The sequence below is a fragment of the Sulfitobacter donghicola DSW-25 = KCTC 12864 = JCM 14565 genome (assembly GCF_000622405.1).
In the GTDB taxonomy this organism is placed as follows: Bacteria; Pseudomonadota; Alphaproteobacteria; order Rhodobacterales; family Rhodobacteraceae; genus Sulfitobacter; species Sulfitobacter donghicola.
Genome location: NZ_JASF01000005.1, coordinates 1,485,253 through 1,542,923, shown reverse-complemented (window position 1 = coordinate 1,542,923; position 57,671 = coordinate 1,485,253). Strand labels below are relative to the sequence as shown.

The following is a 57,671-nucleotide window of genomic DNA, read 5'->3' as shown; positions in this document are numbered from 1 at the left end:
CGAAGGCATATCAATCAACCCTGACGTTCCGTAGAAATTGAGTGTGGGACGGTTTGGCGCGTCAAAAACGCGATCCACATCCTGCGCAAAGCCCAAAGAAGGGGTCAGCGCGGTGGCTCCCCATAGGGCAGCAACAAAAGTGTTTCTCGTAAGATCTCGGATCATTTTCTGCTCTCTGTCCAGAACTTTCTTTGCGGGCACTAATGCACGTGCTGCTGTCTTTGTGCAACACAATCGGGCGCCGCCCTTATATTTCGGGAACCTGCGTGACAAATCTACGCCCAACGTCATGAAACTTCGACTTTGGGGGCAAAGGACTGAAACCCCTCAACCCAACGCCGCACAACCTCTCGCGCCATCTCTTCGTCACTGGCTACAAACGCCTCTCGCAAACTACGCAAGGCGGTTGCGATCTCAATCTGGGACAGCCCGTTCTCATGTGTCATAAAGATTTTCGGATAAACGGTTCCCAACAGATCACTTGATATCGTGAGTTCCTCTGACATCTTTTCACCTGGCCTTAGGCCGGTAATTTCAATTTCGATATCACCCTCAGGGTTGTCCGCATCACGCACATCATATCCGGCGCTTTCAATAACCTGACGTGCCAATTGGAAAATCGGAACCGGTTCACCCATGTCCAGCACAAACACCTCGGCGCCCTTACTGATCGCACAGGCCTGAAGCACCAGTTTGACTGCCTCCTGAACCGTCATGAAATAGCGCTCAACACCTTTGTCGGTCACCGTCAGCGGCCCACCACGGCGCAATTGCTCTTGAAACAAAGGCACTACAGATCCCGAAGACCCCAGAACATTGCCAAAACGAACCATCGAAAAGATCGTCCCCGAGTTATCTTCAAGGCGATAGGCCATGTCCTGAATAACCAGTTCGGCCAGACGTTTCGAAGCCCCCATAACATTGGTAGGTCGCACCGCCTTATCTGACGAAATGAGCATAAACCGCTCCACGCCAGCTTTCGCCGCTTGCTCAGCCAAAGTTTGGGTTCCAAACACGTTGTTCACCAAACCAGTAAGAGGGTTGGCCTCAACCAAGGGAACATGTTTATAAGCCGCCGCGTGAAGGACGACCTTAACCTCATGAGTGGCCAGTAGCTTGCGCACTTGCCGACTATCCGTAACCGAGCCCAAGACAGGGATCAGCTCGATCTCCATGGCCTCATGCTCAATCACACTCCGCAATTCCATGTCGATTTCGTAAAGGGCCAACTCACTCAGCTCAAACAGGATCAACTTGCTTGGCCTGCAATCAATAACCTGACGACACAGCTCTGATCCAATGGAACCACCCGCCCCCGAGATCAAAACAACCTTGCCTTGATAGCTATTTCGCGCCTCGCCTAATACGTGATCCACTTCCTCACGCCCCAAAAAGCTTCTCGCGGATACAGGCGTTAGCTTGTCCACCAGCGCCTCCTCTCCGATCAGCTGTGAGAAAGAGGGCAGCGTCTGCACCTCCAACCCCATCTTTTCCAATCGCCTTGCGATTTGGGCCTGCTTGGGACGGCTCAGCGAAGGAACAGCCAAAAGCACCCTGTCGATTTGATTTTCATCCACAACCTTGGCGATATTCACCGTGGGAAAAACGGGCAACCGTTGCACCCGCAACCCATGAAGCCCCTTGTTATCGTCCACAAATGCCACAGGCTGGATCGTTTCATGCCCCCTTAGCGCCGAAACCATCTGCGAACCCGTTGTTCCTGCACCATAAATCAAAACACGGGTTCGGTCACTGGCGTAACGATACACACCCAAAACGATTTGCAACAGGATTGCCCGACTTGCCACCGCAAAACAGAAAAAGGCGACACCAAAGATCATGTGCAGACCCATTGGCAATTGAAGCCCCGCGATATCAGAAACCACCATAGAGGCGATGATCAAAAAGATCGCGTGCACGGCCGTCAGGCCGACCGACGCGGCCTCATAGGCACTAACCTGTATATCAGCAATTCCGATCCAGATCGAAATGCCAATCGCCGCCATAATCATATACGGAAGAAGCAACATAATGCTGCGGAAATTCTCCCAGATACCGCCACCCATGTCCAAGGCAGCAAAAGCAAACAACATCGCAAAGGGCACCAGCAAAGCATCAATGGCCAGCATGATGTTGCGCTTTTGCGCCTTGTTTAACGATTTGATCCAATTCAGCATAAGCCTGTCCATAATCAAAATTACTGCGCCCGTCATCGGCTGAAAAACCAGCACGAAGCCTTTTAATACAAAGAAACGGCACTCTTTATCTTTATCGGTAACCCTAACCGATTCTTGCTAAAACGCATATCCAAGATATTTTTAGCCCTGTTGCCGCGCTCAACCCCGCCGAAACAGGTTCCCGATCGTCTGGAAAACCAGATCGAAATCATAACAAACATTCTGGTTTCGCTGGTAAATCAGATCCAGCTTCGCCTTACGCGGCACGCAAATGCGGCAATAGACGTCATCGGTGGCCTCCGCAGTCTCACATGCAGACAAAAGCCGCTCTTCATGCTTGTGAAACCGGATCGTCGCCAGCCCCGTTACCCCCGGTCTGGATTTTAGAACCTCGCCATAAATATCTGGAAACCGTTCAACATATTCCCGCAAAGGTGGGCGTGGCCCGACAAAGGACAAATCCCCCTTCAGAATGTTCCATAGCTGGGGAAACTCATCCAACCGCTTTGAACGCAACTTGGCCCCCAACGGCGTAACACGCGACGCCTTATTCGCCCCTGAAACACCTTGATCTTCGTCTACGACAGTCATCGTCCTGAATTTGATAAGGCCAAAAGGTTGCTCAGGGGTTTTCATGCGCTCTGCCACATAGAACAAAGGACGCCCCTGCTTAAGGTAGATATAGGCAACCAAAAACAGAATGATCGGCCCCAATATCAGCACAAGCAGGCTCGCGAAAAACAAATCAAAGATGCGTTTACGCCATGTCATTCAGGTTTCTACCTCACTGTTGTGCAATTGCTCGACCATCCCCTTAGGGGTGCATTCGTTCACTTCAAATGAATAAAACCGCTCAACCCTGCTGGTCTCCAACGCAACCTCAGGAATTGTCTGATCACCAGAGGGCCGCCGCGTCCACGCTAGGCCCGCAGCATCCAACAAATCACCCATAGCGACAACTCCAGGGGCTGCAATATTGATGATCTGCGGCAAATCTTCCGCGAAACAAAGCCGATGAACAACATGCGCTAACGACCGCGCGCCAATGTAGCTGCGCCGTGGCGTTGACCCGTCTGGCAACTCATCCAATGCCATACCCTCTTGCCACCCGCCAAGGATGGCATCAGCCCCAGCAACATTTCCAATTCGCAAAACACAGGTTCGCCCCTGCCCCTGCGCAAGCGCGGCTTGCTCCATCGCCAGTTTGGCGGCGCCATATTCGCTGACAGGAGCAACGTTTGTGTCCTCACTGTGTGGTCCAATTGCCGCGCCATAAACAGCCGCGGATGACGCAACAAAAACCCTAACGCCCTCAGGCGCCGAATTTACCGCCGCCAGCGCAAGCGTTTTATTGAGGTCCATGCTGTCACCACTTGCCCTGCCATGGGCTGGCGTAACACCAGACAAGCAAACAACCGCAGCCACACCCGCCATAGCAGAGGCCAGCTTTTCAGGGTCATTCAGCGGATCAAACTGAAGCATACCCTCCAGCTTTCGCCGACTTTGGCCCTTTAATTGCCCCGCAACAGGCCAGTTTTCCCACAGCATTCGCCCCAAACGCCCCCCAGCACCAAGCAACAGTACCCGAGAATCGTCTTTTGCGTTTGTTGAAATGATTGACCTCATAACAACATGCAGTATCTTGCGTTCAGACAATTTCCAACCCAAACCCGCCGGATAAAAGGTGCGGCAGGCGGGTTAAATAATTTTGAATGAGCGGTGGAAACCATGGGCAAACTAACCAAATACATCCTTTGGACCGTTCTATGCGTCAGCTTAGCAGCTTGCAGCCACCTTCCAAGGGGCGCGGCCATTCAGGCCGAAGTCATCAAAGGCGCAGATGAGCCCGAAGCCGACTTTGCCGTCTACCCCGTATCAAAAGCCTTCTTGCCCAGCGTCGCCGAATGGCCTCGAACCGGTGAACGGCACTATGGTTGGCTGCCTCATAGCCATGGCTCAAACGCTCAGATCATTCGTCCGGGCGATACGCTGAATGTCGTGATCTGGGATAGCGCCGAAAACTCTCTTTTGTTGGCCCCCGGCGAGCGTAATACCAATCTGGCCAATTTACGGGTCTCTGAATCTGGCTCAATCTTTATTCCCTACGTGGGCAAGGTCCGCGTCGCAGAACGAACACCAGACAGCGCGCGCCTGTTGCTACAGCGCCAACTCGAATCCGTTGCCCCCGGTGCGCAGGTCCAGCTAACCATGGCTGAAGGGCGCACAAACTCGATTGATATGGTCAGCGGCGTCAAATCACCCGGGAACCTCAAACTACCCGATCAGGATTTCTCGGTCCTTGCAGCGATTTCAGCGGCTGGTGGCGTGAATGATGCGCTGTCAAATCCGCAGGTTAAATTGATCCGCGGTCACAAAACATATCGCACCTCTCTAAAACGCCTTTTCGATAACCCAAAGCTGGACACACGCCTAAAGGGCGGCGACCGCGTTATCGTTGAAAAAGATCCCCGCTATTTCCTGTCCTTGGGTGCGGCTGACTCGGAAAACCAGTTCGACTTTAACCGCGACAAAATTTCGGCGCTGGACGCTATGTCGATCATCGGCGGCGTCACCGATGCGCGTGCAAACCCCAAAGGCGTGCTGGTTCTACGTGAATACCCTGCATCCGCTCTTACATCCGGCCAGCGCGGACCACGTCAGCAACGTGTGGTGTTCACCATCGATCTAACAACATCAGACGGCCTGTTCTCGGCAAAGAACTTCTACATCAATTCCGGTGACCTTGTTCTAGCCACCGAAAGCCCTGTTTCAAATGTTCGTACCATTGTCGGGCTTATTGGATCGGCCTTCGGCCTCATCAACACCGCCACGAACTAACAAGCCCCTCGTTTAAGAGCTGCTGATTTGCTTGTCTTCGGGCAGCAAAGCATTCATCTCTGCGAGGTGCTCGGGCAGGCATTTCGTCAGGAAATCATACTCCGCGACAACATGCTTGCGCGCAGCTGGTCCCAAATGCGCAAAATCCTCTGGGCGCGCCAACACATCAATCACCTGTTTTGCCAAAGCAGCCGGATCGTGAAAATCAACCAGCATCCCAGTTTCGCCATGTGTCACGGCCTCTCGAACGGGTTCAACGTCAGACGCCACAATGGTGGCCTGCATCGACATGGTTTCCAGCAATGACCAAGACATCACAAAAGGCATCGTCATATAGATGTGGCAACTGCTGACCTGAATGATCTTTTGATAGTGCTCATAGGGGACCTGCCCCAGAAAATGCACACGGCTCCAATCAACCCGGTCACCAACCTCTGCCTCCATCTCGCCGCGCAAACCACCTGGTTTCTTGCTTTTGGCACCATAGGAAACATCATTGCCGCCGATAATCAAAACCCGCGCATTTGGCCGCGCCTCCAGAATATCTGGCAACGCCCGCATAAATTGATGAAACCCGCGCATACGTTCCAGATTGCGGGCCATATAGGTTACAATTTCATCGTCACAAGTGATTGGTTTTTCAATCCGCCCCAGTTTTAGTTCAGCGTTGGGGTCAGGCTTCAACTTGTCCGTCCGGATACCGTCATGGCAGACGTAAATCTTGCTGTGCATTTCAGGAGGAAAACAATCGCGCTGCCATTTTGTAGGGCTTAACGCACGATCAACCGTTGTCAGGTTCAGCGCAGGTACAACATTGCGCGCCTGCAACAGAAACGGCGTATGCTCGTTTACCGGCTCTTCCTTGTCAAAATTCACTGGTCCGCCATGCAAGCGATAGTAATACTCAAAGAACCCGATAATCGGGACATCGGGCCAGATCTGCTTGAAAAAGGTCAGCTCACCCCAGCCCACATGACCAACAATCAAATCGGGCTTAAACCCGTCTTCCCGCTCGATCCGCTGGGCGGCCAACACAGCCCCAAAGCCTGCTCCGCTTGCCTCTTCCCAAACCTTGCTAAGGCCATAGGAATCTTTCGTCGGCGTGCGGTGCGGCCTGTAAACACGCGTTTCGACACCCTCAATTTTCGCTGCATTTTTCCGCTGCGTTAGGAAATATATTTTGTGTTCGCCACGTTCGGCTAACCACTGCACCAACTCACGATATTGACCGGGCATGTTTTGATGAACAAATAGAATATTCATTGGGGCGAAACGCCTTTCTATCTTCTCTAAATCAGGCCAGATAACCCCAATAAAAGGCGTTTTGCAAATCTAACGCCGATCGGGCATTACCCCCGCCCAAGTTGTTTCACAAACCCAACCTATACGCGGTATCATTGGATTAGATTAACGCGCGGCTAGGCACCCATGCATATCCGTTTTCACACAGGATATATGCCTCTCTCAAACCATGCGGCTTGTCTGTTGGTTCTTGCAGGATTGTCGCGCCAGCATCCAGCGCAGCCGCGCAGGCGATTTCGGGGTCGGTATCATACAGCCTAATCTCGATTCCGCCGCCGCGTGGCGGATTTTCAGGCAGCAGCCCCAACAACGGATTCGAATGATATGTGCCGTCTTGATGTAATTGAAACACTTGCCCCCCATAAACCATGATAGCGAAATCTGCCGTCGGTTGATGCGCTTTCATGTCAAAAACAGTCTCTAAAAAGGTAACTTGTGCCGCCACATCCCTCACCAACAGGTTCAGACCTATACCGCGCAGGCTCTCTCCGAACGCCTCCGCGCCGATCTTGTCATAATCCATCAATTCGCCCCCTGCTTGTACATGGTCAAACCCTGTGAAATATTAGGACATGACACAAGCAACATTCCCTACATGGCCCGATGTGGCCGCCGATCTGGTTAATGTCGCCGCAGGCCGCGCGCCCGCCGATATGATCATCACAGGCGGCATCTGGGTAAACGTTCACACCCGCGAAACACTGGCCGATCATGACATCGCAATTGTGCGTGGGCGCATCGCATTTGTTGGCCCCTCTGCCGACCACTGCAAAGGCCCAGACACCCAAATCATAAAGGCCAATGGCCGCTATATGATGCCCGGCCTGTGTGACGGCCACATGCATATCGAAAGCGGCATGCTCACCCCTGCTGAATTTGCCCGCGCCGTGATCCCCCATGGCACCACCAGCATGTTCACCGACCCCCATGAGATCGCCAATGTGCTGGGCCTAGAGGGCGTGCGCATGATGCATGATGAGGCCCTGCTGCAACCCATCAACATCTTCACCCAAATGCCCTCTTGCGCGCCCAGCGCGCCGGGGATGGAAACCACAGGGTTTGAAATCACCGCCGAGGATGTGAGCGAAGCCATGAATTGGCCCGGCATCATTGGCTTGGGCGAGATGATGAACTTTCCCGGTGTCAGCAACGCCGACCCCCAGATGCTGGCCGAGATCGCCGCAACCCAACGTGCAGGCAAAACCGTTGGCGGGCACTATGCCTCACCCGATCTAGGCCACCCTTTCGCCGCCTATGTTGCTGGCGGCCCCGCCGATGATCACGAGGGCACCTGCGAGGCAGACGCCATCGCCCGCATGCGCCAAGGGATGCGTTCCATGATCCGCCTTGGCTCGGCTTGGTATGATGTCGAAAGCCAGATCACCGCGATCACCGAACGCGGTCTTGATCCGCGCAACATGATCCTGTGCACCGATGATTGCCACTCTGGCACGCTGGTGAACGATGGCCATATGAACCGCGCCGTGCGCCACGCGATTGACTGCGGCTGCGATCCGCTGATCGCGATCCAGATGGCCACGATCAACACGGCGACCCACTTTGGGTTGGAACGCGATATCGGCTCGCTCACCCCTGGTCGGCGGGCAGATGTGATCCTGACATCGGACCTGTCCACCCTGCCCATCGAAACCGTCATCGCCCGCGGGCAGATCGTGGCGCAGGATGGGGAATGCCTTGTTGATTGTCCGCATTACAACTGGCCCACCCATGCACGCCAAACCGTCAACATGGCCCGCGACCTTAGCGATGCGGATTTCACCATCACCGCCCCCGCTGGCGCCAATGCCGTGACCGCGAATGTCATCGGCGTTGTGGAAAATCAGGCCCCCACCCGCGCGCTCCAGTTCGAACTGCCCGTGACCGAAGGCCGCGTGACCTCCCACGGGGACGTCTGCCAGATCGCGCTGGTCGAACGCCACCGCGCCACGGGTGGGGTCGTCAACGCGCTGGTGTCAGGCTTTGGCTATACAGGGAACATGGCCATGGCCTCGACCGTGGCGCATGACAGCCACCATATGATTGTCGTCGGCACCGATGGGGAAAACATGGCCCTCGCCGCGAACCACCTCAAGCAGCTTGGCGGCGGCATCACAGTGTTCAAAGACGGCGCGCCGCTGGCCACCATCGACCTGCCCATCGCGGGCCTCATGTCCGACAGCCCCGCCTCCGAGGTTGCCGCTAAAACCGATGCGCTGATGCAAGCCATGCGCGATTGCGGCTGCACCCTGAACAACGCCTATATGCAGCATTCACTGCTGGCACTGGTTGTGATCCCAGAGCTGCGGATTTCCGATCTAGGCCTCGTCGATGTGCGCAGCTTTGAATTTGTGGATGTGATCGTAACATGAAGATCTTTGCCCAGACCCTATCCTCCCTCTTGCCCAGCGGCATCACCCTTGCCCCCGAACTGGTCGAAACCTTTGACTGGCTCGAGGATCAAGGCTGGCACCACATCAACGATACAGGCACCCCCGCGGATCACTGGCTAGCCGTTCATCCAACCGAAATGCTGGGCCACCCCGTTGCCAGCTACCTTGCGTTTGGTGGCACCGATTTGGGCTATACCGGTCATTGGAGCGTACCTGACCCCGCCATCGACAACCGCATCGCCCAAATCGGCGAAACATCGGGTGACGGCGGGCGGCTGGCGATCTGGCTCGACGAGGTTGGCAAACAGCATTTTGTTCACATCGGACACGACAGCCTTGGCTTGATCACCGACGATCCACTGATCCTGCTACAGTTCCTCGCCATGGGCTACCCCGAGGTCGGCTCCCTACAAAACACCAACGTAACCCCCATCCAAGCAACATTGGACCATCACGGCGCGACATCGCTGGATGATTTCGGCCCCGATGACCAACCCGTCATGCCGACCGCCTTGCAGGGGTTTCTCAAACAACGCTTTGGCCTCGATATGCCGCGCACAGCGCGTGATCTGGGGATCGCTAACTTCCCTGAATATTCCGACACAGAAACCAATGATCCCTTTGCAAAATGGATTGCATCCGTAACCCCGCAACCCACCGAAGCAGACCTCGCTTACGAGCTTGAACTCATGCGCACGGTCGAAGCCCTTAACATTAACGACGATGACAGCTCTGACGCTATCATGGATAAAATCGGCACCCTATTTGCCCCGAAAAATTGAAACGGAGACATATGACGCAGGACGAGACACGCACACCGAACACCCCAAAGCCCCAAGCCTTCACCGACGCCACCGAGGCCGTCGACCGCCTGACCCAGCTTTATACGCAGGCCGTCGAATTCTTGCGGGAACAGTTCACCAACGCGATGAGCAAATCGCAGCCCACGTCCCGCATTCGCGCTTTTTATCCCGAAATCCGTTTTACCACCTCATCCTATGCGCAGGTCGATACCCGCCTCAGCTTTGGCCATGTCTCGGGGCCCGGCACATATGCCACGACGGTCACGCGACCAGACCTGTTTCGAAACTACCTCATCCAACAAATCGGCCTGCTGATCGAAAACCACGGGCAGCCCGTGATCATCGGCCCGTCCGACACGCCAATTCCCGTGCATTTCGCCATGGGCAGCGATACTGGCGTCACCGTCCCCCAAGAAGGCGCCGCCAGCTTTACCCTGCGCGACATCTTTGATGTGCCTGACCTCAGCACCACAAACGATGACATCGTGAACGGCACCTATAAACCCGTTGACGGCGTTGCCGCCCTTGCCCCTTTCACCGCCCAGCGCGTTGATTATTCGCTGGCGCGGCTGGCCCATTACACCGCCACCGATGCCGATCACTTTCAGTGCCACGTCCTGTTCACAAACTACCAGTTCTACGTGACCGAGTTTGAGGAATACGCCCGCGCCATGCTGCGCGACAAAAACAGCGGCTATACCTCCTTTGTCTCGACCGGCAATCAAGAGATCACAGACGGCGACACCCCAATTCCCCCCGTGGCCAAGCTGCCCCAGATGCCGACCTATCACCTCAAACGCGCAGATGGCTCTGGCATCACGCTGGTGAACATCGGGGTTGGCCCCTCCAACGCCAAAACCGCGACCGATCACATCGCCGTGCTGCGCCCCCACGCATGGATGATGGTGGGCCACTGTGCAGGTCTGCGCAACACGCAGGCCTTGGGTGACTTTGTCCTTGCCCACGCCTACCTGCGCGAAGACCACGTGCTGGATGATGACCTGCCCGTTTGGGTGCCCATCCCCGCCTTGGCCGAAATCCAGATCGCCCTAGAAGATGCCGTGGCCCAAGTGACCGAGCTGAAAGGGTATGAGCTGAAACGCATCATGCGCACAGGCACCGTCGCCACCATTGATAACCGCAACTGGGAATTGCGCGACCAATCGGGCCCTGTGCAGCGCCTTAGCCAATCCCGCGCCATCGCACTGGATATGGAAAGCGCGACAATCGCCGCCAACGGCTATCGCTTCCGCGTCCCCTATGGCACGCTCCTTTGTGTTTCCGACAAACCCCTGCACGGCGAATTAAAGCTGCCTGGCATGGCCTCAGATTTCTATAAAACCCAAGTTTCGCGCCATTTGATGATCGGAATCCGCGCCATGGAACAGCTGCGTGGCATGCCTTTGGAACGGATTCACAGTCGGAAATTGCGCTCTTTTGACGAAACAGCGTTCCTATAATCCCTTTACATGCGGAAAATTTGCAAAAAACCCGATATTTCTTAGGAAATTGGCCCACAATTCGTTGTGTTTGCTCATAACATACCGTTACATTCCGCCCATGAGGCCCAATATTCGGGCAGCCGAGGAGAATTAACATGGCAACAAAACCAATGACTAAAACACAACTCGTCGCCGCATTGGCAGACGAAATGGGCAGCGACAAAAAAGCAGCCGGCGCAGCACTCGAAGCAGTATGCGCACTGATCACCAAAGAAGTATCCGGCGGTGGTGCTGTTACTCTCCCAGGTGTTGGCAAAATCTATTGCCGTGAACGCCCAGAGCGCATGGTGCGTAACCCTGCAACTGGCGAACAGTTCAAAAAAGAAGCGGACAAGGTTGTGAAAATGACCATCGCCAAAGCGCTGAAAGACAGCGTAAACGGCTAAGACCAGTTTTTAACTGACAGTCTTTGAAAGGGTCATCCATCGGGGTGGCCCTTTTTTTACGCAAGCTCGGTCAAACCACGATATTGCCGGTTGCAAGTCCCCCCCTTCTGCCAGATGTTCCAAAACAAATAGCAGAGTGGTTGAGATCTTATGGACTTACGCGCAATCGGCCTTGGCCTCATCTTTGCATTGATCTGGTCGTCTGCCTTTACCTCGGCCCGTATCATCGTCGCAGATGCCACCCCTCTTGCCGCGCTCTCTCTCAGATATCTTGTGTCTGGCGTTATTGGCGTTTCGATCGCCCGCGCCTTGGGCCAAAGCTGGCACCTTACCCGTTCGCAATGGCGCGCGACCATCAGCTTTGGCATTTTGCAAAACGCCATCTACCTCGGCCTGTTCTTTGTCGCCATGCAAACAATCGAGGCCTCCCTCGCCGCGATCATCGCCTCCACCATGCCACTGATGGTGGGACTGGCCGCTTGGATGTTTATGGGCGACAGGCTCAGCCCTTTGGGGGTCGTTGGGCTTCTTGCTGGTGTGGTCGGTGTTGCCCTGATCATGGGCACGCGGATCAACCAAGGCGTTGATATCGTCGGCGTTGGAATCTGCTTTATCGGAGTATTGGCGCTTACCATTGCTACGCTCACCGTGCGCGGCGCCTCTTCTGGTGGGAATTTGCTGATGGTGGTCGGGTTGCAAATGCTGGTGGGCTGCGCGGCTCTGGTCATCGCAACCCTGCTGTTTGAAACGCCCCACATCAATTTCACTTGGCCGCTGATTACCGCCTTTATCTATACCTGCCTTGTGCCAGGTCTGCTGGCGACATGGGTCTGGTTCACCCTCGTTGGCCGTATCGGCGCCACACGCGCAGCAGCCTTCCACTTTCTCAACCCCTTCTTCGGCGTGGCCATTGCTGCGGTTCTGCTGGGTGAATCCCTAGGCCCGCGTGATCTTATCGGCGTTGCGATCATCGCCGCAGGCATCCTTGCTGTGCAAATTTCGCGGCAGCGCTCGGCCTAAATCGCGCATAAGACGCCGCTGACTATCATCTTGCATGGTTTTGTTTACCTATGGACCTCCCCCCAAGATGCGGGCAACCAACCGCAAAGCTTTATGAAAAGCGAAATCCTGATCCCCCAGCCCTAACACCGGATATTTCAGGTAATGGCCCGCGCTAGGCTACAGCGTTACGCACCCGTTGATTTTCCGCCAAAATACCCCATCTATAGGCCCTAGCATCTCGCAAAGGAGACCCCCTTGACCGGATATACCAAAAACCCCGACGTCATCGCGACCCTCTCACCAGAAGAGTTCTACGTCACCCAAGAAAGCGGCACAGAACGCCCCGGCACGGGCAAACTCTTGGCGAATAAAGAACCCGGCATCTACGTCGATATCGTATCCGGCGAGCCCCTTTTTGCATCCACCGACAAATACGAAAGCGGCTGCGGCTGGCCCAGCTTTACCAAAGCAATCGAACCCGCCCACGTCCAAGAGCTCAGCGATACGACCCTCGGCATGGTCCGCACCGAAGTGCGCAGCACCCATGGCGACAGCCACCTCGGCCACGTGTTCCCCGATGGCCCGCCAGACCGCGGCGGCCTGCGTTATTGCATCAACTCCGCCTCCCTGCGCTTTGTCCACCGCGACGATATGCAGGCCGAAGGCTATGGCGACTACATCAACCAAGTAGAGGACATCACATGAGCACTGAGCGCGCCGTACTGGCAGGAGGATGTTTCTGGGGTATGCAGGACCTGATCCGCAAACGCAAAGGTGTGGTGGATACCCGCGTTGGCTATTCTGGTGGCGACGTGCCGAATGCCACCTACCGCAACCACGGCACCCACGCCGAAGCGATTGAGGTCACCTTTGACCCTGCTCTGCTGTCTTATCGTGACCTTCTCGAACTCTTCTTCCAAATCCACGATCCGACCACCATCAATCGCCAAGGCAACGACATGGGGATGAGCTATCGCTCGGCGATCTACTATGAGGATGACGCGCAAAAAGCCGTCGCACTAGACACCATCGCCGATATCGAAGCCTCTGGCATTTGGCCCGGTAAGGTCGTGACCGAAGTGGAACCCGTCAGCGATTTCTGGGAGGCAGAGCCCGAGCATCAAGACTACCTTGAGCGTATCCCGAACGGGTACACCTGCCATTTCCCGCGCCCCGATTGGGTGCTGCCCAAACGCTAAAGAACGCAGGCTATCCGCCTTGGTGGATAGCCTACCCTAGCTGGCCACCCGTGGACGGCCAGAGGCCTCAACAGTGATTTCCGCCTCCACAAACACGTCTCTGGATTCCACATGGGCCGTGCGCACATCCTGCGTGACAGATATCTGAATATCCTCAGCCCCCGCCGCTTGCGCAGCACTCAGGGCGCGCTTGCGCAGCACCGTTTCCAGACTGGCCAGCGCCTCATCCTCATTCCCGAAATCTTGCGGCCCTTCAGTCAGGTGAACCCGAAACTTGCCTTCGCTAGGCGACGTAACCGTGCCCACCTCACGCATGGTGACACGGCCCACCACCGCGCCAATCGCATTCGCAACGCCTGCATGCTCCGGCAGGATCATCTCACACCCCAGCCGCGTTCCCACCGCAGGGTAATACGTCCCCGCCGAGGCCCCCAAGCCGATCACAGGCACCGCCAATCCCGTTTCAAGGCGCACCAACTCACTATGCCCGCCCAGCCCGCGCTGCATCAAAACATGCCGCGCCAACACATCAGGCTCCAGCCCGTAACCCACCTCTTCTTCGGCAAAAGCAGTCTCTAACAAGGCCAAAGCGGTCTGCTGTTCCAACTGATCCACAATGATCTTTGCCATCATCGCAGGGTCATTGGCCAACCGATCCCCCGATCCAGTCCGCCTGCGCCCGAATAGGGTCAGCGCCTTTTCCGCCGCCTCTGCATCCCACGCCTCGGCAGTTCCCAAAACATGGCTCGCATCCGAAGGCGTCACCCCCGCCACCTGCACCAAACCGCGTTCGATCAAACGCTTTAACGCGCCATGCTCGATCCGCGAGCGTAACACATCGCCCAACGGATGAACCGCATCGCCGATCCGGTCCAGCAAGGCCTGCTCGCGCGTGCCGATCCCCTCCATCGTTTGCCCCGCAACCGCGCGCACAAACCGCCCGTCATGTTCACTGGGAAGCGTGCTGCGCAGCTGGGAATCTAGCGCCCTGTGCACCACCTCGGGCGCATCCACCGCCACCAGTGAAATCGGCAGCACCCGCCGTGGGCCCAACACGACACCGCCATGCAACCCTTCGGTCAGAAAATGCACCTCGCTGTCGCCGCCTAAGCCTGTGGTGCGCATGGCTACGGCCTCGACCATGGTGCGATACGGACCCACCCGCGCACCCGCAGGATCAATCGCTGGACGCCCGTCCTTTAGCAGCGCCACATCCGTTGTCGTCCCGCCAATATCAGACACCAGCGCCAGATCAGCACCCGTCATCCACCGCGCCCCGACAATCGACGCGGCAGGGCCGCTCAGGATCGTCTCAATCGGCCGCTCTCGGGCCTGCGCGCTGGAAATCAGCGCCCCGTCACCGCGCACCACCATCAGCGGCGCAGTCACGCCCAGATCGCTCAGCGTATCTTCGGCGCGCCCAATCAAGCGATCAATCATCCCGATCAACCGCGCATTCAGCACCGCCGTCATCGCGCGCTTTGGCCCGTTCAGCTTGGCCGACAACTGATGCGAAGCCGACACAGGCCGCCCTGTTATCTCGGCCACCAATGCCATCGCGCGCAACTCATGCGCTGGGTTGCGCGTGGCGAATTGCGAGGCAACAGCAAACCCGCCAACACCCGCCCCATGCGCGGCCAAAAACGCGCGCAAACCGTTCTCATCCAGCGGCGCGGCCTCGCCGCCTGCGTGGTTATGCCCCCCGTCCAGCACAACCGACGGATCACCCTTTAGCGCATCCAGCAGCCCATGCTTTTCCAGATCGCTTTCCCTGAACCCGATATAGATCAGCGCCACGCGCCCGCCCTGCCCCTCGACCAAGGCATTGGTCGCCAGCGTGGTGGACAATGACGCCAGCGCAATATCCCCCGCCGCGATCCCCGATTGCGCCAGCACCGCCTGAACAGCACCGCCAACCCCGATCGCCAAATCCTGCCGCGTGGTGAGCGCCTTGGCGCTGGCGATGACGTCCCGCTCATCCCGAATGATCACCGCATCCGTATAAGTCCCGCCTGTATCAACGCCCAAAAGCAAAGCCATAGCGCCCTCCGTAATTCTGTTTGGAATTTCCTACCCGATTACCCGCGCAAAACCTGCCTGTTAGCGTCACAGATGCGCCAGTTGCGCCACCGCCCAACGCGCGGCATCCGCCACGGTTGCATCTTCGTCCTCGCACAAAGACTGCGCAACCGCGCGCAGCGACACATCCCCCGAATTCCCGATGGCATAAAGAACATTGCGCGTGAACCTGTCCCGCCCGATCCGTTTGATCGGCGATCCCGAAAACCGCGTGCGGAATGTCGGATCATCCAGAACCGCCAGCTCGGCCAAGGTGCCCCCCGCGCTGCCGTGATACCGCATATCACTCGCCGCGACGGCGAATTTATTCCATGGACAGGCCGCCAGACAATCATCGCAACCATAAATGCGGTTCCCCAAGGCGGGGCGCATCTCTTCGTCGATGGGGCCTTTGTATTCGATCGTCAGATAGGAAATGCACCGCCGCCCATCCAGCTGATAAGGCGCGGGAAAGGCATCTGTCGGGCAGACTTCCTGACAGGCCGTGCAGCTGCCACACCGATCCACCTCAGGTGCATCGGGTTCCAGCTCAAGAGTCGTAAAAACAGAGCCTAAAAAGGCCCAATTGCCCCAATCTCGGCTGACGATATTGGTGTGTTTCCCCTGCCAGCCCAGCCCTGCCGCCTGCGCCAATGCCTTTTCTGGCACAGGGGCCGTATCGACAAATACCTTTACCTGACACTCTTCCTGTTCGATCAACCACCGCGCCAATCGTTTCAGCCGCTTTTTCACGATGTCATGATAATCGCGCCCTTTGGCATAGACGGAAACCGCCCCTAGATCGGGTCGTTCCAGTATCTCTAACGGATCATGTTCTGGCGCATAGCTTTCGGCCAACATAATAACCGATCGCGCCTCGGGCCACAGCGCGGATGGGTCCGCGCGCCACGTGACACGCTCCTCCATCCACCCCATTTGCCCATGATAGCCAGCCGCCAAAAACGCATCCAACCGCGCAGGCACCTCAGGCACCGCTGTCGGCTTGCAAATGCGACAGGCGACAAACCCCTCTTCCAACGCCTTAGCAACCAAGCGCGCCTTCAGGTCCATCGCTCAGATACCCCCTGAAACGGAGTCAAAAATCCAGATCATTGTAATGCTTGGGCGGCGTAAATCCTGGCACTTGATCGGCGAGAATGGATCGAAACGCAGGGCGCGATTTGATCTTGGCGTACCAGTCCTTCACCTCGGGGCAGCTGTTCCAATCCACGTCCGAGATGTAATCCAACGATGACAAATGCGCCGCCGCTGCGAAATCCGCCAACGTCATGGAATCGCCCGCCAGCCAACGACGATGATCCAGCAACCACGTCATATACCCCAAATGAAACTTGATCGCGCGCGCCCCCGCTTTGACATTCTTACTGTCAGGGTAACCCGCCTTCATCATCTTTTTGTTCACCCGCTCATAGAGCAGCTTGCTTGTCACCTCGTGATGGAATTTGTCATCAAACCAACTGACCAAGCGGCGCACCTCCAACCGCTGCGCAGGGTCCGAGGGCAGCAAAGACGGCTCGGGCCGCGTCTCTTCGATGTATTCGCAAATCGCCGCACTCTCGGACATCATGATGCCATCCAACCGCAGCACAGGCACTTTGCCAGCAGGGTTACGGCGCAGAAAATCGGGGTCTTGCTCCCAATATTTCTCCTCGACTAGCTCACACTCGATCTTCTTTTCCGCAAGGCTCAACCGGATTTTACGACAAAAGGGTGATAGAGAAACGTGAAACAAGCGGGCCATGACAATTCCGAATTGGGAGTACCCAACCTAAATGCCCTGAGACGCACAGAAATTCAACTCTCGAAACAATCAGCGCGCCCGTCCGCCTTGATCGTCGCCGCCCCCGAGCGGATTTGCGCCGCCCGTTTCTTTAGGGCAGCCGTCGGGCGCGATGCGCTGCGCCGTTTCGGCGATGGCAACACCGCCGCCAGTTGCGAGGCCTGCCGCGCGGTCAAATCCTCTGGCCCAATCCCGAAATAATGGCGCGCCGCCGCCTCAACGCCAAACACACCCTCATCAAACTCGGCCACGTTCAGGTATACTTCCAAAATCCGCCGCTTGGGCCAAACGGCCTCGACCAAGGGCGTGATGCCCGCCTCTAACGCTTTGCGCACCCACGTGCGCCCGTGCCACAGATACACGTTCTTGACCGTCTGCTGGCTGATCGTCGATGCCCCACGGTTCGACCCCTGCGCAATCGCCGATCTGATCGCCTTCACATCGAAACCCCAGTGGTCGCAGAAATTGGCATCCTCCGCCGCAACAGCCGCCCGCGCCATCACGGGCGCAATCTCTTCCAACGGAACCCATTCCTGATCCACCCCGCCCAATCGGCGCGATTCACCAAACATATAGGCCGTGGAGGGCGGGTTCACGACACTGCCCAGCAGGACCGCGCCAACAACAACAAGGAATGAAATCGCAACCACCCGCCAAACAAACCGACGCAGCCGCTGTCGCAAGGATCGGCGCGCAGGCTCCTTCGACACAACCTTCGTCTTTGACGCAGGTTTCGCCTTTGGCTTTGCCTTGGTTTTGGTGGAACGTTTTGCCATGCGATAGCTATAAACGCGGTTGCTCACTTTGTGAACTTTTCAATCCACAACTATGACTTGCGTGTTTAAAATCGCACTCTTTCAAACGGCCCGCCTCAGGGCCGCAAACAAACGCCAGCGAAAGGGCACACCTTCCGCTGACGCTTTTGTCTATCGCTTATTCCGCAGGAATAGCCTGATCTTCGATCCCTAAAGGCGCAGGAATACGGCTCAGCATTTCCTTGGGGCAGACCTGAACAAAGTTGCCCTTTTCCAGTTCCCAATGCTGCAAGATATCCGCGGCCTTGCGGCTGTTGGTCTCGGCAACATGCGCTTCGATCAGGGTCTTCAGCTGGTTTTCCCAGTGATCTTGGGTCACCGCACAATGCACCAGTGTTTCATGGTTCATCATGTCGGTTGCGCGGCCCTCTGGATCATACAGATAGGCCATGCCACCCGTCATACCCGCGCCAAAGTTCGCGCCGATCTCACCCAGAATAACCGCAACACCGCCAGTCATATATTCACAACCGTTGCTGCCACAGCCCTCGATCACCACGCTCGCCCCCGAGTTACGAACGCCAAAGCGTTCCCCCGCGCGACCAGCCGCAAACAGATACCCATCCGTCGCACCATATAGAACAGTGTTCCCGATGATCGTGTTCTCAGACGCCACAATCGGAGACTTCATCTGAGGGCGCACAACAACCGTACCACCAGACAGACCCTTGCCCACATAGTCGTTCGCATCACCCGACACGACCAGCTTTAGACCCGGCGCCGCAAAGGCACCCAGCGATTGGCCAGCAGAACCCGTCAGGTTCACGGTCAGGTGGTTGGCCTGCAAATCATTGCGCATGCCAAAACGTTTCACGATATGGCTAGAAATCCGCGTGCCAACTGTCCGGTGCGTGTTCTGCACCGCATAGCTTAGCTGCATCTTTTCGCCATCCTCAAGGAACCGCACTGCGTCAGTGACGATCTGCGCATCCAGCGTGTCAGGCACAAAATTGCGCGGCTTGCTGCGGTCATAAACCGTGTCCCGCTCTGTATCGACCGAGATCAACAGCGGGTTCAGGTCCAGATCATCCAGATGCGCAGAGCCACGTGAAACCTGCGTCAGCAAATCCGCACGGCCAATAACATCATCCAACGAACGCGCCCCGATTGAGGCAAGGATTTCGCGCACCTCGGTTGCGTAGAAGGTGATGAGGTTCACAACCTTATCCGCATTGCCAGTGAACTTGTCGCGCAGCGCCTCATCCTGGGTACACACACCCACAGGGCATGTGTTGCTCTGGCACTGACGCACCATGATACAGCCCATCGCGATCAGCGCAGCCGTACCGATACCGTATTCCTCGGCACCCAACATCGCCGCCATGACAATGTCACGGCCCGTGCGCAAACCACCATCGGTCCGCAATGTCACACGGTCACGCAGGTTGTTCATCGACAAAACCTGATGCGCCTCGGTCAGGCCCATCTCCCACGGCAGACCCGCATATTTGATCGAGGTCGCAGGCGAGGCACCCGTGCCGCCATTGTGGCCCGAGATCAGGATGATATCCGCCTTGGCCTTGGCCACACCCGCAGCAATCGTGCCAACACCGCTCGACGCTACCAGTTTGACGGTGACCTTACAGCGCGGGTTGATCTGCTTGAGATCGTAAATCAGCTGCGCGAGGTCTTCGATCGAATAGATGTCGTGGTGCGGCGGAGGCGAGATCAGCGTCACACCCGGGGTCGAGTGGCGCAGACGCGCAATCAGCTCGGTCACTTTCATACCGGGCAACTGGCCACCCTCACCGGGCTTGGCACCCTGCGCGACCTTAATCTCCAGCTCTTCACACTGGTTCAGATACTCGGCAGTCACACCAAAACGGCCCGAGGCCACCTGCTTGATCTTCGCAGACGGGTTGTCGCCATTGGCTTCCGGCAGGAAGTGTGCGGGGTCTTCGCCGCCCTCACCACTGTCAGATTTTGCGCCAATACGGTTCATCGCCACGTTCAGGGTTTTATGCGCTTCAGGGCTCAACGCACCCAAAGACATACCCGGAGTCACGAAACGCTTGCGGATCGCGGTAATGCTTTCCACTTCCTCAATCGGAACCGCCTCACCCAAAGGTTTCAGCGCCAGCAAATCACGCAAATGGATCGGCGGGTTGCTTTGCATTTTCGAACTATACTGCTTCCACATCTCGTAAGAGGCGCGATCACAGGCCGCCTGCAACATATGCATCGAGGTCGCTTCCCACGCGTGGGTCTCACCCGATTTGCGGGACTTGTAGAAACCGCCAATCGGCAAAATAGCATCGCCACCGGCCCAGCCTTTGGCATGAACCTCTTCGGCTTTGCGTTGAATGCCGCTGACGCCGATGCCGCTGATGCGGCTGGTCATACCTGGGAAATATTCGGCAACCATCGCGCGCGACAGGCCAACGGCCTCAAAATTCAGGCCCCCACGGTAGGAAGAGATCACCGAAATACCCATCTTTGCCATGATCTTGAGAAGACCTTGGTCAATCGCTTCGCGGTAACGCGCAATCGCAGTGGTCAGATCAATATCCAACAACCCGCGCCCAATACGATCCGCCAATGAATCCTCGGCCAGATAGGCGTTTACAACAGTCGCACCGCAGCCGATCAGAACCGCAAAGTAATGCGGATCAACACATTCAGCCGAACGCACGTTGATCGAGGTAAAGGTCCGCAACCCGTTGCGCGTCAGGTGGCTGTGCACCGCGCTGGTCGCAAGGATCATCGGGATCGCAACCTTATCCGCATCGCTGTGCTGATCGGTCAAAACCAAATGGCCAGCCCCCGAACGCACCGCATCTTCGGCCTCGGCACGGATACGCTCCAGCGCCGCATTCAGATTTCCTGCACCCGCTTCATAGGTACAATCCAACGTGGTCACATCCGCGTTGAACTGGGTCATCAGCGCCTCAAACTGGGCGTTGCCTACAAACGGGCTGTCCAAAACCAGAATCTCGGTCTGGCTGCTGTTTTCATCCAACACGTTCTTCAGGTTCCCGAAACGCGTCTTCAGGCTCATCACGCGGAATTCGCGCAAGCTGTCGATCGGCGGGTTTGTCACCTGCGAGAAATTCTGACGGAAGAAGTGGCTCAGCGGGCGGTACTTGCCCGACAAAACAGCCGATGGCGTGTCATCCCCCATCGAGGCCAGAGTCTCTTTGCCGTCCTCCGCCATCGGCGCAAGGATCTGTTCCAGCTCTTCAATGGTGTAACCCGCCGCAATCTGACGGCGGCGCAGCTCGGCCCCCTCAAACAATGGCTTTTCAGTTACACCCGCCAGCGCCTCGTCCAGCTCGTTGATCTTGCCAACCCAGTCACCGAACGGACGCGCCGCCGATAGCTTGTCTTTGATCTCGGTATCGCCGAACAGCTTGCCCTCTTGCATGTCCACGGCCAACAACTGGCCCGGCCCCAAGGCGCCTTTGCTCACAACGCGCGACTCGTCCAGCGGCACCATGCCCGCCTCGGAACCCGCGATCAGCATCCCGTCGCTGGTCACAACATAGCGCATCGGGCGCAGGCCGTTCCGGTCCAGACCCGCACAAACCCAACGACCATCAGTCATCGCCAATGCAGCAGGGCCATCCCATGGCTCCATCACCGAATTGCAGTAGGAATACATGTCGCGCCACGCTTGCGGCAATTCAACCGCCTGCTTGGACCAGCTTTCCGGCACCAACATTGTCTTGGCCATCGGCGCGGAACGACCCGCGCGCACCAGAACCTCAAACACAGAATCCAGCGCCGCCGAGTCCGAAGACCCCGCCGCCACGATCGGTTTGATATCCTCGGCCAAATCGCCAAACGTCGCCGACGCCATGCGGATTTCGTGGCTCTTCATCCAGTTCAGGTTACCCTTCAGGGTGTTGATCTCACCGTTATGGGCCAGCATGCGGAACGGCTGGGCCAACCACCACTGCGGGAAGGTGTTGGTGGAATAACGCTGGTGATAAATCGCAAAAGCACTCTCAAAGCGCTCATCCATCAGGTCGGGATAGAACTCGGCCACCTGCTCGGCCAACATCATACCCTTATAGATGATGCTGCGGCAGGACATCGACGCGATGTACAACGTCGGCACCTGCGCCGCGATCGCCGCCTTTTCGATGCGACGACGGATCACATATAGCTCACGCTCGAATGTCTCTTCGTCTACGCCTTTCGAGTTCGAAATAAGGATCTGTTCGATCTCGGGGCGGGTGGCGTTGGCCTTTTCACCCAAGCACTCAACCGAAACAGGCACATGGCGCCAGCCGTAGATGTAATAGCCCATGCGCAGGACTTCGGTCTCAACAATAGTCCGGCAAGTTTCCTGTGCGCCAAAATCAGTGCGCGGCAGGAATACTTGGCCAACCGCGATCAGCTCGTCCATGCGCGGCTTGTGGCCTGTGCGCTCAATCTGGTCGTAAAAGAACGGCACCGGAATTTGCACGTGAATACCCGCGCCATCGCCGGTTTTCCCATCCGCATCTACCGCGCCACGGTGCCAGATTGCTTTCAGCGCCTTGATCCCGTTTTCAACAACTTCACGCGAGCGTTTCCCCTCGATGTTCACCACAAGGCCAACACCACAGGAGGAATGCTCCTCCTCGGGAGAGTACAAACCCTTCTCAGCCATAAACGCACGCTTGGCTTCTTCGCGGGCTACCCATGCGTCATCATATTTGGTCATTGGTCGTCTCCTTTTAAGGGCGCAAACAGCGCAAAGGTTGGTCTCTTGTCCGATACAGGCACGCTATGAAAAGCAGGCACCTTTACAGACTTTGTTCATCTTTCCGGCAATACAGGGCAGCTCAACTGACCCTTTAACCAGACATTAATACTCAATCGTATGCCGCATCGGTGCACAGGCTGTGCACGATGTGTGACATCACTCGGCAGCGACAGCAGATGCGCCGTTGAATTGCTCCAAAATCGCCTCGGCACAATCGCGGCCGTCTTTGATTGCCCAAACAACCAATGACGCCCCGCGCACAATATCGCCCACGGCATAAACGCCCTCGGCCTCGGTGCGGCCTGTCGTATATTCAGCCTTTACCGTGCCCCAACGGGTCACAGGCAGATCAGGACAATCCCACAACGTTGGCAGGTCTTCGGCCTCAAATCCAAGGGCCATGATCACCAGATCAGCGTCCTCGACATAATCCGCACCCTCGATCACTTCGGGGGCTTGGCGGCCTGATGCATCAGGCTGGCCCAGACGCATCTTTTGAACCATCACACCTGTGATCGGATCACCGGTGAATCCCTTGGGCGCGCTGAGCCATTCAAATACCACGCCTTCTTCTTCGGCGTTCTGCACTTCGCGCTGGCTACCCGGCATGTTGGCACGGTCACGGCGGTACAGACATTTCACGCTCTTGGCGCCCTGACGGATCGAGGTGCGAACACAGTCCATCGCCGTGTCACCACCACCGATCACAACAACATTCTTGCCTTCAGCATTCAGGCTACCGTCGTTGAACGCTGGCACATCATCGCCAAAGCTTTTCTTGTTCGAAACGGTAAGGAACTCCAACGCGGGAACCAAACCCTGCACACCCACACCCGGGGCCTGCAAATCACGGCTTTTGTACACGCCCGTTGCGATAATCACCGCATCATGGGCCTTGCGAATATCGTCAAAGCTGATGTCTTCGCCCACGGCGCAGTTCAGCTTAAAGGTCACGCCACTTTGCTCCAACTGCTCGTTGCGGCGCATGACCACATCTTTCTCCAGCTTGAAACCGGGGATGCCATAGGTCAGCAAACCACCCGCGCGGTCATAACGATCATATACAGTCACCTGCACACCAGCACGGCGCAGGAAATCCGCCGCCGCCAATCCACCCGGACCAGCACCAATGATGCCCACAGATTCCTTGCGCTCGGTCGCGGCAGTAATCGGCTTGACCCAGCCCTTTTCCCACGCAGTATCGGTGATGTATTTTTCGATCGAACCAATGGTGACGGTGCCATGGCCGGATTGTTCGATGACGCAGTTCCCCTCACACAGGCGGTCCTGCGGGCAAATGCGGCCACAAATTTCTGGGAACGTGTTTGTCGCCTGAGAAACCTCATAGGCTTCTTCCAAACGCCCTTCGGCTGTCAGACGCAGCCAGTCAGGGATGTTGTTGTGCAACGGGCAATGGCTTTGGCAATAGGGTACGCCACATTGGCTACAACGGCTGGATTGCTCCTTGGCCTTTGCATCAGCGTACTCTGCATAAATCTCGTTGAAGTCTTCCTTACGTAGGTTCGGAGGACGTTTCTCCGGCATATCGCGGTCGATATTAATAAACTTCAACATGGGTTGCTTTGCCATTGTCATGACCTTTCTACTTCCTAGACACGCTTCCTAAACAAAGCGCGGAGGAAATAAAAGTCAGCAACACTGACCTATATGCAAGTTTTTTACTGACTGCGCCCTATTTTTCGTAACGTCTCGCAGAATAACAAGTCCGCATCGGACCCAATCGCTCAAAAGCCACTGATAAGAAACACTAAAGCCAAAGAACCAACCACAATGCGCCACCAACCAAACATCGCATAGCCGTTTCGACTGACGTAATCCAACAACCACTTCACCACGACAACCGCACTGATAAAGGCCATCACAAAGCCTACGGCGATCTCGCCCATGGCAGAAGTATCCAGCACATCGCGATTCTTATAAAGGTCATATGCAAAGGCACCGGCCATTGTCGGCATCGACAAAAAGAAGGAAAACTCAGCCGCCGCACGTTTGCTCGCGCCTAGCATCAAGGCCCCAACAATCGTCGCCCCCGACCGCGACACACCAGGGATCATCGCAAGACATTGGATAAAGCCGATCTTGATCGCCATCGGGATCGGCAGCTTCATCGCATCATCATGCTTTGGCTCTGGCGCTATGCGATCCACAAACACCAGAACGATACCGCCAAGGATCAACATCACAGCAATCAGCATGGGCGTTTCAAACAAGACTTCCTTGATGAACCCATGCGCCATCACGCCAATCACCACCGCAGGCAAAAACGCCAACAGCACAGACCAGATAAACCGCCGCGCCTGTGGGTCGGAAGGTGCTGCCGAAAACACCGCAATCAGGCGCGCAGAATACAGGGTTAAAATCGCCAGAACCGCTCCCAGCTGAATAACCACCTCAAAGGTTTTTCCAGCAGAATCAAAGCCCAGAAAGTGACCAGCCAGCAGGATGTGCCCCGTAGAAGAAACCGGAATAAACTCGGTCAGCCCTTCGAGAAGCCCCAGAAAGGCCGCGACAATCGTTGTGTTTTCCATCAGTGAGCGCGCAGGTTACTTGCTGATTCCTTGATCGCGTCATACTGGCCCGACGGGCGGAAACGCCACAGATACTCAGGCAGAACCGACGCCGCATCAACAGGCTCAATGCCCAGCGCATCAAAACCCTGTGCATCCTCGGCAACCACATTATCGCTCCGCAGGCTTTTCACCTGATCTCGTGTGGCCAGAACGTTTTTCACAATACCCAGCGACAGCAGCTGCACCATGTCCATCATAAACGCGATGAACCGTGCTGCGAAAAACGGAATATTCAAAACCAAACGGCGGCGACGGATCACCAGCAGCATCTGCTCCATCATCTCACGCAATGTCATCTGCTCTGGTCCGCCCAGCTCATAGATGCCTTTGGCCTCACCCAACACACCAGCAACGGCCGCTTGGGCGACATCATCCACATAGACAGGCTGGAATTTGCTCTTGGCTCCGACAATGGGCAAAACCGGACCAAAGCGCGTCATGCCAGCAAAGCGGTTAAAGAACTCATCCTCGGGCCCAAAGATAATGGAGGGGCGCAAAATCACCGCTTCTGGCTGATGCTTTAGAACGCCCGCCTCGCCTTTTGCCTTGGTCTGAGAATATTTGCTCTCACCATCTGCATCAGCGCCAATAGCCGAAACATGAACCATGCGGGAAATGCCTGCGTCACTCGCCAACCGCGCGATCCGCTCAGCGCCCTCGGCCTGAACCGCTTCGAACGTGTTCTTACCCGACTCGGTCAAAACACCCACACAGTTCACAACCGCATCAGCACCCTTCATTACAGAAGCAACCGAGGCATCATCGCGGATATTGCACAAAACGGGCTCGACCTGACCAACAACGCCGTATGTCTTTACAAACAATGCCTCGTTCGGGCGTCGAACTGCAACGCGAACACGCCATCCCTCCATAGCCATCCGCCGCGCAATATATCGCCCGACAAAGCCTGAACCGCCGTAAATCGTAACCAGTTTAGACATGATGTATACCCTCAACGCTTTTCAGCCATGGGTGTACCCCTGCTCAGCCTCTCAAACAAGGAACAAAAAGCGCGAGCTTTAAGGATAACCCGATCAAAGAACTTACCCCCGAGTTGAGAAAGGCAATTGACTCCCCCCGCCACGCGCCTTAGATGCAGCGCTTACAAGGTGTGCCCAGGTGGCGGAATGGTAGACGCGCTAGCTTCAGGTGCTAGTACTGGCAACGGTGTGGAGGTTCGAGTCCTCTTCTGGGCACCAATTTTTCCGTAAATGTGATTAACTAACAAGAGCTTACCAAGCAACTTGGGTTTCCGGTCCACCTTTTGGTCCACCTTATACACATCCGCTAATCACCCACCTTCATGTGCTTTTTGACATGCCTCTTTTCTATCCTGAAACTGGCAACGCACAAATTTCGCTCTCACCAGCGGTCCTCAAGTATCGCACGCAAGCCTTAATCCCCCCCTCACCTCAAACCCTCCGAATTATGGATTCGCACCCAAATTTACTTTGATCGCGCAATTCAACATTCCTCAACCTTCCTGACAATCACCCGCTCCACCCACCTTTGGCCGCGCTCTAATTTCGTCGCCTATGGCTAGATGTATATATGTCCCAATGATGGTGCCGCGCTAATCGCCAAAAACCAACTTCACGGCACAATCAGTGTGACGGTTCCTGCTCTGACCACCGTCAATCAGCGCATAGTGTCACAATGAGAGTGACAGGGTGTCTGAATAATGTGGCGAGGATTCTATTTTTCGGACCACCGAACAAAATCCTTGGTCGCAGGCTTCATGTCATTCGTGGGGTACTCCGTTAGCGTCCAATGCGACGACTGGCCGATACCGGACGGCCCCAAATGGGGCGCTTGGGCCATGATGATAAACCCCCGCGCCTCCAACTCGGCAAACCATCGGCCAACCGTATTCCGATGTGCGTTGACCGATTTTGCCGCATCCCGATAACTGAGAATCACGCTCCCATTGTTCGATCCATTAAAGCGGCGCTTGAGTTCAACATAGAGCGCCCTTGGCCCTACAGGAAGGGAACCCCAAGCCTCAGACGCCTGTAACCACTCAGGAAGCTGAACGTGACGCCCAGCCCCCTTTTTGCTAGCCTTGTACGGCTTGCCAGCCATTAACGGCCTCCCCGCGCTCTAAGCGCCAGATAGACCCGCAAGGCAGTCATATGGTCAGGACACCCACCAAGAGATAGCCACGCCGCGTCTGTTGCGGCTCCAGCGCCCTTGCGCGCCATGATGGTCCAGCCGTTGCTTTTGGGCGTGAGCTTGTATCGCTCAGACATTGCGCACCCCTCCAAAGCATAGATCGGCATATAGCCGCGCTTGCCCCTCAGACAAGCCAAAGCGGTGACGTAGGTGGGTGATACGCATATCGGTCATTCCTCACCCTCCACATTGCCCAGCGCCGATGCAGAAGGCGGGAAGCGCAAGGCGGTGCGGTCTATCCCGATAGGCAAGCTGTAGAACGCCACATGGTCTGGCGTGCTGTAGGCCGTTTGGATCGGCCATGCGTATTCGGTTTTGAGACGATGGATAATCGCCCCCAAGCGCCAGCCGCGCACCTCCCTGATTTCGGTTCGATGTGAGATTTCGCGCCCATCCAAGAGCGCTTTGCAAGTCCAAAACACTTGCGTGGGTTTTGAGAAAAATTTGTCTGTCGTCATGAAAAAGCCTTTGGCTTGTAGCCATGCGGCGCTGGGCATAAGTTGGAAACATTCCTTGGACGGTAAACGCTCCATCCTCCGCCCATGCGCATAGCATGGCGGGGGGTGAAGTTATGCGTTTGCACGTGCTTGAAGTGTCGCGTCGATGTCCGCTTCGTTCCAATAGAGACGGGAACCGATTTTTACGGGTTTGGGCAAGCGGCCAAGCTCTACATCCTAGTACAAAGTCGTGCGGCCACGGCCTCCGAGTTTGGCCTGTAGTTCGCTAAATGACAGGTATTTGGTTGAGATGTACTTACTGGTCATGACGGTGCTCCATAATTTTTGCGTGTGCACCAACGCTAACTGCCCCGTCTCAAATCAGCTAAATGCGGAAACAAAAATAAAATCTTGGGTTTCTGTCAGTATCAGTTTTCTGTGAGAGCATATGCCTCTCGGGTTACACTTCTCCAGTCAGCATCTATTTCCAGCACCCTCAAAGACAACTCAACAGCTTGCCCATATTGTGTGCTAGGTTTCCCGTCATTATGCCCAAATCTAATTGGCAGCCCTAAATCTTCAAAAAGCTGAAATACATTGTAAGCAACATACAAGGCGGCATAGTTGCGCCCTCCCCTTCCATCTCCAAGAAGTTGAGCTTTCCTATCTTTCGCAATATCTCGCATCAGAAAAACGGACCGCTCAATTTGTGCCACAGTTACAGCGCCTTGCCCGTTAAGATGCCGCCTAGTTGATGGTGGTAAACCTGCCCATATTTTTGCGGCCTTCTCTAAACTATTTGCAGCCCTCAGAAGCTCTTTGTTAGCTTCCTTTACTTCTTTGATTGCAACTGGAGTGTGTGCCAATGGCTCAGGGTTGGCGCAAAATGCATCATAAACATCCAAAAGGTTGCAATCCAGAAACTCTGCAATTTCCTCAAATGCCTCTTCATATTTTTCATAATTAAAGAACATGAACCTTTGCCTCCAAACGTAAGCAGGTGAAAGCCCAGCGCTCCATCAAAACCCGCCGCTGCTCCAAATAATCCGTGCGCCGATAGGCCAGCTCAACAGCGCCCCCCGATACATGGCCCAGACAAGTTTCCGCCACATCATGCGGGGCATTTGTTGCCTCGGCTATCCAGTCACGGAAAGAGGACCGGAACCCATGGGGCCGCTCCACCATGCCGCGCCTGCTCATGTAGGCAGACATCGTCGCGTCCGAGATAACGCCCTTGCGCACCCCTGCGAATAGGAACCCGTCACGCGCAAACGGCTTGGCCTGTTCGACCACCGCCAAAGCCTCCGACGATAGAGGCACGCGAAAGTCACTTGTGGTGTCCTTGCGCCCCTTCATGGCCTCCGCTGGGATGGTCCAGACATCGCCCTCAATCTGGTCCAAGTGCAGGAACCGCAACGGCCCAGAGCGTACCGCCGTTAGGATAAGCAAGCGCAGGGCCAGCTCGGTCACGGTCCCTTCATTCAGCGATTGATAGAAGGCAGGGACATCGCGCCAGTGCAGCGCAGGGACGTTGACCGCTTTATGACGTTGCTTGCCCAAAAGCGCCTTTGCCTTCTCTGTCACTTGGATGTCCACGTCCAAGCCCAGCGCCGCTGCGTGTTTGATGCAGATGCCTAGACGGTTCATCGCCTTGCGTGCTGTCTCTGCTTTGTCATGCCAGATCGGGGCCAGCGTGTCGCGGATGTCGCGTTGGTCGATCTCGGAAACAGGCAGCTTGCCCAGCTTGGGAAGGATGTGCAGCTCCAAAGGAGAAAACCACCGCCCCGCTTTGCCATCCCCTTTCAGTTCGGCCTTGCGGCTTTCAAAGGCGTCTAGGGCGATGTCGTTTAGGATGTGCATATTGCGCTCTGCTGCGCGCTGGGCAGCTTGGCGATGCTTGATCGGGTCTTTGCCTTGCTGTGACACCCTGCGCCACTTGTCGGCCTCTAATCGCGCCTCCTTGAGCGATACGCGGGGATAAGCGCCCAGCCCCATTTCGCGCCGCCGCCCATGCACATGCACCCGCAACACCCACTTGCCGCCGCCATCGTCATTCTTGAAAATCCACAATCCACCGCCATCCGAGTGCTTGCCAGCCATCAGAGACTTCACACCTTGCGCCGATAGCTTGTTCAATGCCCTAGTCACTCAGTCCACCTTCTGGTCCACCCTCAACATATAGTATGGGGTGGCACCCCGTGGAACACCAAAAACCTCCAAAATCTTAAAAAACATGAAATTAGGGCATTTAGCGACACACCACGAAACCCCTAGATATAGTAGTTCAATTCCTCTTCTGGGCACCAATTTTTCCGTAAAATTTTCGACCGCGAAATCATTCAACACGTTTTAGAATCGTGTGTATCTCTCTCTCGGCAGTGCCGTTATGTACCAAGCGGAAAACCAGCCCCAGATCGCCATCCATCAAAGTTCTGTGGAATTCTTGCATCTCATATTCGCCGACATCGTTGATAAACAGCGAAAACAGCGACAGCGTATCACCCACCAGCCGCGCCCAGACAAAAGGCTCACCCTGAAGCGGGTCAAGCGGCGTCGCCTTGCCAAAGACGTTATTTCGCATCGTAGATTTGTAAATATTGTCTCTCTCGCTGGGAGAAAACGGGATGGAGTAGGACTTTGTTTTCGTCCGCCCATCTCCCTTATAGGTGACCGACGTCCAGCTGATGATGAACCCCTTTTTCGTCATCTCAATCGACGTACTCATGTCTCGCCGCTTGGTCTCGCCTTCGAGAATAAATTCGGCCTCGCCTTCATAGGTTCCTTCAAACTGCTCAATCGTCGCCGCAAAAGCCGCCACCGGAGCCATGACCCAGAACATCAAACCCAAGCGTTGAAGCATTCGAAAAAAGTTTCTCATTGTCATTTCCTAGCGATGTAGCTGACGAAAGGCATGAAAGAGCCAAGCACCCAGAAGCGGTCTTTCATGCCCCGTTTCTGGTATCAGCCCCCCAAAACCTCAGCAATTGAAGCTTGCGTTACCCCCACAATTTCATCGACCTGCTCCTTTGTCAGCGAGAAAGGAGGCGCAAAACCGATGATATCACCTTGGGGCATAGCGCGGGCGATGACACCTCGTTCTAGCATCGCGGCCACAATACGTGGGACAACTTTGTCGGCCGCATCAAAGAATATATGGTCATCGCGGTCTTTCATCAACTCAACCGCGCACATCATGCCCTCGCCGCGAACATCACCGACATGGGCATGACCGCCCAGAGCATCCGCCATTGCGGTATTCAAATACTTGCCGACAGTGCCTGCGTTGCTCACCAAATTCAGGCTATCCAACAGTTTGAGGTTGGCCACACCCGCAGCAGCCCCGATAGGATGCGCAGAATAGGTCCAACCATGCCCGATCGGGCCAAATTCATCTGTGCCCTTCTCTAACACAGCCCACATTTTGTCAGAAACAATAGAGCCCGACAAAGGCGCATAGGCCGATGTCAGCCCTTTGGCGATCGTGATCAGATCGGGCTTCAGACCATAGTGTTCAGACCCCATCATCGTACCGAGCCGACCAAAGCCTGTAATAACTTCATCCGCAATCAGCAGAATATCGTATTTCTCCAGAACCGCCTGAATTGCGCTCCAGTACCCTTCGGGAGGTGGGACAATTCCGCCAGTCCCCAGAATCGGCTCACCGATAAAGGCGGCGATGGTGTCCGCGCCTTCTCGCAGGATCATCTCTTCCAGCTTTGCCGCACAATCGGCGGAAAACTCGGCCTCAGACATCGAACGGTCTTTCCGGCGGAAATAATAGGGCGCTTGCGTGTGCAGAACCTGCTCTAGCGGCAGATCGAACTTTTTGTGAAACAGCTCCAGCCCCGTCAGCGACCCCGTCACCAATCCCGATCCGTGATACCCACGCCAGCGCGAGATGATCTTCTTTTTCTTCGGGCGCCCCAACACGTTGTTATAATACCAAACCAGCTTGATATTCGTCTCATTCGCGTCCGATCCGCCCATGCCGTAATAGACATGGTTCATGCCCTCTGGCGCACGCTCTGCGATCATTCGGGACAGGGTCACCGATGCTTCGGTGCCGTGACCAACATAGGCATGGTAATAGGCCAGCTCATGCGCCTGTTCGGCAATTGCATCAGCAATTTCACTGCGGCCATAGCCAACATTCACGCAATACAAACCTGCAAAAGCATCCAATGAAGTGCGCCCTTCGCGGTCTGTAATATGCACGCCATCCGCCGTTTTAACGATACGGTTGCCCACATCACGGCGGGCAAATTGACCCAGATGTGTAGACGGGTGGAAAAAGTGATCGTGATCCCATTGGGTCAGCACATCATTCGTAAGAGATTTGGTCATCAGGCGTCCTTTTCCTACCTTATTCACCTCCATGGCTAAGTCTTTTTGTTTGCGGCGTCCATGAGGTTGATCAATAACTAACCCCTTGCACCCTAGAGAAAAACAAACGACCGTTAGCGGAACACGATCAATCGACAGGTTCGAACATGCAACAAAAAGACGCAGATTTCACCACGTCTGAGTACCACGCACGCATTTCCAAAACCCGCAGCGCCATGGAGGCCGCAGGACTAGACGCCATATTCGTGACAGACCCTTCAAACATGTCTTGGCTCACTGGATATGACGGATGGTCCTTTTATGTGCACCAAGGCGTGATCCTGACCCATAGCGGCGATCCAATCTGGTGGGGGCGCGGAATGGATGCGCTGGGCGCGCGACGCACAGTGTTTATGCAGCATCCCGATTGCATTCGCGGTTACGACGATCGATTTGTGCAAAACCCAGACAAACACCCCATGACCGAACTGGCCGATATCTTTGCCGAACTCGGTCTGGCACAGGCGCGGATCGGCGTGGAGATGGACAATTATTACTACACGGCCGCAGCCCATGGCGCGATCGAACGCGCCTTGCCAAATGCCACGATCCGTGACGCAACAGGGCTGGTCAACTGGCAGCGCGCCGTAAAATCCCCACAAGAGATTGATTATATGCGCCGTGCCGCGCGGATTGTCGAAAAGATGCACGCGCGCATTCTAGAAGTCGCCGAACCTGGACTGCGCAAAAACGATCTTATCGCAGAAATCTATGCAACGGGAATCAAAGGGGCTGATGGCCACTGGGGTGACTACCCCGCGATTGTCCCCATGGCCCCGTCAGGCATGGACGCAACCGCGCCCCACCTCACATGGGATGATCGGCCTATGCAAAAAGGCGAGGCGACATTCTTTGAAATCGCGGGGGCGCATAAGCGCTATCAATGCCCCCAATCACGAACCTTGTTCCTAGGTGAGGTTCCTCAGAAATATCTGGATGCCGAGGCCGCTGTTCTGGATGCAATTGCCGCAGGGTTGGATCAGGCAAAACCCGGCAACCAAGCGCAAGACATCGCGAATGCCTTTAATGCGACTCTGAACAAGGCAGGTTTCGAAAAAGATAGCCGCTGCGGCTATGCCATCGGCATCAGCTATCCCCCCGACTGGGGCGAACGCACGATCTCTTTTCGCCGTGGCGACACAACGATTCTACAGGCGGGAATGACCTTTCATTTCATGCCCGCGCTCTGGCTAGACGACGGCGGCTTGGAAATCACCGAACCGATCCTCATCACAGAAAGCGGATATGAATGCCTGTGCTCAACCCCAAGGGAACTATCCGTAAAACCGTAACAGCCCCAAAGGGCACCCCGTTCGCATAGGTGCTGGCGTTAATGTCGATTGATCCTATATTGCTAACACAGAGAGCAACGGATCAATAAATGACACCAGAAAAATATAGCCAAACCAAAGCCTCGCTTTTGGAGCTGGGCGGGCAGCGGGTGTGGTCATTGATGGTCACGATTTTTGGCGATCTGGCGCAGGCCCAAGACAACCTGATTGACGGGCCTACCCTTTCTGCAATCATGAACGAAATGGATGTCCGCCCCGAAGCCGTCCGCGTTGCCTTGCACCGGTTACGCAATGACGGCTGGATCATGTCGCAAAAACAGGGCCGCACCCGATTACATGCGCTCACCCCCAAAAGCCGCGCGGAATCATTGACAGCCAGCGCACGCATTTATGCAAATCCCGCGCTCCCCAAAAATGCCAACTGGCAATTGGTAATACTGGAAACCAGCGCCTCCCACTCCCGTGAGAAAATGGCCAAGCGCGGCTTTGTCGCGCTGCTCCCTCGCGTCTATTTTGGTGAGGCAGATGCAAATCCGCCCTTGAATGCACTGACCATTCAAGGGGGCCAAGCCCCCGAATGGCTGGCCCGACAACTCCTGTCCCAATCATTGGAAGATGATTACAACGCCCTTCTTCCCGTGCTTGAAACCGTGGCTCAAAACCTCAGAGAGGGAACACTGGACAGCCTTCAGGTCGCCGCCCTGCGCTGTTTGATTGTTCATAACTGGCGCAGGATCGTGCTGAGACAACCTCACCTCCCCGCCAGTCTGCTCCCTGAAAATTGGGTCGGCTATCGCTGCCATGTGTTGGTGGATCAACTGTTGGCGCAGCTGCCTAGGCCAGCCATCGCCGATATCCTGCCCAACTAGGCCCAGCGCGCTTTCCCCCCTGCCCCCCACATTGTATAGATCAGCCCATGACAAACACCGTATACCAGAATGACCTTCCAGACGGGCTCGACCTTGGGCCGGTTGTTGCGATTGATTGCGAAACAATGGGGCTGCATCCGCACCGTGATCGGCTATGTGTCGTGCAACTGTCCTCGGGGGATGGGAACGCCCATCTGGTTCAGGTGGCACGTGGCCAGACCGAGGCCCCGAACCTCTGCAAGCTTCTAGAAGATCCCGAGGTGTTAAAGCTGTTCCATTATGGCCGATTTGATATCGCCGCGATGCTGAACGCCTTTGGCGCTGTAACCGCGCCTGTCTATTGCACCAAAATCGCCAGCCGATTGATCCGCACCTATACAGACCGTCACGGCCTCGCCAAACTTTTGCAAGAGTTGCTATCCGTCGACATCTCAAAGCAGCAACAATCCAGCGATTGGGGCGCAGAAAAGCTGACCAAAGCGCAGATCGACTATGCTGCTTCTGATGTTTTGTACCTGCACCGTTTGCGGGATGCTTTGAATGTCATGCTGGAACGCGAAGGCCGGATGGAAATGGCCCAAGCCTGCTATGATTTCCTGCCCATGCGTGCCCAACTGGATCTGGCAGGCTGGCCAGATTCGGATATTTTTGCGCACTCATGAAGACCCGTGACCGCCATTCACGTACCATTGCCTTTCTCAAGGTGGTGTTCCCGCTGGCGGCGCTGGCGCTATTATCGACGCTGTTTCTATTATCCCGCGCAATGGAAACCGAAACGGCAATTCCATTTGCCAATAAGGAAATCCAGAACCGCCTGCGCGATCAGCAAATCACCGGGCCGTTCTTTTCCGGCACAACGGCGGATGGCGACCAGATGTCATTTTCCGCCGAACGCCTCATAACCTTGGAAGGTCAGGTTGGTACAAACCGCGCCGAGGGCGCCACCGCAACGCTGGAAACAGCGACAGGTGCAAAGTTTGATCTGCAGGCCGATCTGGTCGAACTAGATATCGCAGGAAACACCGCCGCTCTTACCGGCCATGTCACTTTGAACACCTCCAGCGGATACCGTATCAATACCTCACAACTGGATGCTTTGGTCTTGTCTTTGGACATTTCCGCCCCAGATAAGGTTACAGCCACAGGGCCATTGGGCGATCTAACCGCAGGGAACATGAGAGTATTTTCACCAAAAGACGCCGATTCTACGCAAATGCTTTTCAGCAACGGCGTGAAACTGGTATACACCCCTAACTGAGCAAGAAAGTGGTTACGAATATGGGTCTTCGTTTGTTGTTAATCGCGCTGTTTTCGGCGCTGATTTCTACGTCCGCTTTCGCGCAAGGTGCCAGCGTGGCCTTTGGCACCATCGCTCAGGATACCAACCTTCCGGTTGAGGTCAGCTCGGACGAACTATCCGTAGATCAGGATACCGGCACAGCAATTTTCACTGGCAATGTTATCATCGGTCAGGGCGAAATGCGGCTCTCCGCGCAAAAGGTTCTTGTCGTTTATCGTGAATCCGCAGACGGCATCGCAAAAATGGAAGCAACAGGCGGCGTAACCCTTGTATCTGGCCCCGATGCCGCCGAAGCACAACGCGCAGACTACAGCATCGATGAGGGCACAATCGTGATGCGCGGGAATGTCCTGTTGGCCCAAGGCGCAAGCGCGCTCAGCGCTGACAAAATGACCATCCGCCTAAAAGACGGAACCGCGCGAATGTCGGGCAACGTCCGCACCCGCCTTCAGACAGGTAGCAACAATTAATGGCCAAGCCTGATCTGAAAATCGCAAAAGGAAGCGGCGGGCTTCATATTGAGCATTTGCGCAAATCCTATCGCAAAAAGGTCGTGTTGCGCGATTTCTCGATGGAGCTTCAGCGCGGCGAGGCCGTTGCCCTGCTGGGGCCAAACGGGTCGGGCAAAACAACAACCTTCTATTCCGTTGCAGGTCTGGTCACGCCCGAAGCAGGCTCGGTCACCATTGATGGTCGCGATGTGACCACCCTGCCCATGTACCGCCGCGCGCAGCTGGGGATCGGCTATCTTCCCCAAGAAATGAGCATTTTCCGCGGCATGTCTGTTCAGGATAACATCTTGGCCATTCTCGACATCGTAGAAAACAACCGCCGCAAAAAGCTAGAGCGGCTGGACGAGCTGCTAACCGAGTTTTCCATCGAACACCTGCGCCGCGCGCCCGCTCTTGCGCTGTCAGGCGGTGAACGCAGGCGCGTTGAAATCGCGCGCAGCCTTGCCGCCAATCCGAAATACCTTCTTTTGGATGAACCCTTTGCTGGCGTGGATCCCATTTCGGTTGGCGATATCCGCCACCTTGTTGCTGATCTGAAAAAACGCGGAATCGGCGTGTTGATCACCGACCACAACGTGCGCGAAACCCTCGAAATCGTTGATCGCGCCTATATTCTGCACGAAGGCCGCGTCCTGATGTCTGGCACCCCAGACGAAGTTGTACAGGACGGCGATGTCCGCCGCGTCTATCTTGGTGAAAACTTTAAGATATCTTGATCAATTAACTTCACGTATTCAGATAAGTACTGCCTAAGTAGATTGACTTTTAGGTCTCTTTGGACGTCTAATTAGGTATGGCGAATTGGCTATGCATGTACAACAGACCAGCATCACCTTTGGGTGAGACGGTTTTTAACAACCTGCAACCAGCCGCCATTTCCCGCACCTGAATTCGTCAAAACGCCCTCATAGGGCGTATTTTCGGTTTCAGATCACAACCTTAAGGAGATTATATGCGGTATCAAATCAGCGGAAAACAAATCGACATCGGCGAAGCACTGCAAACGCACGTCAAATCAGAGCTAGATGTAGCTGTGCAAAAATATGCCGAACGACCGACTGATGCCCAAGTAATTTTTTCCAAATCCGGCCATGAATTTGTCTGCGAGACAACCGTCCACCTATCCACCGGATTAACCGCGTCAGCCAAGGCACATGCGACCGAAATTTATGCCGCTTTTGACGGCTGCACCGAAAAAATGGAAAAACAGCTGAGACGCTACAAACGCCGTCTCAAAGACCACCACCGCGAACGGGCTGAACCTGTCGAACTATTGGGGGCTTCCTCCTATATTCTGGCCTCGGATCAGCATGGCGAAGCGGAAGAGCCCGAAACCCTACAGCCGATGATTGTTGCTGAAATGGAAACAAAAATCGCCACCCTCTCTGTGGGAGAGGCCGTCATGCAAATGGAGCTATCAGGCGCACCTGTTTTAGTGTTTAAAAAGGAAGGAAAGGAAGGGGTTAACGTTGTTTATCGTCGCGATGACGGAAACATCGGTTGGATTGACCCTGCCTAGGGACTGGGCTAAGCACTCGCGTGCGAACCCATAGGGAAAAGCAGACAAATGAACTTTGCAAAACTCATAACGCCTGAGGCGGTAAAGGTGCTTTCCTCTACCACCAGCAAAAAGCGGCTCTTAACAGAGCTTGGCGAGCTTGCTGAAACTGTCTACGGCTTACATGCGCAAACTGTTGTCGAAGCTTTAATCGCACGCGAAGCGCTGGGGCCCACGGGTGTGGGCCACGGCGTTGCATTGCCCCACGCCCGTCTTGAAGGTGTGTCAGAGGTAACAGGCCTGTTTGTTTTGCTCGAAAAACCTGTGGATTTCGGATCGGTGGATCGTCAGCCTGTTGATATCGCCTTTGCCCTTTTTGCGCCTGAAAACGCGGGGGTTGAGCACCTGAAGGCGCTCGCGCTTGTGTCACGCACCCTGCGCGATACAGGGATTTGCAGCAAACTACGGGCAAACCCTAGCGCCAACACTCTTTATACAATCCTGACCGAAGCAGAGACTGTTAAAGCGGCCTAACCCTTAGGCGCGCCAAGGCCCATATCCAAACATCATATAGTCGCGCTGATACACATCCGCGCACAGCGATTCTATTTCCGCGTCATAGAAATCTTCCAACGTGAAATTACCACGGTGCGAGGCCGGTGCGACCCGTGGCGCCTCCGTATACCCAACTTCCTTTGCAAGGGAATCGAGATGCGCCGCCAACCCCTCTTCGCGCAGAATGAGGTCGGGCAAAGTGAACTCACCGAATCCCTGAACAACTTGCGCCTGCGTGGCCCACTCAGGATCCACGCGGATCGCGGTTTGTCCGGCAAGGTTTCCCTTTAGGAACGTGAGAAACGCAATGAAGCACGCGCGATGAGACGCAAGATCAATGTCATTCTCTTGGCCTTCTTCGGGAAGGGGCAGTTTATAGCGGCGCACCAACGTCCGGCGCAGCTGCAAATAGCTCCCTTGCCCCGCATTCATAATCCGGTGGCAGAACACCTCATGCGCGCGCGCCAATGGGTGGCGTAACACGGTAAAGCTGCGGTGGCCGACGTTCTGTCTCTTCCATTGGCGCAGCTCTTTCTGGGTCATCTTTTTACCCAGCGCATTTTGCTTTTGCCCGTCCAACGCTGCCAACCAACGACGGACCTCTTGGTCAGGGCCACCAGCAGCGGGCATGAAAATCAACGGCGCCCGCACCCCTGCCACATAACCTGGCACATTCGGGCCGCGCCGCGGCTCAAAGTTGGGCGTTCTGGTTAGGTCAAACCGATCTAGGCGGCTTAGCGTTTGCTCTAGCAACGCATAGTTGCTCACCTTTTCGGAAAGGGGGCTGGGGTTTTGTTTCTTGAGGTTCTTATCCAGCCCTTCAAGCCGATCAGCCACGCCCAGATAAGCAGCGATGCCGTTCATCACCTCAACGCTCTGCAAATCTTCATAGGCCACATAAAACGCAGTTTGGCCGCTGGTTTGTAGCCTATTCATCAATAGCAATTGGAAATTCTGCAACGCCTCTAAATGCGCTTCAAATTCTGCTGGCACAAAATCGGCCTTAGCCGCCTTGCGGGCCTTCATATCTGTCAGCTTCCACTGGCCAGTCGCCTGCGCGATTTTCCAGCTTACATAGCTTTCTACCGGATTACGGGTGAGGATAATCTTGGCGCAATTCGGATCATCCAGAACAAGGTCCAGAACCCGCGGGTCGTGATCATGGAAATAGCGAAAGCCCCCCATCACACCCTGCTCATGCTTGATCGCCCGCAGCAGCGCCGCTGGCTCCATATCACGGGCGGCCTGATCCACGCCCAGAATCTGGGTCGTATTCGGATAGCCGATAAAGTGGGGGTTAAACGCCTCACCGTGGCACGCGATGCCATCAAACGCGTTCAGGTTCGCCTCTAGAAAATTGGACCCTGTGCGCATTTCTGCAAACACTACAAAGCTGGTAAAGCGCGTTGTCATTCTATTTCACCAAATAAGGTTTCCGCGGCACTTCGGGGTTCGAAGTCGGGCCGCGTTCAACAGGGAAATCGCCCATAAGGTAGGGGTGCATGCCCTGATTTTTCAAATTCTGCAGGAATTGGCCAAAGCCGTGTAAATCAACCATCTTGGGCGCTTCCGACAAACGCCTGATCCGCGCCTGTCCGATCTCGTCCAAAATACCCTGCAACGGCTCCATCGGGGCCTCGATAAACTCAGCCATGGTCCAAATGCGCACACGCGCCTTGGTATAGGGCGATCGCAGCACATCCATATGTTCGCTTTCAACCTTTTGAAGCGTCGCCGCAATGCGCCTGATATCTACAAAATCCATGTTTGAGCGGAACAACGGCACAGCCCAAGCACCCGTAATCACCGAAATCTGCGCATTCGGATCTTTTGCGATGCGCCAGTTGATATCCTGATTGTCCAGCGGCCCGAATTGAAAGCACTGCCGCTCGCCCCGCGTGTTCCAGATCAGATTGGTCAAAAAGGTCTCGGGGTTATAATCCCGCTGAATCGGATTATCGCTCAGCGCGCCATTCAGGGTTGTTTGCCCCTCCGCGAACTCCGCGCGTTCAGGAGCGAATAGATGCCCGTGCACACGCGCACCCGTCGCGTTATTCAACCAAGGCTCAAAATTCTCAAACAGCTCTGAAAACCCTTGGAACATCGAGTATTCAGCAGCCGTGACGCCGTTTTCCCAATCTTCATTCGGGAAGCGGCTTTGCATATACAGGCCAGAACGACCGCGCGTTCGCCGCTCAACCGCTTTTGCAAAAATCCTGTCAATCTTGCCTGGATTTGGCTCGGTCTTTTTCATCGCGCCAGCAGCGTCCGTCAAAAACGCCTCATACAGGCGGTCTGCATAGGGCCAAATCTTGCGCGCAACGAAACAATCAGATCGCCGTAGCAGCTGCAGGTGATCATCATAGAAAATATGCGGCTTTCCCTGAAAGTCGAATTTAGACAGCGTCAAAGACCGGCTTTCCACATTTGTGGAATACAGCCGCGACAGAGTCTGGAAATAGCTTTCATCCGGAATCCAGACATGGCGAAAATACTTGTCGTATTTCGGCCTTTCGGGATCTTGCAAAATCGCCGACAGCGTCTGGCGCGTCAGGCACCACCACTGTGATCCCATATGCGGAACCAACCCATGCGGCATCTTCCGTTTTAGGTTTAGCGACCGCTGAATGTTCACCGCCTTATCGAACAGATAGCGGTGACGCTTCCATGAAAACGGAAAGCGCATCGTGAAACGTTCTTCGTCCAGACCACCCACAGTCCATGGAACATCGGCGGTTGTCGCGCTTTCGATGAAATCCGTGCGCGGGCGTTCGGCAAGATAGTCAATCAATTCATGCACAGGGCGCAAAGGCAGGCACGACCCCGACGCAAGATAGACATGCCGCACATCCGGAAAACTGGCCAGCATCAACTCGGAAGCAGCCTGCGACGCGGCGACAATTCCCCATGTCCCCCATTCGCAGCGGAAGCGTTTTGAGAATAACACATTGGGAACATCCGCCAGCGCGGCAACAAATTTATCATACGTCGCATTGGGCACTTTGCGATCAACATGGATCACCACTGGCACATCAGCCGAGGCCCAGTGCCGCGCAACCTGCTCGGCCCGCCCCAGCGCTGTGTGAACCAGCATGGATATGCCCAGCGATGCGGTCATGCCCAGTTCCCTTTGGACATCAGGCCCAAAATCTCTAGCTGGCGCCAGTTGATGTATTTCTCGCTCCACTTACACCACAGCTGGGGGTTATCCTTTACCCGATCGGCATAGGCTTTGTATTCAACCGACCCCGCATAATGCTGCGCGCGCTCCAGCTCTTCTGCTGCTTTTGCGCCGAATGTATCAATGAATTTGGCATGCAGCAGAACGCCACTGGCCTTTTCGCCACCCCATTCATCGTAAACCTGATTCAATCCGCGCGGCAGCAGCATATGGGTCGAGCTGACATAGACGTATTTCTTGTCCCACTTAACCAAAGGCACCTTGTTCAACGCAGGCGCCTTTGCTGGCTGATCCGCAAAAAAGACCCGCGCCCGTGGGCCGCCCTGTATCCACAGATTGGTAAAAGCGTGATTGCGCGCCATCGTATAATTGCCGCTGTCAAACCACGATGCAATTTCCATCGGGTTCTGGCCGGAACGGTAGGGCTGTTCATCCAAACGCCCCTTTGGATACATATCCAGCAACATCGCCGAAAACGATTTGATCGAAGACGCATCCAGCCAATCCGTCAACGCGCGCAGCGGACGGGTATCGCAGAACGGATAGACCAGAAATTCATCCGGATCGACGGTAAGCGTCCAGTGGCCATGCGCATATTTGCGCTGAAGCCAGTTCAGCCAATCCACCCCAAACCGCGATCTGCGATAGCTGGCGCGCGTAGACCACAACGACACATCGGGCTGGTTGCGCAAATAATCCAGCGCGCCATCGTCGCTATCATTGTCCACGAAAAAGAAATGGTTCACGCCCTGCTTGCGATAGTAATCCAGAAAATAGGACAGGCGAACTTTCTCGTTACGCTGGGTACAGAACAATAGAATATCGTCGGGCCGAATTTGATCGGTCCGGTCCACAACGGTTTTCAATTCCCGCCGCTTTCTAAATGCCCTTATGCGCCAACGCTTTCGTTGGAGCCGCAAGCGATATGATTGGATCGCACCCAAACACTGCCCTCATCTTCATGATCCGTCAGCTATCATCGACGCCTATCAGGTAAAACTTAATGCGATCTTGAAATGTTGCTTCCAAGACGGCGCATCAAAATCATCTACCCGTAACGCGCCCCGTGGCTGTTGGGACCAGTTAACTATGTTATCTTCCCACATCTGATCGTCTGAATCATCTAGGTAAACAGCCCTAGTTGCAAGGATTTCCCGAAATGTCGCCTTATTGCTGCACAAAACGGGCGTCCCCAATTGCAATGCCTCAACCGCTGGCAATCCGAAACCTTCGGCATGGCTTGGAAATAGCAAAGCATGCGCCCCCTCAATCAACGACAAAAGCGCCCCATCACTAAGGCCTGACACCTCCTGTACCCTAGAACCAGGGCCAAGCGCATCAAGTCTGGCAAACACATTTTCGTTATTCCAACCGCGCCCACCGCAAATCAACAACATCGGAGCATCTGGCCCCAGACGATCCCAGACATCCAGCAAAAGCTGGTGGTTTTTCCGCGGCTCGATGGTGCCCACCGTGATGAAATAGGGGGCCTCGATCTGTAGGTCTGCGGGCACTTCGGCAACAATGGGCACCGGCTTTATTGTTCCCAAATGCGCAACAATAGCATTCGGCACAGCGCCCCATGACGCAAAAACCGCTTCGGTTCTATTCTTGGTATCTTCAGAATTATAAATCAGCAAATCCGCATAGCGATGGACGCGCCGCAGCATTGCCTCAAACACCTCAACAGAACCTGCGCGCTGGTATTGCGGATATTCAAGAGGGATAACATCATGAATAAAAACAGATGTTTTGGCGTTCTTGATCGTCGCTACAGCGCCCAAAACCCGTTTTGTCAGATTGCTATGGCCCGTGTTCAAATAAGCAGTCCCAGCAGGCAGTCGGCTTTGCAACATGCGGGGCAATTGATGAGGCAGGCAGCGGGCAACCGACAATTTGCGCAGCTCTGTTACAGCACTACGTGCGATCGGAGTCGCACCGCGCATCAGTCGCGATAGAAAATCCGGCGTGGGGTACGGCAGAGTACCAGACAGGCAATCCCGAAATCGCGACAATCCGACCTCATCCAATAGAACATAACCCAACGGCGTGCGGGCCAGCCCCCAAACAGGAACAGCATCCGCTAGCAGGGCTTCCAGATAGGCAAATTCAACACGGTCCACACCCGTCATCACGCGGCCAGCGCGCCTTAGCAGGCGGGTAACATCCAATAGCCGCGCAGGAGGGGATAGGTTTTCGTGCTCCATACCCTCCTACCCTAAAATCAGTTCAAGCTTGGCGCGATATCTTTGATGTAGGCCGCAAGATCATCGCGCAATTCAGGACGCTGCAAACCATACGCTACCGTGGCCTGCAAGAAACCCGATTTTGAACCGCAATCAAAACGCTGCCCCTCAAAACGGTAGCCATAAACCTTGCGGTCTTTCTCTAGATCCGCAGCAATCGCATCCGTGAGCTGGATTTCACCACCCGCACCCTGCTTCATTGCATCCAGATTCTTCAAAACCGTAGGTGACAGGATATAGCGCCCAATCACAGCAAGGTTAGACGGGGAATCTTCGGGCTTTGGCTTTTCGACCATCCCTTTGACATCCAACAGGTTTCCTTCCTGCGATGTCACATCCAGAACACCGTACGAAGACGTTTTTTCTGGCGCCACTTCCATCGCAGCAACCATGTTACCGCCTGTTTCTTCATAGGCTTCAACCATCTGCTGCAAGCATGGCTTGTCAGCCGAGATCACATCGTCCGGCAGAATAACCGCAAAGGGCTGATCCCCGATCAAACGGCGCGCGCACCAAACAGCATGCCCCAGCCCAAGCGCTTTGTGCTGGCGCACATAGGCAATTGCACCGCTGTCCATATTCGTTTGCTCAAGAATATTCAAAAGATCGTCTTTACCTTTGCGGCGCAGCTCTTCTTCCAGATTGGGGGCAAGATCGAAGTAATCTTCCAGCGCACCTTTGCCTCTTGAGGTCACAAAAATGAATTCTGTGATCCCCGCCGCGCGCGCTTCGTCGATTGCATATTGAATCAACGGGCGATCAACCAAAGTCATGATCTCTTTTGGTACGGATTTTGTCGCTGGCAAAAACCGCGTGCCCATGCCTGCCACTGGAAATACTGCTGTCGTGACCTTGTTAGCCATTTAATTATAGACCTCTTTTAGTGTTTATTGCGCCGCCAAACTCGGTCATTGGCTGCTTTCCAAAGAGCATAACCCGCAAAACGTCACGTTTTTAATGTAAATCCCAATTGCCGTGCAAGAAAGGCGCAAATATGGCAAAAGCCCTTAATTTATGGGGAAAATAAACTCTGATGAGTTATTATGCATCAAACAAGCCCCGAACAAGAGCAACCCGCTCTTTCTCTTTGACTAATTTGCGTTGAAAGCTGGTCAGCCGAAAGAGAGGCGCAGCCCGATCCGAACGCCCGAAAATCCCCCCGCGCTGAACCCAAACACCGTCTTCATTAAAAAACGTTTTGTGAAACAACGCCGTTCGCGACAAAATCAGCACTGTTTCAATGTTTCCCGCCGCAACCCGTGTCGCGGCCTCCTTCAGAAGGGTCTTTCCCCGCAAACCCCGAACCGCCGAAAACCGTGCAGCCCTTGCCGCGTTTTTTACAGGCCGAAACGGCAATACCGCGTGCTTGGCCATCGCCGCCCCGCCAAAGCTGCGCTCTTGGCCTTCTTTATACCCTTTAGACAATCGCTTCATCAGGCGGCGAACATCCCGTGGCTCTAACCGTCCGGCAACCATATGGGTCAACAGCCGGTGGCGTTCAGATCGATATTGAAGCCGCCAGTGATCCGCTCTTTCATCCTTTGGGATATGTTTGCGCTGAAAGACGCCCCAACTGGCACCGATTTCATACAAATCACGCGGAACGCGGTCTTTTCTGCGCGTCGCGCTTTCGGCGAAACCGTGATGAACCTGCGCCAAAGGCACCAGCGCGGTCGCATGCCCAGCGCGGGCAAGCCGCATATTCACATCTGTCTCATCCAAGAAAAAGCGAAAGGCAGGGTCAAACCCGCCGATGTCGATCAGAACATCCCGCCGAAAAGCCATATTCGTGCCTTCCGTCTTGATCGCGCGGCCCTTGGGCGGGTGCAAAACCGTGGCTTGCAACGCATCAATCTCGACGTTTTGCGGCAGGCCATGCGCATCCAATGTCCGCGCTTTGTTTTGAAAGGTAATCCCGTTGCGGCCCCTGACAAAACCGCCCATGGCAGCAACCTCACCCTGTTGGGCGGGCGCTACCAGATGGCGCAGCCATGTTGGCTCTGGCACTGCGTCATCGTCAATGAACGCGATGATTTCACCAGCGGCATGTTCAATCCCGATGTTTCGGGCCTTGGAAATGTTCGCCTCGTCAAAGGCGATGCATTTAATCTCGGACAATGCGCTGCATTGCTCTGTCACCGCGATCCCTGCAGGGCAGGCAACCACGACAACTTCAAACTGCGGGTATTGCAACTGCGCAACAGCGGCCAGACAGCGGCGCAAAGCTTCAGGCCGCTCGCGGCTGACGATAATAACGCTGACTGTCTGGACGCTCATGTCAATTCAATACCAAAGCCTCAGGCCCTTAAGCAGGCTTTAAATCCACACCAGGTGCATAGGCGATAAAGAAGGGGTTCGCGTAATCTTCTTTGCCGTAAACCAACGCGCTGTGATCATCAAAACGGATCACATCACCGCCCGCACCTTTCAGCACCGCATGCCCTGCGGCCGTGTCCCACTCCATCGTGCGACCAACGCGCGGATAGATATCTGCCTCGCCCGTAGCGATCAGACAGAACTTGAGCGAAGAACCCGCGCTTTTCATATCTTTCACAGCGTATTTGCCGATGTAATCATCTGTCGCCTGATCGCGGTGCGATTTGCTGGCCACTACCATTAGCGCAGAATTGTCAGGGTTAGAGACTGAAATCTCTTTCATCGGGCCAACAGTGTCTTTGGCAAAATCGCCCGTTTCTTCCACCGACTGACCCCCAGCAAGGGTAAAGAACATCCGGTCTTTTGCAGGGGCATAAACAACGCCGCGCGTTGGTACACCGCCCTCAACCAATGCGATGTTCACTGTGAAATCCCCACGGCGGTGAATGAACTCTTTGGTGCCGTCCAATGGATCAACAATCAAAAATGTATCGCCTGACGTGCTGTGGGTGGCCGATTGCTCTTCGGTCACCAAAAGAACATCGGGAAATTCTGCCCGCAGACCATCAGAAATGATTTTATCCGCCGCTTCATCAGCCGCCGTTACGGGGCTGTCATCCGACTTTGACTTCACATCAAAATCGTCCTGACCATAGATTTCCATGATCTTATCGCCTGCTTCCAATGCCAACCGTCGCATAACCTGCGTCAATTTTTCGTAATCCATGCCCTACTCTCGCCATCCTTCGTTGATATAAACTTTGGATACCTTATGATGCGCATGAAACGGATCGGCAAGAATTCCGTGCAATCGTGGTCATTTCCGCAAGGCAGTACAAAATGTTCCAACCCGTTCGCAAAACCAGATCGACAGCGCACGTCATCCTTACGATGATGGAATTGATCTATCATTCTATCGTCCGTTCCGTTCGCAAAAGCCATAACAACGCCTTTCTGGCGATCGCGACAAACATTTTGCAGGCGGTGATTTTTGTTGGCGCCTTTTATGTGATGTTTTCCATTCTGGGATTGCGCGGCGCCGCGCTGCGCGGTGATTTTCTCATCTATATCATGTCTGGAATCTTTCTTTACATGACCCACTCAAAGGCGCTGGGCGCGGTTGTCGGCTCTGAGGGCCCTGCAAGCCCCATGATGCAACACGCGCCCATGAACACGATCATCTCGATCTGCTCGGCCGCTCTTGGGGCGCTCTATATTCAGGTTTTGTCGCTGGCGGTGATCCTGTTTGTGTATCACGTCGCCTTTACACCGCTTGAGGTCGAACACCCCTTTGCCGCCTTCGGTATGCTCATGCTTGCATGGTTTACAGGTGCCGCATTGGGTCTGGTCCTTCTCGCGATCAAACCGTGGTTTCCCACGGCTGTCAGCATTTTCTCTACCATCTATCAACGCGCCAATATGATTGCCTCTGGCAAGATGTTTGTTGCAAACACCCTTCCTGGCTTCATGCTGGCGATGTTTGATTGGAACCCGCTGTTTCACACCATCGATCAGGCGCGAGGCTTTGCGTTTCTGAACTATAACCCACGCTATAGCGACCCGATGTATGCTCTTTGGGTTGGCTTGGTCTTGGTCATGGTGGGTTTGATGGGCGAATTTTATACCCGCAAACATGCCTCCATCAGCTGGAGCGCGCGACGCTAACCCTAAAACAGGCCAGCTAATCGCGGATCAGGTCACAACACGCAGCGTCAGGTTCAGCCGCCCACCTTTGGGCAATAAGGTGGAAGAGCCGCCCCGAATTTTATCTACACCATGATAAGCAAGACGCGCCTCGCCTCCCATAACCACAACATCCCCCGACCGCAGCCACATGCTTTCGGTTTTGCCCCCGCGGGTCACATTCCCCATACGGTACAATCCGTCATCCCCCAGCGACAGCGAAACAACGGGCCATTCCATATTTGCCTCGTCGCGGTCCTGATGCAGACCCATTTTCGCGTCCGCACTATAGTAGTTAATCAAACAACACTCGGGCTGCCGCTCTAGCCCCGTGGCCCTTTTCCAGATCTCCAACACGTCGTCAGGGATCGCGGGCCATGGTTTTCCCGATGGATGGCTAGGCGCATAGCGATAGCCCGACTTGTCCGAAAACCAGCCATATTGCCCCGCAGCAGTCATCCGGACCGACATAGGCTTGCCCATTGGCGTCTCTGGACGGAAAAACGGAGCCTGCGCCACAACCCCACGGATCGCAGCCAAAACAGCGCGCTGTTGCGCGACATCCAGAAACTCAGGATGAATTTCAAACCCCTTAACGGATAGTTTCATCGCAAAATCCAAATTATTTGATCAATTTTCACGATTATTTCCTGAATCATCACTTCTTGGTGTCTGCCATGCTTGCAGCAACCGCACCCCCTCCTTATATACCCCTCGAACCGCTGGAGACGAGCCGTATTCAGCGCAAACCGGATCGGAGCAATGGTGCCACAACGGGCCTACGCTTCGTGTAATCGCCTTGAGCAAAAGAGGGATCGAACACATGGCCAAAGTAATTGGTATTGACCTTGGAACTACAAACTCCTGTATCGCTATCATGGACGGTAGCCAGCCCCGCGTTATCGAAAACGCAGAGGGCGCGCGCACAACACCTTCTATCGTAGCCTTCACCGAAGACGAGCGCCTCGTTGGCCAGCCGGCAAAACGCCAGGCCGTCACCAACCCAGACAACACAATCTTTGGTGTAAAGCGTCTGATCGGCCGTCGTAACGACGACGCGGATCTGGCCAAAGACAAGAAAAACCTGCCTTTCAACGTAATTAACGGCGGCAACGGCGACGCATGGGTCGAAGCCCGCGGTGAGAAATACTCCCCGTCGCAAATCTCTGCCTTCATCTTGGGCAAGATGAAAGAAACAGCTGAATCATACCTCGGCGAAGAAGTATCTCAGGCGGTTATCACCGTTCCTGCATACTTTAACGACGCCCAGCGTCAGGCCACAAAAGACGCCGGCAAAATCGCTGGCCTCGAAGTGCTGCGCATCATCAACGAGCCAACAGCGGCTGCGCTGGCATACGGCCTCGACAAAGAAGAAACACAAACCATCGCGGTTTATGACCTTGGCGGCGGTACATTCGACGTAACCATCCTCGAAATCGACGATGGCCTGTTCGAAGTGAAATCCACCAACGGTGACACGTTCCTCGGCGGTGAAGACTTTGACATGCGCATCGTGAACTACCTCGCGGATGAGTTCAAAAAAGAGAACCAAGTCGACCTGACCCAAGACAAAATGGCCCTTCAGCGTCTGAAAGAAGCTGCCGAAAAAGCCAAAATCGAATTGTCTTCGGCAACCCAGACCGAGATCAACCAGCCGTTTATCTCCATGGGCTCCACTGGCCAGCCATTGCACATGGTTATGAAACTGACCCGTGCAAAACTGGAAAGCCTCGTTGGCGACCTGATCAAAGCCTCCATGAAACCTTGCGCAGCAGCGTTGAAAGATGCCGGTCTGGCCGCATCTGACATCGACGAAGTTGTTCTGGTTGGTGGTATGACCCGCATGCCGCGCGTTATCGAAGAAGTCACAAAATTCTTCGGCAAAGAGCCGCACAAAGGTGTGAACCCAGACGAAGTTGTGGCCCTTGGCGCCGCGATCCAAGCTGGTGTTCTTCAGGGTGACGTTAAAGACGTTGTTCTTCTCGACGTGACGCCGCTGTCCTTGGGCATCGAAACACTTGGTGGTGTCTTCACCCGCCTGATCGACCGCAACACAACCATCCCAACGAAGAAGAGCCAGATCTTCTCGACTGCGGAAGACAACCAAAACGCCGTAACCATCCGCTGTTTCCAGGGTGAGCGTGAGATGGCTGCCGATAACAAGATCCTCGGTGCCTTCAACCTCGAAGAAATCCCACCAGCCCCACGCGGCATGCCACAGATCGAAGTCACCTTTGACATCGATGCCAACGGTATCGTTTCGGTAGGTGCTTTGGACAAAGGGACCGGCAAAGAGCAAAAGATCACGATCCAAGCTTCTGGCGGTCTGTCCGATGCCGACATCGAAAAAATGGTTCAAGACGCCGAAGACAACGCAGAAGCGGATAAAGAACGCCGCGAGTTGATCGAAGCGAAAAACCAAGCCGAGAGCCTGATCCACTCCACCGAGAAATCCGTGGAAGAGCACTCTGACAAGGTTGATCCAACAACCGTCGAAGCGATCGAACTGGCCATCGCAGCGTTGAAAGACGAGATGGAAACTGAGAACGCCGAGAAGATCAAATCTGGCATCCAGAACGTCACCGAAGCGGCGATGAAACTGGGTGAAGCGATCTACAAGAGCGCGCAGGAAGCTGGCGAAGACGACATGGCAGCAGCAGCCGACGAAGGTCCAGCAGGCGGCCCAGACGATGATATCGTCGACGCCGACTTCGAAGACCTCGATGGCGACAAGCGCTCCTAAATCCGTCTAACGGAACCAATGTAGGGGCCGGTCCGATCGACGGGCCGGCCCTTCGTGTTCCTGTAAAGGGTACTACTGATGTCAAAACGTGATTATTACGATGTTCTCGGAGTCGCCAAAGGCGCCTCCGCCGATGAAATCAAAAAGGGCTATCGCAAAAAAGCGAAAGAGTACCATCCAGATCGCAACGCAGACAAACCCGAGGCCGAAGGCAAGTTCAAAGAAGCCAACGAGGCTTATGAAGTGCTCAAAGATGCCGACAAAAAAGCTGCATATGATCGCTATGGTCATGCAGCATTTGAAGGCGGCATGGGCGGCGGCGGCGGTGGTCGTCCGGGCGGTGGCTTTGGCGGCGGTCAGGGGGATTTCTCCTCTGCTTTCTCCGATGTTTTCGACGATTTGTTCGGCGATTTCATGGGCGGGCGTGGCCAACAAGGCGGCGGTGGCCGCCGTGCAGCGCGCGGATCTGATCTGCGCTTTAACCTGCGTGTCTCTCTTGAGGATGCGTTTTCGGGTCTGCAAAAATCGATCAACGTCCCAACCTCGGTCGGCTGTGATTCCTGTAAAGGAACAGGCGCCGAAGGCGGCGCCGAACCTACAACCTGCCCCACCTGTTCGGGCATGGGCAAAGTACGCGCGCAGCAAGGTTTCTTTACGGTTGAGCGCACCTGCCCCACCTGTAATGGCCTAGGCCAAATCATCAAAAACCCTTGTAAGGTTTGCCATGGTGCAGGGCGTGTGGAAAAAGACCGCTCGCTTTCTGTGAACATCCCTGCGGGTGTTGAAACAGGCACACGCATTCGCCTTGCTGGCGAAGGCGAAGCAGGCATGCGCGGCGGTCCGTCTGGTGATCTTTACATCTTTATCGAGGTGGAAGAGCACGAGCTATTCGAACGTGATGGCCCCAACCTGTTCTGCCGTGTCCCTGTGACCATGAGCAACGCCGCTCTAGGTGGCAGCATCGAGGTTCCGACCATCGATGGTGGCCGCGGCCGTGTACAGGTCCCCGCAGGCAGCCAATCTGGCCGCCAAATGCGTTTGCGTGGCAAAGGCATGCCGCACCTTCGCGGTGGCGCAACGGGTGACATGATCATCGAACTGGCTGTCGAGACTCCTGTGAACCTCACAGCACGTCAAAAAGAAATCCTGCGCGAATTTGATGAGCTCTCGGAAGAGAACAACCCAGAAAGCAGCAGCTTCTTTTCCTCTGTGAAATCCTTCTGGGAATCCATGAAGGGCTGACGCCGTTCTGAAAGACGGAAACTAACGAATGGCGCGTTGATTTGATCATCGCGCCATTTTTGCATTTGCCCCTCTGCCGCCCTGTATGCACCTGCGGTGTACGCGCGGTGCACAATGTGTGACTCCTAATTTCCAGTTAATTCTCGGCCTCATTAACTATTCCCTAACCAACACCAGACAAGCTGACCCTATGACCAGCTTCCACGAACAATCCCTCCCATTTTTCACGGATGAGGCCCCTACCGCGCAACCCGTGAGCGGCAAACAACCCTCCTATATCAAAGACCACCGGCAACGGCTTCGTGCCCGATTTATGGCTGGCGGTGCGGCGGCAATGCCGGAATATGAACTGCTGGAACTGATCCTCTTTCGCGCAATTCCACGGCGCGATGTAAAACCCCTCGCCAACGCGCTGATGGAGCGTTTTGGCGATTTCAACCGCGTCATCACCGCGTCCGAAGCACGGCTGCGCGACATTTCTGGCGTTGGGGATGCAGTCGTTATTGAGTTGAAAATTATCGAGGCAGCAGCCCACCGCATGGCCCGTTCGAAAATCATACAAACGCAGGTTTTATCCAGCTGGGATGCCCTGCTGGATTACTGCCACACCACGATGGCCCACCGCGAAACAGAACAATTTCGGGTGCTATATCTAGATCGAAAAAACGTTCTGATCGGGGATGAGGAACAGGCCAAAGGCACCGTCGATCACGTCCCCGTCTACCCCAGAGAAGTGGCCAAACGCGCCTTGGAGTTAAATGCTTCTGCCTTGATTTTAGTGCATAATCACCCGTCGGGTGATCCAACACCTTCGCAATCAGACATCGACATGACAAACCGCGTTAACGCGGCTTGTGACGCGCTTGGGATTACGCTGCACGACCATCTCATCATCGGAAAATCACAGGAACTCAGCTTTCGGTCCGAAGGGTATCTTTAGCGGACCCAAACCTCGACGCGGCGGTTTGCGCGGCGCCCCCACGAGCTTTCATCGCAAGCCATGGGCATTGCTTCGCCAAACGCATCAACGCCCAGCTCAACACGCCCCAAATTGGCCGCGACGGCCGCTTCGCTCACGGCGCGGCGCACCGCATCGGCACGGCGCAGCGCGATGTCTCGGTTGGCCTCTGACGGGCCTTCACCATCACTGAACCCAACGAATAACAGGCGCCTTGCATCATACTGGCCAACTTCCAGCGCGCGCGCCAATTGCTGCACGTTTGAACGCGATTGTGCATCCAATCGGATAGATCCGGCCTCAAACCGAAACGACGTGCTAAGCCGCGCCATAGGCGTCAGCGTCGCGGTCATCCGCTGTAGTTCACCCAATGTTATTTCTGTGCCTGCCTTTGCAATTGCATTTGCAAAACGGTTTCCCTGCTGCTCAACAGCTATTTCCTCTGGCGTCTGATCCACAAACCCTGATCGCCGAATAACAATCTGCGCCGCTGGCCCCCGCGTGAACGCCAAAAATTCACGCGCTAAACGCGGCAAACGGCGCGCTGGAAAATACAAGAACATCGGTGCTGTCAGCGGGTAATCTTCGGTTTTGATTGCGCGGCGCGAGGCCTGCATGGAAAACCCGCAAGACCCCGTCAACATCAACGGCTGCGTATCGCCGCGGTCTGCGTAGCTGGTAACGCCCAAGGCAAATGTATCCGCAGCCACCGCTTGGGAAAGGTCCCATGGCGCCGCATGGTGGGTTGCTTGGCCCGAGAATTTGCTAAGGTTTGCGGGTTGTAGCAATTGGTCCACAATCGCCTGCCCCAGCCCCGAGGCATCACCAGGTAAATGCAAATCAATCGGAACATCAGGGCCACCTAGCGCCTGCCAATTTGTAATTTGCCCTGCTAGCACCAGCGCCAAATTCGCCGGTGAGATCCCTTGAATAGGATTGCTGCCAGAAACAACAGGAACAATCGCATCCAACGCCAAAACGCGGCTACGGTTGATGCCTGTCATATCCCCAAGGCCAGCTTCGCGTGCGCGTTTTCGCTCCTCTGGCCTGATCTCTCTGAGGGACATCACAATGTCCGCTTCGTCAGCCAATAGATCGGCAAATCCTTCATCCGTGTTTGTCACACGAAAGAAAAACCGCGCGGCCAGTTTCTTGTCGCTTTCGCGGCGGATCAGATAGGTAAAGGTCGTCGAGTCTTCGCCCTCTACCCGTTCGGTTACATAGTTATTCTTGCGCGCAAAAGCCTCGATAAGGGCAGGCATCACAACCGCCCCCAAAGTAGGAGCACCCGATATCTGTAGCTCGGCGACAAAGTCCTGCAGGTTCGGGCAGGCAGGCCCGCTGCACAACACACCAGACCCATCAACAGTCAGCTCGCCATATTCTGTTTGGACGCGATAAAATTCGCCGTCGAATCCCAACAGGGTGCCGCTCAGCTCAATTTTGCTATCACGAGAGGTAAGCGTGATGTCCTGCGCGAGGGCAGATACGGTAGTTCCAAAAAGGAAAAGCGCGGCGAAAAACGCCGCACATATCGCATTAGTCATGTGACCTCGAGGTTGCGTTAGTTAGACGCAACTTTCAGGTCTTCGAACAAATTATTCAACACAAGAAAGTTCCCAGCGGCGTCACAGTCTGGAACTGACAGCGTCAAATCACGTGATGTGATATCGTTGCCACTGTTTGTTTGCAAGGTTTGTGCTTCGATCTCCAAGCCGCAGTTTGCTTTTGCGACTTCAGTTTCAACGCTCAGGTCCACTTTATCGGCCTGATCGCTAGGGAAGGTATAGACCTCGGCCACAAGACCATCGGCCACTTCTGGATCGCCAAGCAGCGCGATAAAGCCACCCTGCCCCGTCACCGCAAAAGACATATCTCGCGCCGCGCCAGACCATACATGGCCTTCATCACCGTAATCCGCACCGTTTTCACGGGCGTGAAGTTGGAAACCTGTATCGCCTTTCCACTGTACTGCGACACGATTGTAATCCGCCAATTCATCCACAACAGCCTGCGCAACGGCACCTTCGCCATTGTTGAAAGCCACAACAAATGTCGCGTCGATGGACATGGAAGGGACGGTGATATCAAAGGCACCGTTTTCATCTGTCAGCTGGTTAAACAGCAACCCGCTGTGATGCACGGTCACGCGCTCATTCGGGAGGCAGGCGGCATCAACTGTCAGGTTAACCATTGCCGCTGCGACTGGGCGCGCATTTGCGGTGATTTCACAGATCATCTCGGCGGTGTCTTCCATTGCCGGTTTTTCCGCATCAACGGTGCCCGCAACGACACCAGAGGGAAGGTCATCCAAAGCTGGCGCTGCCATTTCTTGCTCTGGCGCAAAAGAGACTGGCTCTTCTTTTTGTGGTTTAACGAAATCATCCGCAAATTCAGCGGATGTCAGGACGATTTCTTCAACATCCAAAACAGCAGCATCAGCATTGGCTAGAGTGGCGCCTTGGTACTGCGAGGAAGGAGCCGTCGTCGCGGACTGCTGCATGAAAAAGCCAATGCCAACGGCACAGCTTAGTGTTCCGGCAGCCATTAGTATCTCTTTGCGGTAGCGCATCATCTCGTTCCCTTGTTACGGATTGGGTCGAGACCATCTTTCAACTGAAAACAGGGCCGCAATGGGGCGACCCTGTAGTGTTATTGTGACGATTCTAAGACGAGAAATCTATGTCAGTTCGCCGTGGCAATGTTTGAACTTTTTCCCTGATCCACAGGGGCACAGATCATTTCGACCTGGATTGCCCCAAGTCGACGGATCGTTTTCATCAAACCCTTCCGCTGCTGCTTCGGCTGTATTTACAGTCAGATCAGCGGCGGCTGCCGCAGCTTGTTCTTGTTCCAACATCTGCTGCATCATGCGCTGCTGCTCTTCTTCGCTGGCTGGCTCAACCCGCGAAAGACGCTGGGTGACGTCCGAACGCAAGCTATCAAGCATCCCCTCAAACAGCTGGAATGATTCATTTTTATATTCGTTCAGCGGATCACGTTGCGCGTAGCCACGGAACCCAACAACCGAACGCAAATGCTCTAGCGTGAGAAGGTGCTCGCGCCATTTGGCATCAATCGTCTGCAACAAAAAGTGCTTTTCGATGTTGCGCATGTTCTCGGGGCCAAAGCGTTCTGCCTTGCCCTCCATCAGCTTGTCGGTGGCTTCGATCAGGCGTTCGCGAACGATGTCGTCGTCAACGCCGTCTTCTTCACACCACGCAATAACAGGCACATCAACGCCAAGCTGTTCGATAACAGCGGCGTAAAACCCCTGCGTATCCCATTGGTCAGCATAGGTGTTACGCGGCATATATTGATCAACCAGATCATCAATCACCTGATGGCGCATGTCTTCGGTGATTTCATGCAGATCCTGAGATTCCATGATGTCACGGCGCTGGCCAAAGATAACCTTACGCTGTTCATTCATCACGTCGTCGAATTTCAGCAGCTGCTTGCGAATGTCAAAGTTACGGCCTTCGACCTTGCCCTGTGCACGCTCAAGCGATTTGTTGACCCAAGGGTGGATGATCGCCTCGCCTTCTTTAAGGCCCAGCGACGTCAGAACTTTTTCCAGACGCTCAGAGCCAAAGATGCGCATCAAATCGTCTTCCAACGACAGGAAGAACGAAGAGCGGCCAGGGTCACCCTGACGGCCCGAACGGCCGCGCAGCTGGTTATCAATACGGCGGCTTTCGTGGCGCTCGGACGCCAGAACATACAGGCCACCGGATTCAAGAACCTGCTTTTTCTCGTCGGCATGCTCTGCTTCGATCTTTGCGCGGATCGCGATTGGGTCTGCTTCGGGGTCAGCCGATAGGGCCTCTTGTACCTTCAGTTCGACATTGCCGCCCAGCTGAATATCGGTACCACGGCCCGCCATGTTGGTGGCGATTGTCACCGCACCCAGTTTACCCGCGTCACCAACAATTTGCGCCTCTTGTTCATGCAGGCGGGCGTTTAGGACATTGTGTTTGATGCCTTCGCCGTCCAGCATTTTGCTGAGCATTTCAGACTTTTCAATCGATGTCGTACCCACCAGACAAGGCTGGCCTTTGGCGTGGGCTTCTTTGACCTTTTCGATCATCGCCGCGTATTTTTCTGCCGCTGTACGGTAAACTGCATCGTCTTCGTCAACGCGCGAAACCGGAACGTTTGTGGGGACTTCGACCACGCCCAATCCATAGATCTCCATGAATTCGTCAGCTTCGGTCAGGGCCGTACCCGTCATGCCGCCCAGTTTGTTGTACAGGCGGAAATAGTTCTGGAACGTCACCGAAGCGAGCGTGATGTTCTCTGGTTTGATATCCACGCCTTCTTTGGCTTCGATCGCCTGATGCAGGCCATCCCCCAAACGGCGGCCCGCCATCATACGGCCTGTGAATTCGTCGATCAGCACGACTTCGTTGTTGCGAACGATATAATCTTTGTCTTTTTCAAACAGCTTATGCGCACGCAAACCTTGGTTGACGTGGTGAACAATTGATGTGCTTTCGGGATCGTAGAGGGTGAACCCTTCTTCCAGCAGTTCGCGGGCGCGCAATTGCTCTTCGAGGAACTCGATGCCCTCATCGGTAAAGGTCACATTGCGGGTCTTTTCATCCAGCTCATAATGTTCTGGCACCAGCGATGGGATCACACCGTCAATCGTCTGATACATGTCA

At 55.1% G+C, this 57,671-nt stretch carries 52 protein-coding genes and 1 tRNA gene (2 of these 53 only partly in view); 21 read left to right on the top strand and 32 right to left on the bottom strand.

Features of this window, described 5'->3' with window-relative positions:
- The 4 genes from Z948_RS0108405 to Z948_RS0108390 form a co-directional block, all read right to left on the bottom strand.
- Nucleotides 1–165, bottom strand: the 5' portion of a protein-coding gene (locus tag Z948_RS0108405) for a YjbH domain-containing protein (protein WP_052033044.1). It extends 2,001 nt beyond the left edge of the window; 165 of the gene's 2,166 nt are visible here — the first part of the coding sequence; the start codon lies at nucleotides 163–165; its stop codon lies off the left edge, out of view.
- A 122-nt stretch (nucleotides 166–287) separates the two neighbouring features.
- A complete protein-coding gene (locus tag Z948_RS0108400; RefSeq protein WP_025059121.1) occupies nucleotides 288–2,177 on the bottom strand; it encodes a polysaccharide biosynthesis protein in 1,890 nt (629 codons plus the stop codon).
- A gap of 159 nt (nucleotides 2,178–2,336) precedes the next feature.
- Nucleotides 2,337–2,948: a sugar transferase gene (locus tag Z948_RS0108395; RefSeq protein ID WP_025059120.1), complete on the bottom strand. Its 612-nt coding sequence runs from the start codon at nucleotides 2,946–2,948 to the stop codon at nucleotides 2,337–2,339.
- Nucleotides 2,949–3,803 (bottom strand): NAD-dependent epimerase/dehydratase family protein, encoded by an 855-nt coding sequence (locus Z948_RS0108390; protein ID WP_025059119.1) that lies wholly within the window; start codon nucleotides 3,801–3,803, stop codon nucleotides 2,949–2,951.
- 102 nt (nucleotides 3,804–3,905) lie between these two features.
- On the opposite strand from Z948_RS0108390, the gene Z948_RS0108385 reads away from it, so the two are divergent.
- Nucleotides 3,906–5,015 (top strand): polysaccharide biosynthesis/export family protein, encoded by a 1,110-nt coding sequence (locus Z948_RS0108385; protein WP_025059118.1) that lies wholly within the window; start codon nucleotides 3,906–3,908, stop codon nucleotides 5,013–5,015.
- A 12-nt stretch (nucleotides 5,016–5,027) separates the two neighbouring features.
- Here Z948_RS0108385 and Z948_RS0108380 read toward each other — a convergent pair whose 3' ends face one another.
- Both Z948_RS0108380 and Z948_RS0108375 read right to left on the bottom strand, forming a co-directional pair.
- Nucleotides 5,028–6,278 (bottom strand): glycosyltransferase family 4 protein, encoded by a 1,251-nt coding sequence (locus Z948_RS0108380; RefSeq protein WP_025059117.1) that lies wholly within the window; start codon nucleotides 6,276–6,278, stop codon nucleotides 5,028–5,030.
- 139 nt (nucleotides 6,279–6,417) lie between these two features.
- Nucleotides 6,418–6,840, bottom strand: a complete 423-nt coding sequence (locus Z948_RS0108375) for a VOC family protein (protein WP_025059116.1) — start codon at nucleotides 6,838–6,840, stop codon at nucleotides 6,418–6,420.
- Between the two features lie 49 nt (nucleotides 6,841–6,889).
- On the opposite strand from Z948_RS0108375, the gene ade reads away from it, so the two are divergent.
- The 7 genes from ade (at nucleotide 6,890) to msrA (ending at nucleotide 13,599) form a co-directional block, all read left to right on the top strand.
- On the top strand, nucleotides 6,890–8,686 hold the full coding sequence (gene ade / locus Z948_RS0108370) for an adenine deaminase (protein WP_025059115.1): 1,797 nt from the start codon (nucleotides 6,890–6,892) through the stop codon (nucleotides 8,684–8,686).
- Nucleotides 8,683–9,489 (top strand): hypothetical protein, encoded by an 807-nt coding sequence (locus tag Z948_RS0108365; protein WP_025059114.1) that lies wholly within the window; start codon nucleotides 8,683–8,685, stop codon nucleotides 9,487–9,489. Before ade ends, Z948_RS0108365 begins: the two co-directional genes overlap by 4 nt.
- Nucleotides 9,490–9,500: 11 nt before the next feature.
- Nucleotides 9,501–10,970 (top strand): AMP nucleosidase, encoded by a 1,470-nt coding sequence (locus Z948_RS0108360; RefSeq protein ID WP_025059113.1) that lies wholly within the window; start codon nucleotides 9,501–9,503, stop codon nucleotides 10,968–10,970.
- Nucleotides 10,971–11,122: 152 nt separating this feature from the next.
- Nucleotides 11,123–11,398: an HU family DNA-binding protein gene (locus Z948_RS0108355; RefSeq protein WP_037951511.1), complete on the top strand. Its 276-nt coding sequence runs from the start codon at nucleotides 11,123–11,125 to the stop codon at nucleotides 11,396–11,398.
- Nucleotides 11,399–11,548: 150 nt separating this feature from the next.
- Nucleotides 11,549–12,418 (top strand): DMT family transporter, encoded by an 870-nt coding sequence (locus tag Z948_RS0108350; protein WP_025059111.1) that lies wholly within the window; start codon nucleotides 11,549–11,551, stop codon nucleotides 12,416–12,418.
- Between the two features lie 237 nt (nucleotides 12,419–12,655).
- Nucleotides 12,656–13,105 (top strand): peptide-methionine (R)-S-oxide reductase MsrB, encoded by a 450-nt coding sequence (gene msrB, locus Z948_RS0108345; RefSeq protein ID WP_025059110.1) that lies wholly within the window; start codon nucleotides 12,656–12,658, stop codon nucleotides 13,103–13,105.
- Nucleotides 13,102–13,599, top strand: coding sequence for a peptide-methionine (S)-S-oxide reductase MsrA (msrA, locus tag Z948_RS17945; RefSeq protein ID WP_037951405.1), 498 nt, complete (start codon nucleotides 13,102–13,104; stop codon nucleotides 13,597–13,599). Before msrB ends, msrA begins: the two co-directional genes overlap by 4 nt.
- Before the next feature lie 36 nt (nucleotides 13,600–13,635).
- Here the strand turns inward: msrA and Z948_RS0108335 are convergent, their stop codons facing one another.
- The 8 genes from Z948_RS0108335 to Z948_RS0108300 all read right to left on the bottom strand — a co-directional run bounded on the left by Z948_RS0108335 (nucleotide 13,636) and on the right by Z948_RS0108300 (nucleotide 26,498).
- The gene (locus Z948_RS0108335) at nucleotides 13,636–15,639 is read right to left on the bottom strand and encodes a hydantoinase/oxoprolinase N-terminal domain-containing protein (protein ID WP_025059109.1); all 2,004 of its coding nucleotides are present in this window, start codon (nucleotides 15,637–15,639) and stop codon (nucleotides 13,636–13,638) included.
- Between the two features lie 66 nt (nucleotides 15,640–15,705).
- Nucleotides 15,706–16,728 carry a tRNA epoxyqueuosine(34) reductase QueG gene (gene queG, locus Z948_RS0108330; protein WP_025059108.1) on the bottom strand — a complete coding sequence of 341 codons (1,023 nt, stop codon included), beginning with the start codon at nucleotides 16,726–16,728 and terminating at the stop codon, nucleotides 15,706–15,708.
- Nucleotides 16,729–16,753: 25 nt separating this feature from the next.
- Nucleotides 16,754–17,419: an FtsZ-binding protein FzlA gene (gene fzlA / locus Z948_RS0108325; protein ID WP_025059107.1), complete on the bottom strand. Its 666-nt coding sequence runs from the start codon at nucleotides 17,417–17,419 to the stop codon at nucleotides 16,754–16,756.
- A gap of 53 nt (nucleotides 17,420–17,472) precedes the next feature.
- The gene (gene mtgA, locus Z948_RS0108320; protein WP_025059106.1) at nucleotides 17,473–18,234 is read right to left on the bottom strand and encodes a monofunctional biosynthetic peptidoglycan transglycosylase; all 762 of its coding nucleotides are present in this window, start codon (nucleotides 18,232–18,234) and stop codon (nucleotides 17,473–17,475) included.
- 157 nt (nucleotides 18,235–18,391) lie between these two features.
- Nucleotides 18,392–22,924 (bottom strand): glutamate synthase large subunit, encoded by a 4,533-nt coding sequence (gltB, locus tag Z948_RS0108315; protein WP_025059105.1) that lies wholly within the window; start codon nucleotides 22,922–22,924, stop codon nucleotides 18,392–18,394.
- Nucleotides 22,925–23,122: 198 nt separating this feature from the next.
- On the bottom strand, nucleotides 23,123–24,556 hold the full coding sequence (locus Z948_RS0108310; protein WP_025059104.1) for an NAD(P)-dependent oxidoreductase: 1,434 nt from the start codon (nucleotides 24,554–24,556) through the stop codon (nucleotides 23,123–23,125).
- A gap of 155 nt (nucleotides 24,557–24,711) precedes the next feature.
- Nucleotides 24,712–25,515, bottom strand: a complete 804-nt coding sequence (locus tag Z948_RS0108305; RefSeq protein WP_037951401.1) for an undecaprenyl-diphosphate phosphatase — start codon at nucleotides 25,513–25,515, stop codon at nucleotides 24,712–24,714.
- Nucleotides 25,515–26,498, bottom strand: coding sequence for a complex I NDUFA9 subunit family protein (locus tag Z948_RS0108300; RefSeq protein ID WP_025059102.1), 984 nt, complete (start codon nucleotides 26,496–26,498; stop codon nucleotides 25,515–25,517). The genes Z948_RS0108305 and Z948_RS0108300 overlap by 1 nt, the downstream gene beginning before the upstream one ends.
- Nucleotides 26,499–26,670: 172 nt before the next feature.
- On the opposite strand from Z948_RS0108300, the gene Z948_RS0108295 reads away from it, so the two are divergent.
- Nucleotides 26,671–26,756, top strand: a tRNA-Leu gene (locus tag Z948_RS0108295).
- Nucleotides 26,757–27,252: 496 nt separating this feature from the next.
- Here the strand turns inward: Z948_RS0108295 and Z948_RS0108290 are convergent.
- The 7 genes from Z948_RS0108290 to Z948_RS0108255 all read right to left on the bottom strand — a co-directional run bounded on the left by Z948_RS0108290 (nucleotide 27,253) and on the right by Z948_RS0108255 (nucleotide 32,510).
- Complete coding sequence (locus Z948_RS0108290; RefSeq protein WP_025059101.1) at nucleotides 27,253–27,639, bottom strand: helix-turn-helix domain-containing protein; 387 nt, start codon at nucleotides 27,637–27,639, stop codon at nucleotides 27,253–27,255.
- Complete coding sequence (locus Z948_RS18905; protein WP_156023459.1) at nucleotides 27,639–27,806, bottom strand: hypothetical protein; 168 nt, start codon at nucleotides 27,804–27,806, stop codon at nucleotides 27,639–27,641. The genes Z948_RS0108290 and Z948_RS18905 overlap by 1 nt, the downstream gene beginning before the upstream one ends.
- A 93-nt stretch (nucleotides 27,807–27,899) precedes the next feature.
- The gene (locus Z948_RS0108275; protein WP_025059100.1) at nucleotides 27,900–28,187 is read right to left on the bottom strand and encodes a hypothetical protein; all 288 of its coding nucleotides are present in this window, start codon (nucleotides 28,185–28,187) and stop codon (nucleotides 27,900–27,902) included.
- Nucleotides 28,188–28,594: 407 nt separating this feature from the next.
- Nucleotides 28,595–29,140: a hypothetical protein gene (locus tag Z948_RS0108270; RefSeq protein WP_025059099.1), complete on the bottom strand. Its 546-nt coding sequence runs from the start codon at nucleotides 29,138–29,140 to the stop codon at nucleotides 28,595–28,597.
- Complete coding sequence (locus Z948_RS0108265) at nucleotides 29,130–30,314, bottom strand: tyrosine-type recombinase/integrase (protein WP_025059098.1); 1,185 nt, start codon at nucleotides 30,312–30,314, stop codon at nucleotides 29,130–29,132. The genes Z948_RS0108270 and Z948_RS0108265 overlap by 11 nt, the downstream gene beginning before the upstream one ends.
- Nucleotides 30,315–30,501: 187 nt before the next feature.
- Nucleotides 30,502–31,044: a hypothetical protein gene (locus tag Z948_RS0108260; RefSeq protein WP_245604564.1), complete on the bottom strand. Its 543-nt coding sequence runs from the start codon at nucleotides 31,042–31,044 to the stop codon at nucleotides 30,502–30,504.
- A gap of 83 nt (nucleotides 31,045–31,127) precedes the next feature.
- Nucleotides 31,128–32,510 (bottom strand): aspartate aminotransferase family protein, encoded by a 1,383-nt coding sequence (locus tag Z948_RS0108255; RefSeq protein ID WP_025059096.1) that lies wholly within the window; start codon nucleotides 32,508–32,510, stop codon nucleotides 31,128–31,130.
- A gap of 146 nt (nucleotides 32,511–32,656) precedes the next feature.
- On the opposite strand from Z948_RS0108255, the gene doeA reads away from it, so the two are divergent.
- From doeA to Z948_RS0108215, 8 genes are all read left to right on the top strand, one after another.
- Nucleotides 32,657–33,841: an ectoine hydrolase DoeA gene (gene doeA, locus Z948_RS0108250; protein WP_025059095.1), complete on the top strand. Its 1,185-nt coding sequence runs from the start codon at nucleotides 32,657–32,659 to the stop codon at nucleotides 33,839–33,841.
- A gap of 89 nt (nucleotides 33,842–33,930) precedes the next feature.
- The gene (locus Z948_RS0108245) at nucleotides 33,931–34,710 is read left to right on the top strand and encodes a PaaX family transcriptional regulator C-terminal domain-containing protein (RefSeq protein ID WP_025059094.1); all 780 of its coding nucleotides are present in this window, start codon (nucleotides 33,931–33,933) and stop codon (nucleotides 34,708–34,710) included.
- Nucleotides 34,711–34,757: 47 nt separating this feature from the next.
- Complete coding sequence (locus Z948_RS0108240) at nucleotides 34,758–35,372, top strand: ribonuclease D (RefSeq protein WP_025059093.1); 615 nt, start codon at nucleotides 34,758–34,760, stop codon at nucleotides 35,370–35,372.
- The gene (locus Z948_RS17940) at nucleotides 35,369–35,968 is read left to right on the top strand and encodes a hypothetical protein (RefSeq protein ID WP_037951397.1); all 600 of its coding nucleotides are present in this window, start codon (nucleotides 35,369–35,371) and stop codon (nucleotides 35,966–35,968) included. The genes Z948_RS0108240 and Z948_RS17940 overlap by 4 nt, the downstream gene beginning before the upstream one ends.
- A gap of 20 nt (nucleotides 35,969–35,988) precedes the next feature.
- On the top strand, nucleotides 35,989–36,480 hold the full coding sequence (lptA, locus tag Z948_RS0108230; RefSeq protein ID WP_025059092.1) for a lipopolysaccharide transport periplasmic protein LptA: 492 nt from the start codon (nucleotides 35,989–35,991) through the stop codon (nucleotides 36,478–36,480).
- Nucleotides 36,480–37,238, top strand: a complete 759-nt coding sequence (gene lptB, locus Z948_RS0108225; protein ID WP_025059091.1) for an LPS export ABC transporter ATP-binding protein — start codon at nucleotides 36,480–36,482, stop codon at nucleotides 37,236–37,238. Before lptA ends, lptB begins: the two co-directional genes overlap by 1 nt.
- A gap of 236 nt (nucleotides 37,239–37,474) precedes the next feature.
- Nucleotides 37,475–38,041: a ribosome hibernation-promoting factor, HPF/YfiA family gene (hpf, locus tag Z948_RS0108220; RefSeq protein WP_025059090.1), complete on the top strand. Its 567-nt coding sequence runs from the start codon at nucleotides 37,475–37,477 to the stop codon at nucleotides 38,039–38,041.
- Between the two features lie 48 nt (nucleotides 38,042–38,089).
- A complete protein-coding gene (locus Z948_RS0108215) occupies nucleotides 38,090–38,554 on the top strand; it encodes a PTS sugar transporter subunit IIA (RefSeq protein WP_025059089.1) in 465 nt (154 codons plus the stop codon).
- Between the two features lie 3 nt (nucleotides 38,555–38,557).
- Here the strand turns inward: Z948_RS0108215 and Z948_RS0108210 are convergent, their stop codons facing one another.
- The 7 genes from Z948_RS0108210 to cysQ form a co-directional block, all read right to left on the bottom strand.
- The gene (locus Z948_RS0108210; RefSeq protein ID WP_025059088.1) at nucleotides 38,558–39,988 is read right to left on the bottom strand and encodes a sulfotransferase family 2 domain-containing protein; all 1,431 of its coding nucleotides are present in this window, start codon (nucleotides 39,986–39,988) and stop codon (nucleotides 38,558–38,560) included.
- 1 nt (nucleotide 39,989) lies between these two features.
- Entirely contained in the window at nucleotides 39,990–41,693 is a 1,704-nt protein-coding gene (locus Z948_RS0108205; RefSeq protein WP_037951393.1) for a DUF5927 domain-containing protein, read from the bottom strand.
- Nucleotides 41,690–42,700 (bottom strand): glycosyltransferase family 2 protein, encoded by a 1,011-nt coding sequence (locus tag Z948_RS0108200; protein ID WP_081784039.1) that lies wholly within the window; start codon nucleotides 42,698–42,700, stop codon nucleotides 41,690–41,692. The genes Z948_RS0108205 and Z948_RS0108200 overlap by 4 nt, the downstream gene beginning before the upstream one ends.
- A 45-nt stretch (nucleotides 42,701–42,745) precedes the next feature.
- Complete coding sequence (locus tag Z948_RS0108195; RefSeq protein ID WP_025059085.1) at nucleotides 42,746–43,963, bottom strand: glycosyltransferase family 4 protein; 1,218 nt, start codon at nucleotides 43,961–43,963, stop codon at nucleotides 42,746–42,748.
- A gap of 17 nt (nucleotides 43,964–43,980) precedes the next feature.
- Nucleotides 43,981–44,865: a UTP--glucose-1-phosphate uridylyltransferase GalU gene (gene galU / locus Z948_RS0108190; RefSeq protein WP_025059084.1), complete on the bottom strand. Its 885-nt coding sequence runs from the start codon at nucleotides 44,863–44,865 to the stop codon at nucleotides 43,981–43,983.
- Nucleotides 44,866–45,043: 178 nt separating this feature from the next.
- A complete protein-coding gene (locus Z948_RS0108185) occupies nucleotides 45,044–46,279 on the bottom strand; it encodes a glycosyltransferase family 2 protein (protein WP_025059083.1) in 1,236 nt (411 codons plus the stop codon).
- 28 nt (nucleotides 46,280–46,307) lie between these two features.
- Nucleotides 46,308–47,105: a 3'(2'),5'-bisphosphate nucleotidase CysQ gene (gene cysQ, locus Z948_RS0108180; RefSeq protein ID WP_025059082.1), complete on the bottom strand. Its 798-nt coding sequence runs from the start codon at nucleotides 47,103–47,105 to the stop codon at nucleotides 46,308–46,310.
- A gap of 113 nt (nucleotides 47,106–47,218) precedes the next feature.
- Here cysQ and Z948_RS0108175 point away from each other — a divergent pair, with 113 nt between their 5' ends.
- Entirely contained in the window at nucleotides 47,219–48,043 is an 825-nt protein-coding gene (locus Z948_RS0108175) for an ABC transporter permease (protein ID WP_025059081.1), read from the top strand.
- Nucleotides 48,044–48,070: 27 nt separating this feature from the next.
- Here the strand turns inward: Z948_RS0108175 and Z948_RS0108170 are convergent, their stop codons facing one another.
- On the bottom strand, nucleotides 48,071–48,670 hold the full coding sequence (locus Z948_RS0108170) for an alpha-ketoglutarate-dependent dioxygenase AlkB family protein (RefSeq protein ID WP_025059080.1): 600 nt from the start codon (nucleotides 48,668–48,670) through the stop codon (nucleotides 48,071–48,073).
- Between the two features lie 214 nt (nucleotides 48,671–48,884).
- Here Z948_RS0108170 and dnaK point away from each other — a divergent pair, with 214 nt between their 5' ends.
- The 3 genes from dnaK (at nucleotide 48,885) to radC (ending at nucleotide 52,986) form a co-directional block, all read left to right on the top strand.
- The gene (gene dnaK, locus Z948_RS0108165) at nucleotides 48,885–50,804 is read left to right on the top strand and encodes a molecular chaperone DnaK (protein ID WP_025059079.1); all 1,920 of its coding nucleotides are present in this window, start codon (nucleotides 48,885–48,887) and stop codon (nucleotides 50,802–50,804) included.
- 78 nt (nucleotides 50,805–50,882) lie between these two features.
- Nucleotides 50,883–52,046: a molecular chaperone DnaJ gene (gene dnaJ / locus Z948_RS0108160; protein ID WP_025059078.1), complete on the top strand. Its 1,164-nt coding sequence runs from the start codon at nucleotides 50,883–50,885 to the stop codon at nucleotides 52,044–52,046.
- A 190-nt stretch (nucleotides 52,047–52,236) separates the two neighbouring features.
- Nucleotides 52,237–52,986, top strand: coding sequence for a RadC family protein (gene radC, locus Z948_RS0108155; RefSeq protein WP_025059077.1), 750 nt, complete (start codon nucleotides 52,237–52,239; stop codon nucleotides 52,984–52,986).
- Here radC and Z948_RS0108150 read toward each other — a convergent pair.
- The 3 genes from Z948_RS0108150 to secA form a co-directional block, all read right to left on the bottom strand.
- The gene (locus tag Z948_RS0108150; RefSeq protein WP_025059076.1) at nucleotides 52,983–54,551 is read right to left on the bottom strand and encodes a substrate-binding domain-containing protein; all 1,569 of its coding nucleotides are present in this window, start codon (nucleotides 54,549–54,551) and stop codon (nucleotides 52,983–52,985) included. The genes radC and Z948_RS0108150 overlap by 4 nt on opposite strands.
- A 17-nt stretch (nucleotides 54,552–54,568) precedes the next feature.
- Complete coding sequence (locus Z948_RS0108145; RefSeq protein ID WP_245604563.1) at nucleotides 54,569–55,552, bottom strand: hypothetical protein; 984 nt, start codon at nucleotides 55,550–55,552, stop codon at nucleotides 54,569–54,571.
- A gap of 132 nt (nucleotides 55,553–55,684) precedes the next feature.
- On the bottom strand, nucleotides 55,685–57,671 hold the 3' portion of the coding sequence (gene secA / locus Z948_RS0108140; RefSeq protein ID WP_025059074.1) for a preprotein translocase subunit SecA. Its footprint extends 704 nt past the window's final position; only the last 1,987 of its 2,691 coding nucleotides appear in the window; the start codon falls outside the window, past its right edge; its stop codon occupies nucleotides 55,685–55,687.

Bases quoted from the DNA above. Each gene is read 5' to 3' on its own strand.
- Z948_RS0108400 (WP_025059121.1), bottom strand. From the start codon at position 2,177: ATGCTGAATTGGATCAAATCGTTAAACAAGGCGCAAAAGCGCAACATC.
- Z948_RS0108395 (WP_025059120.1), bottom strand. From the start codon at position 2,948: ATGACATGGCGTAAACGCATCTTTGATTTGTTTTTCGCGAGCCTGCTT.
- Z948_RS0108390 (WP_025059119.1), bottom strand. From the start codon at position 3,803: ATGAGGTCAATCATTTCAACAAACGCAAAAGACGATTCTCGGGTACTG.
- Z948_RS0108385 (WP_025059118.1), top strand. From the start codon at position 3,906: ATGGGCAAACTAACCAAATACATCCTTTGGACCGTTCTATGCGTCAGC.
- Z948_RS0108380 (WP_025059117.1), bottom strand. From the start codon at position 6,278: ATGAATATTCTATTTGTTCATCAAAACATGCCCGGTCAATATCGTGAG.
- Z948_RS0108375 (WP_025059116.1), bottom strand. From the start codon at position 6,840: ATGGATTATGACAAGATCGGCGCGGAGGCGTTCGGAGAGAGCCTGCGC.
- ade (WP_025059115.1), top strand. From the start codon at position 6,890: ATGACACAAGCAACATTCCCTACATGGCCCGATGTGGCCGCCGATCTG.
- Z948_RS0108365 (WP_025059114.1), top strand. From the start codon at position 8,683: ATGAAGATCTTTGCCCAGACCCTATCCTCCCTCTTGCCCAGCGGCATC.
- Z948_RS0108360 (WP_025059113.1), top strand. From the start codon at position 9,501: ATGACGCAGGACGAGACACGCACACCGAACACCCCAAAGCCCCAAGCC.
- Z948_RS0108355 (WP_037951511.1), top strand. From the start codon at position 11,123: ATGACTAAAACACAACTCGTCGCCGCATTGGCAGACGAAATGGGCAGC.
- Z948_RS0108350 (WP_025059111.1), top strand. From the start codon at position 11,549: ATGGACTTACGCGCAATCGGCCTTGGCCTCATCTTTGCATTGATCTGG.
- msrA (WP_037951405.1), top strand. From the start codon at position 13,102: ATGAGCACTGAGCGCGCCGTACTGGCAGGAGGATGTTTCTGGGGTATG.
- Z948_RS0108335 (WP_025059109.1), bottom strand. From the start codon at position 15,639: ATGGCTTTGCTTTTGGGCGTTGATACAGGCGGGACTTATACGGATGCG.
- queG (WP_025059108.1), bottom strand. From the start codon at position 16,728: ATGGACCTGAAGGCGCGCTTGGTTGCTAAGGCGTTGGAAGAGGGGTTT.
- fzlA (WP_025059107.1), bottom strand. From the start codon at position 17,419: ATGGCCCGCTTGTTTCACGTTTCTCTATCACCCTTTTGTCGTAAAATC.
- mtgA (WP_025059106.1), bottom strand. From the start codon at position 18,234: ATGGCAAAACGTTCCACCAAAACCAAGGCAAAGCCAAAGGCGAAACCT.
- gltB (WP_025059105.1), bottom strand. From the start codon at position 22,924: ATGACCAAATATGATGACGCATGGGTAGCCCGCGAAGAAGCCAAGCGT.
- Z948_RS0108310 (WP_025059104.1), bottom strand. From the start codon at position 24,556: ATGGCAAAGCAACCCATGTTGAAGTTTATTAATATCGACCGCGATATG.
- Z948_RS0108305 (WP_037951401.1), bottom strand. From the start codon at position 25,515: ATGGAAAACACAACGATTGTCGCGGCCTTTCTGGGGCTTCTCGAAGGG.
- Z948_RS0108300 (WP_025059102.1), bottom strand. From the start codon at position 26,498: ATGTCTAAACTGGTTACGATTTACGGCGGTTCAGGCTTTGTCGGGCGA.
- Z948_RS0108290 (WP_025059101.1), bottom strand. From the start codon at position 27,639: ATGGCTGGCAAGCCGTACAAGGCTAGCAAAAAGGGGGCTGGGCGTCAC.
- Z948_RS18905 (WP_156023459.1), bottom strand. From the start codon at position 27,806: ATGTCTGAGCGATACAAGCTCACGCCCAAAAGCAACGGCTGGACCATC.
- Z948_RS0108275 (WP_025059100.1), bottom strand. From the start codon at position 28,187: ATGACGACAGACAAATTTTTCTCAAAACCCACGCAAGTGTTTTGGACT.
- Z948_RS0108270 (WP_025059099.1), bottom strand. From the start codon at position 29,140: ATGTTCTTTAATTATGAAAAATATGAAGAGGCATTTGAGGAAATTGCA.
- Z948_RS0108260 (WP_245604564.1), bottom strand. From the start codon at position 31,044: ATGAGAAACTTTTTTCGAATGCTTCAACGCTTGGGTTTGATGTTCTGG.
- Z948_RS0108255 (WP_025059096.1), bottom strand. From the start codon at position 32,510: ATGACCAAATCTCTTACGAATGATGTGCTGACCCAATGGGATCACGAT.
- doeA (WP_025059095.1), top strand. From the start codon at position 32,657: ATGCAACAAAAAGACGCAGATTTCACCACGTCTGAGTACCACGCACGC.
- Z948_RS0108245 (WP_025059094.1), top strand. From the start codon at position 33,931: ATGACACCAGAAAAATATAGCCAAACCAAAGCCTCGCTTTTGGAGCTG.
- Z948_RS0108240 (WP_025059093.1), top strand. From the start codon at position 34,758: ATGACAAACACCGTATACCAGAATGACCTTCCAGACGGGCTCGACCTT.
- Z948_RS17940 (WP_037951397.1), top strand. From the start codon at position 35,369: ATGAAGACCCGTGACCGCCATTCACGTACCATTGCCTTTCTCAAGGTG.
- lptA (WP_025059092.1), top strand. From the start codon at position 35,989: ATGGGTCTTCGTTTGTTGTTAATCGCGCTGTTTTCGGCGCTGATTTCT.
- lptB (WP_025059091.1), top strand. From the start codon at position 36,480: ATGGCCAAGCCTGATCTGAAAATCGCAAAAGGAAGCGGCGGGCTTCAT.
- hpf (WP_025059090.1), top strand. From the start codon at position 37,475: ATGCGGTATCAAATCAGCGGAAAACAAATCGACATCGGCGAAGCACTG.
- Z948_RS0108215 (WP_025059089.1), top strand. From the start codon at position 38,090: ATGAACTTTGCAAAACTCATAACGCCTGAGGCGGTAAAGGTGCTTTCC.
- Z948_RS0108210 (WP_025059088.1), bottom strand. From the start codon at position 39,988: ATGACAACGCGCTTTACCAGCTTTGTAGTGTTTGCAGAAATGCGCACA.
- Z948_RS0108205 (WP_037951393.1), bottom strand. From the start codon at position 41,693: ATGACCGCATCGCTGGGCATATCCATGCTGGTTCACACAGCGCTGGGG.
- Z948_RS0108195 (WP_025059085.1), bottom strand. From the start codon at position 43,963: ATGGAGCACGAAAACCTATCCCCTCCTGCGCGGCTATTGGATGTTACC.
- galU (WP_025059084.1), bottom strand. From the start codon at position 44,865: ATGGCTAACAAGGTCACGACAGCAGTATTTCCAGTGGCAGGCATGGGC.
- Z948_RS0108185 (WP_025059083.1), bottom strand. From the start codon at position 46,279: ATGAGCGTCCAGACAGTCAGCGTTATTATCGTCAGCCGCGAGCGGCCT.
- cysQ (WP_025059082.1), bottom strand. From the start codon at position 47,105: ATGGATTACGAAAAATTGACGCAGGTTATGCGACGGTTGGCATTGGAA.
- Z948_RS0108175 (WP_025059081.1), top strand. From the start codon at position 47,219: ATGTTCCAACCCGTTCGCAAAACCAGATCGACAGCGCACGTCATCCTT.
- Z948_RS0108170 (WP_025059080.1), bottom strand. From the start codon at position 48,670: ATGAAACTATCCGTTAAGGGGTTTGAAATTCATCCTGAGTTTCTGGAT.
- dnaK (WP_025059079.1), top strand. From the start codon at position 48,885: ATGGCCAAAGTAATTGGTATTGACCTTGGAACTACAAACTCCTGTATC.
- dnaJ (WP_025059078.1), top strand. From the start codon at position 50,883: ATGTCAAAACGTGATTATTACGATGTTCTCGGAGTCGCCAAAGGCGCC.
- radC (WP_025059077.1), top strand. From the start codon at position 52,237: ATGACCAGCTTCCACGAACAATCCCTCCCATTTTTCACGGATGAGGCC.
- Z948_RS0108150 (WP_025059076.1), bottom strand. From the start codon at position 54,551: ATGACTAATGCGATATGTGCGGCGTTTTTCGCCGCGCTTTTCCTTTTT.
- Z948_RS0108145 (WP_245604563.1), bottom strand. From the start codon at position 55,552: ATGGCTGCCGGAACACTAAGCTGTGCCGTTGGCATTGGCTTTTTCATG.